Annotated in this window: 53 protein-coding genes; 17 read left to right on the top strand and 36 right to left on the bottom strand. The window is 73.4% G+C overall.

All coding sequences use genetic code 11. From position 1 onward, the window contains the following. Window positions 1-51 precede the first annotated feature (51 nt). The gene (locus PH189_RS28620) at window positions 52-1,104 is read right to left on the bottom strand and encodes an NUDIX hydrolase (RefSeq protein WP_274192266.1); all 1,053 of its coding nucleotides are present in this window, start codon (window positions 1,102-1,104) and stop codon (window positions 52-54) included. Then, window positions 1,101-2,291 (bottom strand): glycosyltransferase family 4 protein, encoded by a 1,191-nt coding sequence (locus tag PH189_RS28615; protein WP_274192265.1) that lies wholly within the window; start codon window positions 2,289-2,291, stop codon window positions 1,101-1,103. The genes PH189_RS28620 and PH189_RS28615 overlap by 4 nt, the downstream gene beginning before the upstream one ends. 48 nt (window positions 2,292-2,339) lie before the next feature. Here PH189_RS28615 and PH189_RS28610 point away from each other — a divergent pair, with 48 nt between their 5' ends. Genes PH189_RS28610 through PH189_RS28600 form a run of 3 tightly spaced genes read left to right on the top strand, consistent with a single transcriptional unit; the run spans window position 2,340 to window position 4,287 of the window. Beyond that, window positions 2,340-2,636, top strand: coding sequence for a WXG100 family type VII secretion target (locus PH189_RS28610; RefSeq protein ID WP_274192264.1), 297 nt, complete (start codon window positions 2,340-2,342; stop codon window positions 2,634-2,636). Next, window positions 2,633-3,829, top strand: coding sequence for a WXG100 family type VII secretion target (locus PH189_RS28605; RefSeq protein ID WP_274192263.1), 1,197 nt, complete (start codon window positions 2,633-2,635; stop codon window positions 3,827-3,829). The genes PH189_RS28610 and PH189_RS28605 overlap by 4 nt, the downstream gene beginning before the upstream one ends. A gap of 2 nt (window positions 3,830-3,831) precedes the next feature. Further along, window positions 3,832-4,287 (top strand): hypothetical protein, encoded by a 456-nt coding sequence (locus tag PH189_RS28600; protein ID WP_274192262.1) that lies wholly within the window; start codon window positions 3,832-3,834, stop codon window positions 4,285-4,287. Between the two features lie 163 nt (window positions 4,288-4,450). Here PH189_RS28600 and PH189_RS28595 read toward each other — a convergent pair whose 3' ends face one another. From PH189_RS28595 to PH189_RS28540, 12 genes are all read right to left on the bottom strand, one after another. Next, window positions 4,451-4,729, bottom strand: coding sequence for a hypothetical protein (locus PH189_RS28595; RefSeq protein ID WP_274192261.1), 279 nt, complete (start codon window positions 4,727-4,729; stop codon window positions 4,451-4,453). A gap of 94 nt (window positions 4,730-4,823) precedes the next feature. After that, complete coding sequence (locus PH189_RS28590; protein WP_274192260.1) at window positions 4,824-6,287, bottom strand: sugar porter family MFS transporter; 1,464 nt, start codon at window positions 6,285-6,287, stop codon at window positions 4,824-4,826. Continuing rightward, window positions 6,284-7,261, bottom strand: coding sequence for an ROK family glucokinase (locus PH189_RS28585; protein ID WP_274192259.1), 978 nt, complete (start codon window positions 7,259-7,261; stop codon window positions 6,284-6,286). Before PH189_RS28585 ends, PH189_RS28590 begins: the two co-directional genes overlap by 4 nt. Further along, window positions 7,258-8,022, bottom strand: a complete 765-nt coding sequence (locus PH189_RS28580) for an HAD family hydrolase (RefSeq protein ID WP_274192258.1) — start codon at window positions 8,020-8,022, stop codon at window positions 7,258-7,260. Before PH189_RS28580 ends, PH189_RS28585 begins: the two co-directional genes overlap by 4 nt. Beyond that, the gene (locus tag PH189_RS28575) at window positions 8,019-10,691 is read right to left on the bottom strand and encodes a glycoside hydrolase family 65 protein (RefSeq protein WP_274192257.1); all 2,673 of its coding nucleotides are present in this window, start codon (window positions 10,689-10,691) and stop codon (window positions 8,019-8,021) included. Before PH189_RS28575 ends, PH189_RS28580 begins: the two co-directional genes overlap by 4 nt. Before the next feature lie 63 nt (window positions 10,692-10,754). Next, window positions 10,755-11,579, bottom strand: coding sequence for a trehalose-phosphatase (gene otsB / locus PH189_RS28570; RefSeq protein WP_274192256.1), 825 nt, complete (start codon window positions 11,577-11,579; stop codon window positions 10,755-10,757). A 220-nt stretch (window positions 11,580-11,799) separates the two neighbouring features. Further along, window positions 11,800-13,005 (bottom strand): ROK family transcriptional regulator, encoded by a 1,206-nt coding sequence (locus PH189_RS28565; RefSeq protein WP_274192255.1) that lies wholly within the window; start codon window positions 13,003-13,005, stop codon window positions 11,800-11,802. Between the two features lie 311 nt (window positions 13,006-13,316). Then, the gene (locus PH189_RS28560; protein WP_274192254.1) at window positions 13,317-14,288 is read right to left on the bottom strand and encodes a phosphatidylinositol mannoside acyltransferase; all 972 of its coding nucleotides are present in this window, start codon (window positions 14,286-14,288) and stop codon (window positions 13,317-13,319) included. Beyond that, on the bottom strand, window positions 14,285-14,998 hold the full coding sequence (gene pgsA / locus PH189_RS28555; RefSeq protein ID WP_337994203.1) for a phosphatidylinositol phosphate synthase: 714 nt from the start codon (window positions 14,996-14,998) through the stop codon (window positions 14,285-14,287). Before pgsA ends, PH189_RS28560 begins: the two co-directional genes overlap by 4 nt. Beyond that, a complete protein-coding gene (locus PH189_RS28550) occupies window positions 14,983-15,558 on the bottom strand; it encodes an HIT family protein (protein WP_274192253.1) in 576 nt (191 codons plus the stop codon). Before PH189_RS28550 ends, pgsA begins: the two co-directional genes overlap by 16 nt. Continuing rightward, window positions 15,558-17,615 carry a threonine--tRNA ligase gene (thrS, locus tag PH189_RS28545; protein WP_274192252.1) on the bottom strand — a complete coding sequence of 686 codons (2,058 nt, stop codon included), beginning with the start codon at window positions 17,613-17,615 and terminating at the stop codon, window positions 15,558-15,560. The genes PH189_RS28550 and thrS overlap by 1 nt, the downstream gene beginning before the upstream one ends. A gap of 38 nt (window positions 17,616-17,653) precedes the next feature. Beyond that, window positions 17,654-18,937: an alpha/beta hydrolase gene (locus tag PH189_RS28540; protein WP_274192251.1), complete on the bottom strand. Its 1,284-nt coding sequence runs from the start codon at window positions 18,935-18,937 to the stop codon at window positions 17,654-17,656. Between the two features lie 140 nt (window positions 18,938-19,077). On the opposite strand from PH189_RS28540, the gene PH189_RS28535 reads away from it, so the two are divergent. After that, complete coding sequence (locus PH189_RS28535) at window positions 19,078-20,286, top strand: PucR family transcriptional regulator (protein ID WP_274192250.1); 1,209 nt, start codon at window positions 19,078-19,080, stop codon at window positions 20,284-20,286. An 18-nt stretch (window positions 20,287-20,304) separates the two neighbouring features. On the opposite strand, the gene PH189_RS28530 is transcribed toward PH189_RS28535, so the two are convergent. The 4 genes from PH189_RS28530 to PH189_RS28515 form a co-directional block, all read right to left on the bottom strand. Beyond that, on the bottom strand, window positions 20,305-21,456 hold the full coding sequence (locus PH189_RS28530) for a fatty acid desaturase family protein (protein ID WP_274192267.1): 1,152 nt from the start codon (window positions 21,454-21,456) through the stop codon (window positions 20,305-20,307). 321 nt (window positions 21,457-21,777) lie between these two features. After that, entirely contained in the window at window positions 21,778-22,941 is a 1,164-nt protein-coding gene (locus PH189_RS28525) for an iron-containing alcohol dehydrogenase family protein (RefSeq protein ID WP_274192249.1), read from the bottom strand. Window positions 22,942-22,982: 41 nt separating this feature from the next. Next, window positions 22,983-24,470 carry an aldehyde dehydrogenase family protein gene (locus PH189_RS28520; protein ID WP_274192248.1) on the bottom strand — a complete coding sequence of 496 codons (1,488 nt, stop codon included), beginning with the start codon at window positions 24,468-24,470 and terminating at the stop codon, window positions 22,983-22,985. A gap of 80 nt (window positions 24,471-24,550) precedes the next feature. Beyond that, window positions 24,551-25,636, bottom strand: coding sequence for a mandelate racemase/muconate lactonizing enzyme family protein (locus PH189_RS28515; RefSeq protein WP_274192247.1), 1,086 nt, complete (start codon window positions 25,634-25,636; stop codon window positions 24,551-24,553). 83 nt (window positions 25,637-25,719) lie between these two features. Between PH189_RS28515 and PH189_RS28510 the strand changes: the two genes are divergently transcribed. Beyond that, window positions 25,720-26,202 (top strand): hypothetical protein, encoded by a 483-nt coding sequence (locus PH189_RS28510; RefSeq protein WP_274192246.1) that lies wholly within the window; start codon window positions 25,720-25,722, stop codon window positions 26,200-26,202. After that, the gene (locus tag PH189_RS28505; protein ID WP_274192245.1) at window positions 26,199-26,912 is read left to right on the top strand and encodes an IclR family transcriptional regulator; all 714 of its coding nucleotides are present in this window, start codon (window positions 26,199-26,201) and stop codon (window positions 26,910-26,912) included. Before PH189_RS28510 ends, PH189_RS28505 begins: the two co-directional genes overlap by 4 nt. Window positions 26,913-26,944: 32 nt before the next feature. Here PH189_RS28505 and PH189_RS28500 read toward each other — a convergent pair whose 3' ends face one another. Next, window positions 26,945-28,129 (bottom strand): MFS transporter, encoded by a 1,185-nt coding sequence (locus PH189_RS28500; protein WP_274192244.1) that lies wholly within the window; start codon window positions 28,127-28,129, stop codon window positions 26,945-26,947. Between the two features lie 25 nt (window positions 28,130-28,154). Continuing rightward, window positions 28,155-28,781 (bottom strand): MOSC domain-containing protein, encoded by a 627-nt coding sequence (locus PH189_RS28495; protein WP_274192243.1) that lies wholly within the window; start codon window positions 28,779-28,781, stop codon window positions 28,155-28,157. 272 nt (window positions 28,782-29,053) lie between these two features. Here PH189_RS28495 and PH189_RS28490 point away from each other — a divergent pair, with 272 nt between their 5' ends. The 7 genes from PH189_RS28490 (at window position 29,054) to PH189_RS28460 (ending at window position 35,620) form a co-directional block, all read left to right on the top strand. Next, window positions 29,054-30,382 (top strand): glycosyltransferase family 2 protein, encoded by a 1,329-nt coding sequence (locus PH189_RS28490; RefSeq protein ID WP_274192242.1) that lies wholly within the window; start codon window positions 29,054-29,056, stop codon window positions 30,380-30,382. A gap of 71 nt (window positions 30,383-30,453) precedes the next feature. After that, on the top strand, window positions 30,454-30,615 hold the full coding sequence (locus PH189_RS28485; RefSeq protein ID WP_274192241.1) for a hypothetical protein: 162 nt from the start codon (window positions 30,454-30,456) through the stop codon (window positions 30,613-30,615). 6 nt (window positions 30,616-30,621) lie between these two features. Then, complete coding sequence (locus PH189_RS28480) at window positions 30,622-31,446, top strand: polysaccharide deacetylase family protein (RefSeq protein ID WP_274192240.1); 825 nt, start codon at window positions 30,622-30,624, stop codon at window positions 31,444-31,446. Then, on the top strand, window positions 31,443-32,930 hold the full coding sequence (locus PH189_RS28475) for a lanthionine synthetase LanC family protein (RefSeq protein ID WP_274192239.1): 1,488 nt from the start codon (window positions 31,443-31,445) through the stop codon (window positions 32,928-32,930). Before PH189_RS28480 ends, PH189_RS28475 begins: the two co-directional genes overlap by 4 nt. A gap of 127 nt (window positions 32,931-33,057) precedes the next feature. Continuing rightward, a complete protein-coding gene (locus tag PH189_RS28470; RefSeq protein WP_274192238.1) occupies window positions 33,058-33,570 on the top strand; it encodes a CvpA family protein in 513 nt (170 codons plus the stop codon). Then, entirely contained in the window at window positions 33,567-34,733 is a 1,167-nt protein-coding gene (locus tag PH189_RS28465; protein ID WP_274192237.1) for a hypothetical protein, read from the top strand. Before PH189_RS28470 ends, PH189_RS28465 begins: the two co-directional genes overlap by 4 nt. Before the next feature lie 41 nt (window positions 34,734-34,774). After that, on the top strand, window positions 34,775-35,620 hold the full coding sequence (locus tag PH189_RS28460; protein WP_274192236.1) for a hypothetical protein: 846 nt from the start codon (window positions 34,775-34,777) through the stop codon (window positions 35,618-35,620). 13 nt (window positions 35,621-35,633) lie between these two features. Here the strand turns inward: PH189_RS28460 and PH189_RS28455 are convergent, their stop codons facing one another. After that, entirely contained in the window at window positions 35,634-36,296 is a 663-nt protein-coding gene (locus tag PH189_RS28455; protein ID WP_274192235.1) for a maleylpyruvate isomerase family mycothiol-dependent enzyme, read from the bottom strand. A gap of 281 nt (window positions 36,297-36,577) precedes the next feature. Between PH189_RS28455 and PH189_RS28450 the strand changes: the two genes are divergently transcribed. Beyond that, complete coding sequence (locus PH189_RS28450; RefSeq protein ID WP_274192234.1) at window positions 36,578-36,934, top strand: MarR family winged helix-turn-helix transcriptional regulator; 357 nt, start codon at window positions 36,578-36,580, stop codon at window positions 36,932-36,934. A 10-nt stretch (window positions 36,935-36,944) separates the two neighbouring features. Here PH189_RS28450 and PH189_RS28445 read toward each other — a convergent pair whose 3' ends face one another. After that, complete coding sequence (locus PH189_RS28445; protein WP_274192233.1) at window positions 36,945-37,169, bottom strand: hypothetical protein; 225 nt, start codon at window positions 37,167-37,169, stop codon at window positions 36,945-36,947. Window positions 37,170-37,262: 93 nt separating this feature from the next. Here PH189_RS28445 and PH189_RS28440 point away from each other — a divergent pair, with 93 nt between their 5' ends. After that, window positions 37,263-37,946, top strand: coding sequence for a VOC family protein (locus tag PH189_RS28440; RefSeq protein WP_274192232.1), 684 nt, complete (start codon window positions 37,263-37,265; stop codon window positions 37,944-37,946). Here PH189_RS28440 and PH189_RS28435 read toward each other — a convergent pair. After that, entirely contained in the window at window positions 37,943-38,725 is a 783-nt protein-coding gene (locus tag PH189_RS28435; protein ID WP_274192231.1) for a GAF and ANTAR domain-containing protein, read from the bottom strand. The two genes, PH189_RS28440 and PH189_RS28435, sit on opposite strands and share 4 nt — an antisense overlap. A 297-nt stretch (window positions 38,726-39,022) precedes the next feature. On the opposite strand from PH189_RS28435, the gene PH189_RS28430 reads away from it, so the two are divergent. Beyond that, window positions 39,023-39,592, top strand: a complete 570-nt coding sequence (locus PH189_RS28430) for a hypothetical protein (RefSeq protein WP_274192230.1) — start codon at window positions 39,023-39,025, stop codon at window positions 39,590-39,592. Between the two features lie 44 nt (window positions 39,593-39,636). Here PH189_RS28430 and PH189_RS28425 read toward each other — a convergent pair whose 3' ends face one another. Genes PH189_RS28425 through PH189_RS28415 form a run of 3 tightly spaced genes read right to left on the bottom strand, consistent with a single transcriptional unit; the run spans window position 39,637 to window position 40,747 of the window. Then, a complete protein-coding gene (locus PH189_RS28425) occupies window positions 39,637-40,029 on the bottom strand; it encodes a VOC family protein (protein WP_274192229.1) in 393 nt (130 codons plus the stop codon). Continuing rightward, window positions 40,026-40,316, bottom strand: a complete 291-nt coding sequence (locus PH189_RS28420; protein ID WP_274192228.1) for an ArsR/SmtB family transcription factor — start codon at window positions 40,314-40,316, stop codon at window positions 40,026-40,028. The genes PH189_RS28425 and PH189_RS28420 overlap by 4 nt, the downstream gene beginning before the upstream one ends. 41 nt (window positions 40,317-40,357) lie before the next feature. Further along, window positions 40,358-40,747, bottom strand: coding sequence for a tautomerase family protein (locus PH189_RS28415; protein WP_274192227.1), 390 nt, complete (start codon window positions 40,745-40,747; stop codon window positions 40,358-40,360). A 101-nt stretch (window positions 40,748-40,848) separates the two neighbouring features. Here PH189_RS28415 and PH189_RS28410 point away from each other — a divergent pair, with 101 nt between their 5' ends. Continuing rightward, a complete protein-coding gene (locus PH189_RS28410) occupies window positions 40,849-41,295 on the top strand; it encodes a winged helix-turn-helix transcriptional regulator (RefSeq protein WP_274192226.1) in 447 nt (148 codons plus the stop codon). Window positions 41,296-41,388: 93 nt separating this feature from the next. Here PH189_RS28410 and PH189_RS28405 read toward each other — a convergent pair whose 3' ends face one another. The 10 genes from PH189_RS28405 to PH189_RS28360 form a co-directional block, all read right to left on the bottom strand. Beyond that, window positions 41,389-41,562, bottom strand: a complete 174-nt coding sequence (locus PH189_RS28405; RefSeq protein ID WP_274192225.1) for a hypothetical protein — start codon at window positions 41,560-41,562, stop codon at window positions 41,389-41,391. Next, window positions 41,559-41,696, bottom strand: a complete 138-nt coding sequence (locus PH189_RS28400; RefSeq protein ID WP_274192224.1) for a hypothetical protein — start codon at window positions 41,694-41,696, stop codon at window positions 41,559-41,561. Before PH189_RS28400 ends, PH189_RS28405 begins: the two co-directional genes overlap by 4 nt. A 198-nt stretch (window positions 41,697-41,894) precedes the next feature. Next, the gene (gene fmdA / locus PH189_RS28395) at window positions 41,895-43,148 is read right to left on the bottom strand and encodes a formamidase (protein ID WP_274192223.1); all 1,254 of its coding nucleotides are present in this window, start codon (window positions 43,146-43,148) and stop codon (window positions 41,895-41,897) included. A gap of 59 nt (window positions 43,149-43,207) precedes the next feature. Further along, window positions 43,208-43,879, bottom strand: a complete 672-nt coding sequence (locus tag PH189_RS28390; protein ID WP_274192222.1) for an AmiS/UreI family transporter — start codon at window positions 43,877-43,879, stop codon at window positions 43,208-43,210. Window positions 43,880-43,963: 84 nt separating this feature from the next. Beyond that, a complete protein-coding gene (locus PH189_RS28385; RefSeq protein ID WP_274192221.1) occupies window positions 43,964-44,200 on the bottom strand; it encodes an FmdB family zinc ribbon protein in 237 nt (78 codons plus the stop codon). Between the two features lie 451 nt (window positions 44,201-44,651). Beyond that, the gene (locus PH189_RS28380; RefSeq protein WP_274192220.1) at window positions 44,652-44,999 is read right to left on the bottom strand and encodes a hypothetical protein; all 348 of its coding nucleotides are present in this window, start codon (window positions 44,997-44,999) and stop codon (window positions 44,652-44,654) included. 221 nt (window positions 45,000-45,220) lie between these two features. Further along, the gene (locus PH189_RS28375; RefSeq protein WP_274192219.1) at window positions 45,221-45,532 is read right to left on the bottom strand and encodes a fluoride efflux transporter FluC; all 312 of its coding nucleotides are present in this window, start codon (window positions 45,530-45,532) and stop codon (window positions 45,221-45,223) included. Further along, window positions 45,529-45,831, bottom strand: a complete 303-nt coding sequence (locus PH189_RS28370) for a fluoride efflux transporter FluC (RefSeq protein WP_274192218.1) — start codon at window positions 45,829-45,831, stop codon at window positions 45,529-45,531. Before PH189_RS28370 ends, PH189_RS28375 begins: the two co-directional genes overlap by 4 nt. 153 nt (window positions 45,832-45,984) lie before the next feature. Next, the gene (locus PH189_RS28365) at window positions 45,985-46,527 is read right to left on the bottom strand and encodes a universal stress protein (RefSeq protein ID WP_274192217.1); all 543 of its coding nucleotides are present in this window, start codon (window positions 46,525-46,527) and stop codon (window positions 45,985-45,987) included. Window positions 46,528-47,741: 1,214 nt separating this feature from the next. Continuing rightward, window positions 47,742-48,911 (bottom strand): pentapeptide repeat-containing protein, encoded by a 1,170-nt coding sequence (locus tag PH189_RS28360; RefSeq protein ID WP_274192216.1) that lies wholly within the window; start codon window positions 48,909-48,911, stop codon window positions 47,742-47,744. Window positions 48,912-49,378: the final 467 nt, after the last annotated feature.

Here is a 49,378-nt window from a genome sequence, read left to right as displayed (position 1 = left end):
GTCACCTTCCGCGCCACCCTGGCCTGGCTCTCATGAACCACCAGACACGCGCTAGTGGATCGCGAGCGGGACGCCGCCCGGCTCGAGGGCCCGGGGGTCCGCGAGCAGGTCGGGGAGCTGGTGGGGGTGGACGACGTCGAGCGTCACGGCCAGCTCGGCCGGGGTCCACCACCGGTGTCCGCGCACCGTCCGGGCCTCGTGCTCGGTGAAGGCGCTGGTGTCGATGTCGCCGGTCGGCACGTGCACGGCGTGGAAGAGCTCGCGCCCGGCGTACGTCGTGCCGTCGGCCTCGAAGACCACCTGGCGCACCCAGAGCGGGCCCTGGACGGCGGCCGGGTCGACGTCGAGCCCGGTCTCCTCGCCGACCGTCCGCACCGCCGCCTTCACCGGCTCCTCCCCCGGCTCGACGCCCCCGCCGGGCGCGAACCAGAACGCCTCGGCCGGGCGCGCCGGGTCGATGCCCTGGAAGAGCAGCACGCGGCCGTCGTCGTCGACGACGATCACCCGAACCGCGTCCTGGGCGGTCCGCATCGAGGGCGGCGTCGCGGTGCCGCCGTCCGGACCCGGTTCGGCGATCTCGAAGTAGCGCGGGGCCGGCGCCGTGCCGGCCAGGTGCAGCCAGCGCACCATCCGTCGGCCGCGCAGGGCGCGCGTGTCGCGCACCGCGTCGTTGTGCACCCGGCGGGCGACCGAGACGCGGACGTGCGCGTCGGCCAGCTCGGCGGCGAGGTCGGCGGGCAGCGCGGCGGTGTCGAGGGCGCCGAGGGCCCGGGTCAGGTCGCTCTCGGCCGCCTCGCGCTCCGCGTCGAGCCCGCCGTCGGAGGCCGCCCGCGTGGCGGCGACGGCCCGGGCGGCCGCACGCAGGGCCCGGCGGTCCGGGTCGGTGAGCGCCACCGGCCCGGCGGTGGCGGCGATCGCCCGCACCACCGCGGCCCGCCGGTCGAGCACGGCCGCGAGCGCCGCCGCGGCGGCGTCGGTACGGACGTGCAGCCGGTCCAGCCGGCGCGCCCGGGCCACCAGCACCCCGGCCGTCACGACGACCACGAGGAGGACCACGAGGACGACGAGGACCACCAGCACGCCGGTGGCACCGAGGAGGGTCACGAGGACGACGGTAGTTCGGCCTCCGCGTCGGACGTCGCCCGGGCACCGAGCCGGCCGCCCGGGACGACCCGGCGCGGATCGGCGGCCACGGCGACCTCGTACACCCGCAGAACGGCCGCCGCGACCACCGACCAGTCGAACGCCGCGACCCGCGCGCCGCCCGCGGCGCGCAGGGCGTCGCGGCGCGCCGGGTCGTCCAGCAGCGCACCGAGGGCGGCACTCCAGGCCTCGACCTCGCCGGACGGCACGACCACGCCCGCGGAGGGCTCGCCGAGCACGCGGCGGAAGGCCTCGATGTCGCTCGCGACCACCGGGGCACCGGCCGCCATGCCCTCGGCCAGCACGACGCCGAAGCTCTCGCCGCCCGTGTTGGGCATGGCGAGCAGGTCGACCGAGGCGAGCATCGACGTCTTCGTCGCCTCGTCCACCGCGCCGAGCAGCTCGATGCGGTCGGCGAGCTCCGGACCCGCCTGCCGGCGCAGCTCGTCCTCGTCGCCGCGCCCGACGACCAGCAGCCGCAGGTCCGGGCGCCGCCCGACCAGGGGACGCAGGGCGTCGAGCAGCAGGGGCATGCCCTTGCGCGGCTCGGTGTAGCGGCCGACGAAGCCGACGGTCGCGCCGTTGCCGTGCCTCGCGTACCCGGGCAGCGGCGGCGCGTCGGCGAACGCTGCGACGTCGACGCCGTTCGGGATCTCGACGGCGTCGCCGCCGAGGTGCTCGACGTAGACCTGCCGGGCCAGCGGCGACACCGCGATCCGCGCGGTGACCCGCTCGAGCAGCGGGCGCAGCAGGGGCTCGAAGAACGTCATGGTGCGCGAGCGCGGGGTCGACGTGTGGAAGGTGGCGACGACCGGTCCCTCCGCGACCATCAGCGCGAGGAACGACAGGCTCGGTGCGGTGGGCTCGTGGACGTGCAGGACGTCGAAGTCGCCGTCGCGCAGCCAGCGCCGTACCCGGGCCAGCGACACGGGCCCGAACGTCAGCCGGGCGACCGACCCGTTGTACGGGATGCCCAGCGACTTCCCGGCGCGCGTGACCCCGTCGGGCACCGGGGTGTCCGACCCCGCGGGCGCCAGGACGTCGACGTGGTGCCCGAGACCCGTCAGAGCGCGGGCGAGGTCGAGGACGTGGGCCTGGACCCCGCCGGCCACGTCCAGCGAGTACGGACACACGATCCCGATGCGCATCAGGAAAGCGAGCCTACTGGGCGGCTCGCGTCGGTAACCTGCCGCCGCATGAGCGGGGGGTTCCACGTCAGCCCGGACGCCGCCCTCGACCCGGCCGCGCAACGCTTCCGAGGCGTCGCCGACGAGCTCGCGCAGGCGGTCGTGGAGCTCCGTGGTGCGCTCGGCGGCCTCGGAGACGTGTGGGGCGGCGATGAGCAGGGGCGGCGGTTCGCCGCGGGCTACCGGCCGCGAGCGGACGAGGGCCTCCGCGCGCTCGACGCGCTGACCCGGGCGCTCGCGTCCGTACCCGAGGGCCTGGAACGGGCGGCGGCCGACTACCGGGCGAGCGACGGTGGGACCTCGTGAGCAGCCGCGGAGACCAGGCGGTCGACACCGTCGTCTCCACCGTCGGGCTCTGGTGGCCCGACGCCGAGGAGGGCGACCTCCGCGCCGCCGCCGATGCCTGGGACCGGATGGCCGTGGCGCTGGACCGCACCGCCGAGGCCGGCCGGGACGCCGCGACGGGTGCCGTGGCGGGGTGGTCCGGCGACGCCGCCGACGCGTTCCGCGATCGGTGGGGCGGATTCGAGCGCGACGGTCTGGCCCCCGGCGCCGACGGCTGCCGGGCCATCGCCGGCGCGTTGCGGCAGTACGCCGACGAGGTCGAGACCGCGAAGCACGAGATCGAGGCGCTGGCCGTCGAGATCGGCGCGGGCGTCGTCCTCGGCGCCGCCGCAGCCTGGTTCACCTTCGGCGCCTCGGCCGCGGCTGCCGCCGGCATCGCGGCCCGTCTGGTCGCGGTGGCGGCGTCGATCGGCGTCCGGGTCTCGAGCTCGGTCACCGGCATCGTGTCCACGGCGCTCACGGGCGCCACGTTCGGCACGGTCGACGGGGTCGCCGCGAACGCGGTCGGTCAGGTCTACCGCGTCGAGGCCCTCGATGAGGGCGGCTACTCGGCCGACGAGCTCGGCACCACGGCCATGTGGTCGGGGGCCGGAGGTGTCCTCGGCACCGGCGCCGGCGTCGTCGCCACCCGCGCTCTGCGCGAGGCCGCCCCGGGGCCGGAGCTCCTGCGCGGCCCGGGCGGTGGCATCCGCGCGGCGCTCGAGCCCACCGACTGGGGCCCGCTCCACGGCGCCTGGCGGCCGGGGCTCGACGAGAGTGCCAGCCGACTGCTGCCGAAGGAGCGCGTGACGGCGCGACTCCTCGAGGACGAGGGAGCGATGGTTCACTCCCGGGCACCGCGATCCGTCGAGAAGTACGGGAACCCGGATCTCCTCGTGCGACGCGGGCCCCACGACGGCGGGACGTACACGGAGGTCAAGGAGGTGAGCAACACGTCCAACTCGGTGTCCCGGCGGATGCGCGAGGCCCTCGATCAGCTCGACGGTGTCGGCGGCGGTCAGGTGGTGCTCGACGGCCGGGCCAAGGACCTGACCGCTGATGTGGCGAAGGAGGGATGGGACCGGGCGCTCCGACACCTCGAGAGGTCGGGACGACCGATCCCCGACGATGTGCGGATCGTCCTCGGCGACGGCACCGTCCTCCCCTTTCCCTGAGCATGTCCGTCTTCGAGCAGCTCTGGTTCACTCCCGACGACACCGACCCCGCCCGGGTCGCACGGGTCCTGGCCGCGAGGCTGGACATGACACTGACCGTCGACGGTGCCCACGTCATCGTCAGCGGTGGGCACGATGACGGATTCGGCGGGCCCGTCGGCGGCGCGGTCGACGTCAACGACTACACAGCCATGGAGCGGAAGGTCGAACCCGAGGACTTCGCGATCTTCGACGACGTCCCGATGATCTGGCAGCTCTGGGCTCCGGTCGAGACCGAGGAGGAACAGCAGGCCGCCGCGCGCGCCGTCTTCGATCGCCTGGCCGAGCGGCTCGAATGGCCCGCGATCCTCACCCACGACTTCGACACCCTCATCGCCACCTACGACCCTCGGCGCGGGGTGCGCGAATTCCCGCCGGGCACGCTGTCCGACGCTCGGCATCGTCATCTGTGGGCGTGACACCGCGCGAGCGCCGGTGGTCTCCGGGAGACCTCTCCACTTCGATCTCTCGACCGTGTCGACGGCGCGGGCTGGAAGCACGACGGGCACGTTCCGCAGGCGACGCGTCCCGATGATCATGCGCAACGTGCCCGTCGTCCGGCGCCGACCACCCAGCCGGAGATCACCAGGACGCCAGGCGCCTCCGCGGGCGTCGAGAGGTGCCTTTCGGTCTGCTGATCACGCCCTGGGCGGACTCCGGCGGGCGGCGCGGAGCCCGGTCGCGGCGGGAGGAGAACGCACACGGCCGACCCGGGCCGCACGGGCGGCCCGGGTCGGCGAGGCAGCGCGGAGGGTCCGCACCGCGGCGGGAGCGGAGCTCGGCGAGCAGGGCGACGCGGTCGGAGCCCTCGTCGAGGACGAGGCGCAGACGGCGGCAGGGCAGGTCGATCAGGAGATCCATCTCCTGATCGTCCTGCCCCGGTCCAGCGCGTTACGGGTGTGAGTGCCTGTCCGTGCCAGGGCACGGACAGGCACTCACGAGGCCGGAGGCCACATCACTTCGGGGCGAGCATCTCCTCCAGCTCCTTGCCCTTGGTCTCCTGCACGTACTTGCTGACGAACAGGAACGACAGGAGGGCGAAGGTCGCGTAGAGCCCGTAGGCGAGCGTCAGACCGATGTCGGCCAGGGACTGGAACGTGACCGTGATGAGGAAGTTCGCGATCCACTGCGCGGCAGCGGCCACGGACAGGGCGGCGGCACGCAGCCAGTTCGGGAACATCTCCCCGAGCAGCACCCAGACCACCGGGCCCCACGAGACCGCGAACGCGACGACGTAGAGGTTCGCCGCGACCAGCGCGATCGGGCCCCAGGGACCGGGCAGGCTCGGCTCCTCGGAGCCGTCCGCGCCGACGGTGATGATCGCCTGCGAGAACGCGATCGCCATGATCGTCAGCGTCACGACCATGCCGGCCGAGCCGCCGAGCAGCATCGGCTTCCGGCCGACCTTGTCGACGATGAGGATCGCCACGACCGTGGCGAGCACGTTGACCAGCGAGTTGATGACCGACGCCAGGAACGAGTCGGCCTCGGAGAACCCGACGGCCTGCCACAGCGTCGTCGAGTAGTAGAAGATCACGTTGATGCCGACGAACTGCTGGAAGACCGACAGCAGGATGCCGACCCAGACGATCGGGCGCAGGCCCGCCGCGCTCCCCCGCAGATCGCGCAGGCTGGGCTTCTCCTCGCGCTCCAGGGTCACGGCGATCTCGCGGACCTTGGCCTGCACCGAGTCGACCGGCTGTCCCAGCACCTGGGCGAGGACCCGGCCGGCCTCCTCCATGCGTCCCTTCGCCACGAGGTAGCGGGGCGACTCGGGGATCCGCAGGGCGAGAACCGCGTAGATGATCGACGGGATGAGACCGACGAGGAACATCCAGCGCCACGCCTCGAGGCCAAGCCAGAACGTCTCCGCCGCGCCGCCGGCCACGCCGGCGAGCAGGGCGTCGGAGAGCAGGGCGACGAAGATGCCGAGGACGATCGCCATCTGCTGCAGCGAGGCGAGCCGGCCGCGGATGTGGGCGGGCGCGATCTCGGCGATGTAGGCGGGGGCGATTACCGAGGCGATGCCGATGCCGACGCCGGCGAGGAAGCGCCAGATGATCAGGTCCCAGACGGCGAACGCCAGACCGGAGCCGATCGAGCTGATCGCGAACAGGGCGGCCGCGATGAGCATGACGCGGACGCGGCCGTAGCGGTCGGCGAACGGCCCGGCGAACCAGGCGCCCACCGCCGAGCCCAGGAGGGCCACGGCCACCGCGAAGCCGGACAGCAGCGGGCTGTCCTGCAGTCCGAACTGGTCGTTGAGGGCGTCGACGGCGCCGTTGATGACGCTGGAGTCGAAGCCGAACAGGAAGCCGCCGACGGCGGCGACGATGGAGATGAGGATCGCCTTGGCGGTCGTCTTCTCCCGTGAGCCGGGCGCGCCCGACCCTGACGTGGACCCGGAATCAGTACTCATCGGTCACTCCCCGGAACGGATGTGTCGTCATTCGTCCGGGCGAGGTCGGCCGCGCCGACCATCCCGGATTCCCAACCCAGCTCGGCGAGCCGCACCTCGGCGACGGGCCGGTGCCCGCGTCCGGTGAGGTTCCCCCGGAACATCGCCTCGACCCGCTCGCGCAGCAGGTCCCCGGCGGCGGAGACCCCGCCACCGAGGACGAAGAGCGTCGGGTCGAGCACGGCGGCGAGCTGGGCCAGCCCCAGCCCGATCCAGCGGCCGATCTCGTCGAAGCAGTGCAGGCCTCCGACGTCGCCCTGCTGGGCGCAGGCCGTCACCATCTCGCCGGTGATGGCCTCCGGATCGCCCCCGGCCATCGCGAGGAGCCCGGCCGCGAACGCCGGCGAGTGCCGCGCGATCTCCCGGGCCTCGGTGACCAGCGCCCGCCCGGAGCCGTACTGCTCCCAGCACCCCTGCAGCCCGCAGCCGCAGCGGCGGCCGTACGGGACCATCGTGATGTGGCCGATCTCCGCGGCCACCCCGTACCCACCTCGGAGCAGCCGGCCCGACGAGATGATCCCGCCGCCGATCCCGGTGCCGATGGTGATCGCCACGAGGTCGTCGTGGTCGCGGCCCGCGCCGAAGCGCGACTCGGCCCAGGCGACGGCGTTGGCGTCGTTCTCCACCACCACCGGCAGGTCCAGCCGGCTGCTGAGCTCCGCCTTGAGGTCCTCGTCGCGCCAGGCCAGGTTGGGCGCGAAGAGCACCGTCGCCCGGCCCGCGTCGACGAAGCCGGCCGCGCCGATGCCCACGGCCTCGATCTGATGGTGGCTGCCCAGCTCGCGGACGGCGTCCGCGATGCCCTCGAGCACCAGGTGGGTGTCGGTGGCCGGGGTCTCGCGACGGGTCGACGCGATGAGCTTGCCGTCATCGTCGACCACGCCCGCCGCGATCTTGGTGCCACCGACGTCGACGCCGACCGTCAGCCCGCTCATGACGTCCTCACCAGCTCGCCCCGCCCCAGCGCGGACAGGTCGATCTCGCCCATGTCGGTGACGACGACGTCGGCGCCCTCGGCCGCGAGCGCGTCGACGTCGTCGGCGCGCGACACCCCGAGCGCGGAGAACCCGCCGGCCTTCGCGGCCTGGATGCCGTTGACGGCGTCCTCGGCGACGAACGCGTCCGCGGGCTCGACGCCGAGCTCCCGCGCGGCGGTCAGGAAGATCTCGGGGTCCGGCTTGCCGTGGGCGAAGTCGCGCCCCGAGACGTCGACGTCGAACACCTGGTGCAGGTTGCCGGTGCCGCCGAAGCGGGAGAGGTCGATGCGCTCGAGGAACATCTTGGCGTTCTTCGACGACGACGCCGCCGCGACCGGGATCCCCGCGTTCCGGACGGCGAGCACGAAGCGCACGGCGTCGTCGTAGGCCGAGAACCGGCCCTCGGAGATCAGCCGGATGATCATTTCCTGCTTGTACTCGCCGTACTCCTTCACGCGACGGTCGATGTCGGGCACGCCGAAGTACTCGAGCGCCGCGGTCGCCCCGGCCGTGCGGGGCTTGCCCGACATGCGCTCGTGGTAGAGCGCGGGCGTGAACTTCTCCGGCGAGTAGCTCGTCTGCCCGGCGATGTCGGACCACGGGCCCTCCATGAGCTCGCGCAGCGACTCGCGCCAGGCCTCCTCGTGGGGGGAGTCGACGAGGACGCCGTCCACGTCGAAGATCGCTCCGCGGAATCCGGACCGTTCGGTGCCGCTCATGCGCCGTTCCCTCCGTGGTCGTGGCCGCCGTCGGAGGTACCGGTGACGGTCGTGCTCGAAGCCTGCGGGGTGCCGTCCGTGACGGCGGGGGTGGGTGTGGACGTGGCGCCGCTCGCGATCGCGGTGCGGGGGGCGATGCGTCCCCCGTCGAGCGGCACCGTCCACTCCTGGCCGGCGCCGAGCTCGCGGACCTCGCCGCCGAGCCCGATGCGCACCGGGTGGCTGAAGCCCTCGGACTGCACAGCGACGGTGAGCTCCCCGGCGCCCACCGAGACCCGCAGCGTCGTGCCCTGGAAGACCAGCGAGAGCGCGAGGCCGTCGAGGCGCGGGGTGAGCCGCGGGTCGAAGGACAGCACACCGTCACGGGCGCCGGCGCCGAGGTAGGCACGCTGGAGGAGGTCGAGGGTCCCCGACATCACCCCCATGTGGATGCCCTCCTTGGTGGTGCCGCCCTGTACGTCGCCGATGTCGGACTCGACGGCGACGAGGAAGCGTTCCCAGGAGCTCTCGGGGTCGATGCCGGCGAGCACCGCGGCGTGCGCGACGAGCGAGAGCGTCGAGCCGTGCGAGGTGCGCCGGTCGTAGTAGGCGATGGTGCGCCGCGCGAGGTCGTCGTCGTCGGCGATCGCGTCGTAGCCGAGGCGGGAGAAGATCTCGCGAAGCTCGTCGTCGCCGAACAGGAAGAACAGCATGACCGCGTCGGCCTGCTTGGCGAGCTTGTAGTGGTCGGGGTCGTCACCCTCGGCCTTGAGGATGCGGTCCATCCGCTGGATGTTCTTGTGCTTGGCCCGGTAGCCGTCCCAGTCGAGCTCGGCGAGGTCCGCGTAGCCCTCGAACTGGGTGATCACGGGGTGGCCGTCGTCGTCGCGGTGGGTCGGCACCGTCATCGACGTGCACATCTCCGACCAGCGTGCGATCTCGTCGTCGGTGATCCCGAGCCGGCTGCGCAGGGCGCGGCGGCGGCTCTTGGGCAGCAGGGCCAGCACCTTCGGGGCGGTCGCGCAGATCCAGGCGACCATGACGTTGGTGTAGGCGTTGTTGCGCAGCCCGCCCGCCTCGGCGCCGGGATAGCGCTCGTGGAACTCGTCGGGCCCCATCACGCCGTGGATCTCGTAGCGCCCGGTGTTCGGGTTCTTGTGCGCGATCGAGCCCCAGAACCGCGCGATCTCGAGCATGAGCTCGGCGCCGTAGTCGCGCAGGAACTCCAGGTCGTCGGTGGCCTGGTAGTACTGCCAGACGTTGTAGAAGATCGCGGCGTTGACGTGGCGCTGGTTGTGCGAGTGGTCCGGGTCCCAGGTGCCCGAGAGCGGGTTGAGGTGGACGACCTGCGTCTCCTCGGTGCCGTCGCTGCCCGACTGCCACGGGAACATCGCGCCGGCATAGCCCTCGGCGCGCGCCGCCTCGCGGGCCTCGGCGAGACGCCGGTAGCGATACATCAGCAGCCCGCGCGTGATCTCCGGGAGCCGGTAGTTGAGGAACGGGTAGACGTAGAGCTCGTCCCAGAACACGTGCCCGCGGTAGGCCTCGCCGTTGAGCCCACGGGCGGGGACGCCGGCGTCGTGGCGGGCCGTGTGCCGCGAGCAGACCTGCAGCACGTGCGCCATGTGGAAGCGCAGGAGCAGCTGGATGGTCGGCTCGCGCGGCAGCTCGATGTCGCAGACGTCCCAGTACTCCTCCCAGGCGTCGACGTGCTCGGCGAGGCAGCCCGCGAAGTCCGGGTAGCGCTCGACGTGCCGGCCGGCGGCGGTGAGGGTCTCGGTGATCGCGTTGTCGTGGCTGGTGAAGAACGAGACGATCTTCTCGACCCGCACGGTCTCGCCCTCGGTGATGTCGAGGTCGAGCACCTGCTGGATGTAGTCGTTCATCTGGTGCAACGTGCGTGCCGGCTCGACCTTCTCCCAGCCGCGCCCCCGCCCGCGGTAGATCCGGGTGCGCGCGGCCTCGGAGACGTAGAGGTTCGACTGGCGGGTGCGCACCTTGAGCGCGATGACCTCGGGCCCGAACGTCCGCGGGGTGACCGGGTCGAGGTGGCGGCCCTCGAGGTCGCGGTAGCGGGCGACCATGGTGTTGTCGACGCGGCCGTCGATCGCCGAGACGATCCCGATGCGGCCCGACCAGTTCTCGGCGGTGAGCGTCCACTCCATCGCCGCCTGGTGGCTGTGGGCCATCGAGACGAAACGGCGGCTGCGCAGGGTGGTCTCGCGGCCGTTGCGGTCGCGGAACCGGAACACCCGGCCGACCGTCGCGGTGCGCACGTCGTAGGAGTGCGTGTACTCCAGCACCTCGACGTTGGAGAGGTCGATCGCCTCCTCGCCCTCGATGCGCAGCTTGAGGACGAGCCAGTTCGGGAGGTTGACGAGGTCCTCGTTGAGCACCGGGCGGCCGCCGAGGATCGTCGTCTCGCGGTTGAAGCCACCGTGCGCGTAGGTGCCCGCGTAGTGCACCGGGGCCTCGGTGTCCTCCCACTCCGCGGCACCGCGGGTGCAGAAGTAGCCGTTGCCGGTGCTGGTCAGGGCCTCGCGCAGACCCTCGTCGTCGGGCTCGACGCCGGTCCAGGTGATCGTGAAGTCGTCGGCGACCGCCCCGCCGGGCAGGACCTCGCCGGTCGGGGCCGTGCGGGCGCTCCCCGTGGTCTCGGTGGTCGAGGGCGTCTGGTCGGTCGTGGTCACGATCGTCTCCGTACTCCGGGAGCGGGCAGCGGGGTGATCATCGGGATCGTTCGCTCGTCGGGCTCATCGCGCCAGGCCGTCGAGGAAGCGGCCGACCTCGTCGACCGTGGCCAGGACGGCGGTCGCCGAGGTGTCGCGGGACGGGGCGTCCTCCGGGTCGATCACGAGGATGCCGACGCCCGCCGGGCGCCCGGCGTCGGCGCGGGCGACCAGCGCACGGAAGGCGTCCTCGTCGGTGACGTCGTCGCCGAGGTAGATCGGCACGACGCCGGAATCGTCGAGGTCGAGGACCTCCAGGAGGTGCTCGACGGCCTTGCCCTTGTTCCAGTCGATCTTCGGCTGGATCTCGTGGACGAACTTGCCGGGCGTCACCCGCAGCTCGCCCGGGTGCTCGGCCAGCACGGCCTCGACCAGCGCGGCGACCCGCGGGCGGTCGGCGTCGGCGACGTGGCGGTCGTGCAGCGCCACCGACGCGTGCTTGGGCTCCACCAGGGTCCCCGGGATGTCGTCCGCCGCGGCGCGGACCCGCTCGGTGACCTCGGCGACGAGGCCCTCCCAGCCCTGGGACGCCTCGTGGACGATCGGGCCCCGGGCGGGGTCGTAGATGTCGAAGCCGTGGCTGCCGGCGACGATCAGGTCGTCGACGCCCATCAGCTCGGACACCACCGCGCGGTCCCGTCCGGACACCACGCACACCGGGCAGCGCTGCGCGAGCGCCCGCACGACGGCGCGCATGTCGTCGCTCATGATCGCGTCCTCGGGACGGGGCACGATCGGCGTCAGCACGCCGTCGTAGTCGAGGAAGACCGCGGGTCGACGACCGTCCAGGCGCTCGGCCACCTCGGGGGCGTCCAGCGCGTGCGGTAACCGATCCGCCGTCGTGGTCACGGGGGGCACCGTCACCAGGGGCCTCCGCATCTCCGGGCGCCGTTGTCATGTGATGCGAACCACAAGGCTAGGGCGGCGTCCATGACGTCGTCAACGGATGAACACAGCGGCGCGATCTTCGCGGACGCGAGCGGCTCGCGCCACGTGGGATCGACACGACGGGACCACCGCGTGTCGGGCTGTGACCGGGGCTCGCGCAGGGGGGTGGTGGACCCGGTCCTCAGGGCGCCGTCGTGGCCCGGTCGAGCGCGAGGGCGACGGCGCCGAGGACCGGCGCGTGCTCGGCGAGCTCGGCCACGACGACGTCCGCCGTGCGGGTGGTGCCGGGGAGCGCGGCGGCCTCGAGCGCGGCGTGGAGGGGGGCGAGCAGGAAGTCGCCGGCCTGGGCGAGCTCGCCGCCGACCACGATGCGCCGCGGCGTGAGCACCGTGCAGAAGCCGGCGAGGGCGGCCCCGACGTGGTGCCCCGTGTCGGCGAGAACGCGGCGGGCGGGGGCGTCGCCGTCGTGGGCGCGCGCCACCATGTCGGCGACGGTCAGCGGGGCGCCGAGGAGGGGCTCGAGCAGCGCGGTGACGGTGCGCGTGGACACCACCGTCTCGAGGCACCCGCGGTGCCCGCACCGGCACACCGCGGCGTGGCGGTCACCCGGGTCGACGGCGACGTGGCCGATCTCGCCCGCGGTGCCGTCGGGGCCCCGGTAGAGGCGCCCGTCGAGCACCAGCCCGGCCCCGACACCGTCCGAGAGCTTCAGGAACACCCCGTCCCGGATCCCGCGCAACGCGCCCCAGCGCTGCTCGGCGAGGGTGCCGAGGGTGGCGTCGTTGTCGACCCAGCTCGGGATCCCGAGGTGCTCGGACACCCGGCCGGCCACCGGCACCCCGACCCACCCCGGGAGCACGCCGGAGGCGCCCACCGCGCCCGTGGCGCGGTCGACGGGCGCCGGCAGCCCGACGACCGCGCCGCGCAACGCCTCGCGCCGGACGCCGACCTGCGCGAGCGCCTCGTCGATCAGGCTCGCCGCGGTCGCCAGTCCCTCGGCGACCCCGTGGTAATCGGGCAGGTCCGCCCGCAGCTCGGAGCGCCCGGGGGGACCCGGGTGCCCGGCGGCCGCGGCCGGGTCGGCGACGTCGGCCAGGGCGACCCGCAGGTGCCGGTGCCCGACGTCGATGCCGGCGACCATCCCCGCCCCGCGGACGAGCCGGACCGCCCGGACGCGCCTCCCCGCACGCACCTCGTCACCCGCCGACAGCAGGCCCGCGGCGCCGAGGTCCCGCACGATGTTCGACACCGTGGCCGGCGCGAGCCCCGTGGCGCCGGCGATCTCGGCTTGCGTCGGTGCACCGCCGACGCGGACGGCGTCCAGCACGCGACGACGGTTCGCGTCGCGCAGACCGGACGGCGATCCGGGTCGCGGCCCCGTGTTCATGAGATGAACGATAGACGGCCAGCGTGTGCTCCACGTCACGCTTCCTGCGAACGGAGCAGCGATCGCGACGTGACGGACGGGTGAGGCGGCGGGGTCGAGCGGGGCGCGTGGGTGGACGGGGCCGTGGTCGGGCGAGCGAGGGCGTCCCTCGCTGCGACCACCGCAGCCAGGGCGTCCCCCGCTGCGACCGCGCGCCGCTCCCCCGCCGCGCCCCCGGGCGAGCGAGGGCGTCCCTCGCTGCGTCCACCGCAGCCAGGGCGTCCCTCGCTGCGACCACCCGCGAGCCCCCGCCTCTCGGGCGGTGGCAGGTCTCAGTCGCGCCAGACGCGCTGGAGCATGTGCCAGTCGGCGGGGTGCTCGGCGATGTCGGCCGCGAAGCGGTCGGCGACGGCCTGGGTCGCGGCCGGGACGGCGCTGCGGTCGGGGACCGGGACCGGCGGGTGGATGCGGAACCCCCAACCCTCCCGGACCCCCCGGGTCGAGCTCCGTTCCGCTCCGTCTCCCGAGCCGTCCTCCGCGTCCTCGGTGAACCACAGCCCCACCGGCAGCAGCGCCGCGCCGGTGCTCGCGGCGAGCGCCGCCGGGCCGGGCGGCATCGTCGCCCGCCCGCCGAAGAACGTCACCGGCACGCCGTGGGCGGACAGGTCGCGGTCGGCGACGAGGCAGACGACCCGTCCCTGGCGCAGCGCCCGCACGAGCCCGCGCACCGGGGAGTCGCCGCCGGTCATCGGCAGGATCTCCATGCCGAGGGACTCGCGATAGGCGACGAAGCGCTCGTAGAGCGACTCGGGGCGCAGGCGCTCGGCGACGGTGGTGAAGCGCCCGGAGTGGGCGACGAGCCAGAGGCCCGCCATGTCCCAGTTGCCGGAGTGGGTCAGCGCGACGACCGCCCCGCGACCGGTCGCGAGCGCCGCGTCGAGGTGCTCCTGGCCGTACACCACCGGCCGGCGGACCAGCGCCTCGTGGTCCATCCCCGGCAGCCGGAACGCCTCGCGCCAGTACCGCGCGTAGGAGCGCACGCCCGCCGCGGTGAGGGCGTCGAGCTCGTCGGGGCCGGCGTCGGGACGGACCCGCGCGAGGTTCGACCGCAACCGCCGCACTCCCGGCCCGCCACGACGCGCGGCCAGGTCGGCGCCCGTGGCGAACGCCCACCGCGCCACCGGCTCGGGCACCGCGCGCACCAGGCCCCACCCCGCCGCATAGCCCAGCTCGACGGCGCGCTGCGCGGGGGTGACGACGGACCGGGCGGTGTCGGTCGCCGTGCCGGTGGCGGTGTCGGTCACGCGGTCCCCTCGGAGCTCTCGGGATGGTCGGCGTTCTCGGGGCGGCCGATGTTCTCGGAAGGGTCGGCGTGGTCGGTGACGCCCGTCGCCGCGCCGTACTGCTCGCGCGCGCTGTGCCACACCGCCACGATGCGCTGGCCGACCGTGATCACCGAGCCGATCGTGAGCAGCCACAGCGCGACGTCGAGCGCGTAGGGCACACCGACCTCGGTGAGGCCGACGCCGGCGAGCCCGAGGATCAGGCGCTCGGCACGTTCCACCAGGCCACCGTCGGCCCGCAGGCCCGCGGCCTCGGCGCGGGCCTTGATGTAGGAGATCAGCTGGCCGGTGATGAGGCAGGCCAGCGCGAGACCTGCGAGCAGGGGCCGGTCCTGGGTGAACGCCCACCACGTGATCCCGGCGAAGACCGCGCCGTCGACGAGACGGTCGCCCACGGAGTCGAGCACGCCGCCGAAGGGGCTCGTCACCCCGCGCGCCCGGGCCATCGCGCCGTCGAGGACGTCGAGCAGCGCGAAGACGGCGACGACGATCGACGCCGCGAGGAGGTGCCCGGTCGGGATGAGCCACAGCGCCGAGGCGGTGGAGGCCACGGTGCCGAACACGGTGACCGCGTCGGGATGCACACCGCGCCGGACCAGCCAGGCCGCGGTGGGCTCGACCCCGCCCTTGATCGCGGCGCGGGCCCACTGATTGATCATGGCGAGGGCCACGCCGCGGCGAGGACGGACCGTGTCTCCGCGAGCAGCTGCGGGATCACCTTCGTCTGGCCGACGACGGTGATGAAGTTGGCGTCGCCACCCCAGCGCGGGACGACGTGCTGGTGCAGGTGGTCGGCCAGCGAGCCGCCCGCCACGTGCCCGAGGTTGATCCCGACGTTGAACCCGTGGGGGGCCGCCACCGTGCGCAGGGCCCGCACCGCCTGCTGCGTGACCGCGACGAGCTCGGCCGACTCCTCGAGGTCCAGCTCGTCGAGACCGGCGACGTGCCGGTACGGGACGGCCATGAGGTGCCCCGGGTTGTACGGGTGCAGGTTGAGCACGGCGTAGACGCGCTCGCCGCGGTGGAGCACCAGGCCCTCGCCGTCGTCGAGGGTCGGGATCCGGCACAGCGGGCACTGCCCGGACTCCTCGCCGGTGCCGGCCGCGCCCGCGATGTAGGCCATCCGGTGCGGCGCCCAGAGGCGCCGGAACCCGTCGGGTGTGCCGGCGCCCCGGAGCTCGTCGAGATCCTCCTCGAGGTCCCCGGTGTCCGGTGCTGCGTCACCGCTCATCAGGGGAGGAACTTCTCCGCGTCGGGTGAGGCGTTCTCGCGGCGGCGGACCCAGTCGACGACGGCGCCGACGGCGTCGTCGACCGGCACCCCGTTGCGCTGCGATCCGTCGCGGAACCGGAACGACACGGCCCCGGCCTCGGCGTCCTTCCCTCCCGCGAGGAGCAGGAACGGCACCTTGAGCAGCGTGTGGTTCCGGATCTTCTTCTGCATCCGGTCGTCGGAGTCGTCGACGTCGACGCGCAGGCCCTCGGCGCGCAGGCGCTCGGCGATCCCCGCGACGTACTCCGTCTGGTCGCCCGACACCGGGATGCCGACGACCTGCACCGGCGCCAGCCAGGCCGGGAACGCGCCCGCGTAGTGCTCGGTGAGCACCCCGAAGAAGCGCTCGATCGACCCGAACAGCGCGCGGTGGATCATCACCGGCCGCTGCCTGCTGCCGTCGCTCGCCGTGTACTCGAGCTCGAAGCGGTCGGGCAGCATCAGGTCGACCTGGATCGTCGACATCTGCCAGTAGCGCCCGATGGCGTCGCGGGCCTGCACGCTGATCTTCGGCGCGTAGAACGCGGCGCCACCCGGGTCGTCGACGAGGTCGAGCCCGAAGTTCGAGGCCGCCTCGCGCAGCGCGTCGGTGGCGTCCTCCCACTCCTGGTCGGTGCCGATCGACTTGTCCGGGTTGCGGGTGGAGAGCTCGAGGTAGAAGTCCTCGAGGCCGTAGTCGCGCAGCAGGTCGAGGACGAAGGTCAGCAGCGAGGTGATCTCGCCGGCCATCTGCTCGCGGGTGCAGTAGATGTGCGCGTCGTCCTGGGTGAAGCCCCGCGCCCGGGTCAGGCCGTGCACCACGCCGGACTTCTCGTAGCGGTAGACCGTGCCGAACTCGAACAGGCGCAGCGGCAGCTCGCGGTAGGACCGCCCGCGCGCCCGGTAGATCAGGTTGTGCATCGGGCAGTTCATCGGCTTGAGGTAGTAGTCGATGCCCTGGCGCTTGACCGTGCCGTCCTCGGCGCGCTCCTCGTCGAGGTGCATCGCCGGGAACATGCCCTCGCGGTACCAGTCGAGGTGACCCGACGTCTGGAACAGCTCGCCCTTGGTGGCGTGCGGGGTGTTGACGAACTCGTAGCCGGCCTCGGTGTGGCGCTGGCGGGAATAGTCCTCGAGTTCCTTGCGGATGATCCCGCCCTTGGGGTGGAACACCGCGAGCCCGGAGCCGATCTCGTCGGGGAAGCTGAACAGGTCGAGCTCGGCGCCGAGGCGGCGGTGGTCGCGGCGCTCGGCCTCCGCGACGCGCTCCAGGTAGGCGTCCTGCGCCTCCTGCGACTCCCAGGCCGTCCCGTAGATGCGCTGCAGCTGGGCGTTGCGCTGGTCGCCGCGCCAGTAGGCCGCCGCGGAGCGCAGCACCTTGAACGCGGGGATGTACCCGGTGGTCGGGATGTGTGGGCCTCGGCAGAGGTCGCCCCACACGCGCTCGCCCGTGTGGGCGTGCACGTTGTCGTAGGCGGTGAGCTCCCCCGCGCCGACCTCCATGATCTCGGAGTCGTCCTCGACGGTGGACCCCTTGAGGTCGACGAGCTCGAGCTTGAACGGCTCGTCCGCCAGCTCCTCGCGCGCGGCGTCGAGCGAGGCGTACTCGCGGCGCACGAACCGCTGCTTGGCCTTGACGATCTTGCGCATCGCCTTCTCGAGGTCCTCGAGGTCCTCGGGCGTGAACGGCCGCTCGACCGCGAAGTCGTAGTAGAAGCCGTCGGTGATCGGCGGCCCGATCCCGAGCTTGGCGTCCGGGAAGAGCTGCTGCACCGCCTGGGCCAGCACGTGTGCCGCCGAGTGGCGGATCACGGCGCGGCCGTCCTCGGTGTCCGCCGGCACCGGCGCGACGTCGACGTCCTCGTCGGGCACCCAGGCGAGGTCCTTGAGCACGCCGTCGGGGGCCCGCACGACGATCACGGCCTCGTGCCCGGTGAGCGGCAGCCCGGCGTCGCGGACGGCCTGGCCGGCGGTGGTGCCCGCCGTCACCCGGACGCTGTCGACGACGGCGGGGCGGGGCGGGGCGGGCGAGGACACGGCGGACTCTCCGAAACATCGAGGGTGGTCCGTCGAGCTTATCGAGCGCCCGCGACCACCGTGTCCGCCCGGCCCGGGCGGGGCGTCCCCCGCCCCACCACCGCCTCCAGGAAGGCCGCGATCGCCCGGACGGCGGCGAGGGTGCGGGGGGTGGGCACGAGGTCGAAGCCGTGCTGGGCGTGCGCGAGCTCGGCGTGCACGACCGGCGCCCCCGACACCGCCCGCAACCGGCTGACGAACGCGCGGCTCTGCGCGGGCACGACGATCGCGTCGGCGGAGCCGTGCAGCACCATGAACGGCGGCGCGTCGGGGTGCACGCGCGCCGCCGGGGACGCGGCCACGTACGGGTGGGCGTCCTCGCCCAGCGCGGTGGGCATCATCGTCTCGGCCAGGAGCTCGTCGAGGGTGCCGCTGCCGTCGTCGCTGGTCAGGTCGTAGATGCCGTAGAGGCACACGGCGGCGACGACCGACGTGTCGACGTCCGGGAACCCGGGCTGCCAGGCCCCCGGGGTGAGCGCGGCGAGCGCGGCGAGGTGGGCGCCCGACGACCCGCCGGTGATCGCGATGCGGGCCGGGTCGCCGCCGTGGTCGGCGATGTGCGCGCGGGTCCAGGCCAGCGCGCGCTTGACGTCGACGATCTGCGCGGGCCAGCGCTCGGCGGGCCCGAGGCGGTAGTCGACGCTGACGCACACCCAGCCGCGCTCGACCATGTGCGCCATCAGCGGGTGGGCGTCGGCGGCCTTGCTGCCCGAGGACCACGCCCCGCCGTGGATCTGCAGCAGCACCGGTGCCCGGGCGTCGACGGGCAGCAGCGGGTCGCGCCAGACGTCGAGCAGGTTCGCCACCGGGTCCGGGCCGTAGGCGACGTCACGGGCCGTCGCGTACCGGCGGCGCGCGAGCACGGAACGCACCACGCCGGCGCGCGCCGGGAGCTCCACCGGCCCGATCTCGGCGCGCAACGCCTCGGCGAGGACCTCGGAGTCGGCCCGCGCCCGGCGGTCCAGGGTGAGCAGCACCCCGACCGCGCCCGCGGTCACCGCGAGCCCCGCCTGCCCCACCGGGTTCCACAGCGCCCCGCGGCGGGCCGCGACGCCGGCCGCCGTGCCGAGGAGCACGGCCGTGGCGCGCGGGGTCTCGGTGGCCGTCGACGACAGCAGGCTCCCCAGGACGGCCGCCGGCCAGCGCCGGGTCAGCGGGCGCAGCCCCGCGCCCGCGATCAGGGCGGCGACCGCGCCGACCGCGAGCGCCGGCCGGGCACCGGGCGCCCGGAGCGCCGCCCACATTCCCCTGATCGGGAGGAGCGCCTGCGCGGACCCGTGCACCCCACCATCCTGGCCTTCCGCCCGACCGGGACCCGCGCCACGGGCTGGGTGAGTCGTGCAGAACACGGCAGAGGACGAAGGTGACGGGGCCAGCCGTCGTCCGTCCTGGCGTCTTCGCCCGATCCTGCGACACTGGACACGTGAGCGACGGTGTGTGCGCGGTGTCGGACGCCCCGCGACGGCACCCCTGGGCCGACGTCCCCGACACGGCCCGCGACCGGTTGCGCCCGGTGGTCCTCGGCACCGGCGACGAGATCATCGCCGAGGTGCGCGCCGAGGTCGCGGAGTACGCGCTGTCGATGAACGGCGAGTTCGGCCGGCGCATCCGGCTCGGGGTCTCCGTGGCGCTCGACCAGTTCCTCGACCTGCTGGGCACCGACGACGCCCTGCCGGACACCACCGTCTACTTCGAGCTCGGCCGCGTCGAGCACCGCCACGGCCGCACCATGGACGCCCTGCAGAGCGCCTACCGCATCGGCTCGCGGGTGCTGTGGCGCCGCATCGCGGGCACGAGCGGCGACCACGGGCTCGAGGCCGAGTCGATCTTCCGGCTCGCCGAGGCGCTCTTCGCCTACATCGAGCAGCTCGCCGCGGCGTCGGTCTCCGGCTACGCCTACGAGCAGTCGCTGGCCGCGGGGTCACGCCAGGCGCGGCAGCACGCCCTCGTCGAGCGTCTGTGCCGTACGCCCGCCCCCGAGGGCGCCGAACTCGAGGCCCTGGCCCGCGAGGCGGGCTGGTCGACGCCGAAGACGATGGCCGCGCTGGTGACCAGCGAGGAGTCGCTGCCGCTGGTGTGCCGACGCCTGCCCCCGGACGTGGCGGGGTCGGTCGTCGACCGCCTGGGCGTGGTCTTCGTCCCCGACCCCGAGGGGCCGGGGCGGCTCGACGTCGTGGCCGACGCGCTGCGCGGCACCACGGCGGTGCTCGGGCCGACGGTGGAGCCCGACCAGGTGCCGCGCACCGTCACCCGGGCCCGGGCGACCTGGGCCCTGCACCTCGAGGGCCACCTGGACGACGAGGGCCTCGTCCGCTCCGAGGACCACCTGCTCGCCCTGCTGCTGCACGCGGACGTCACGCTCACCGCCGACCTCGTGGCCCAGCGCCTCGAGCCCCTCCGACGCATGACCTCGGCGGCCCGCGACCGGGCGGTGACGACGCTGACGGCCTGGCTCGACGCCCACGGCGACGTCGGCGAGGCCGCCACGCGCCTGCACGTGCACCCGCAGACCGTGCGCTACCGGCTCGCGCGCCTCAAGGAGGCGTTCGCCGGGGTGCTCGACGACCCGGTGGGCCGCCTCGAGGTCACCCTCGCCCTGCGCGCCGGGGGGCCCGCCCTCGCGGAGGGGTGAGCCACCCGGCAGCGGGGCTCAGGCTGCGGCGGGGGCGGCGGCGTCGAGCGACTCGGCGCGCCGGCGGCCGAACGGCAGCGCCCGCAGGCGCCGCTTGGCGAGGCCCTTGTGGCCGCCCGGGAACGACAGGCGGGCGATCTTGGCGAGCACGCCGCCGTACTGCTTCCACATCGGGCCCGCGTGGTACGGCAGCCCGTAGCGGCGGCACAGGTCGCGGACCTGCGGCGCGATGGTGCCGTAGCGGTTCGAGGGCATGTCCGGGAAGAGGTGGTGCTCGATCTGGTGCGAGAGGTTCCCGGTCATGATGTGCAGGAGCTTCGAGCCCTCGATGTTGGCCGAGCCCAGCATCTGACGGACGTACCACTCGGCCTGCGTCTCGTTCTCCAGCCGCTCCTCGTCGAAGGTCTCCACCTCGACGGGGAAGTGACCGCAGAAGATCACCGCATGGGACCAGACGTTGCGGACGAGGTTGGCGAGCAGGCCGCCGACCAGGGCCGGGACGAACGAGGGCCCGGACAGCGCGGGGAAGACCACGAAGTCCTTGAGGGCCTGCTTGCCGGCCTTGCGTCCCATCGCCTTGAGCTCGGGCATCTTCTCGGCCCAGGTCTTCTCACCGCGCTGGACCTGGTCGATCTCGAGGTCGAAGGCCGCGATCCCCCACTCGAAGATCATGGCGAGGCCGGCGTTGGTGAAGGTCTGGAACAGGTAGATGGGCTCCCACGGCTGGTCGGGGTCGACCCGCAGCACGTTGTAGCCGATGTCCCGGTCCTTGCCGTGCACGTTGGTGTACGTGTGGTGCAGGTAGTTGTGGGTCTGCTGCCAGCTCCGGGCCGTGGAGACGTGGTCCCACTCCCAGGTGGTGGAGTTGATCTCCGGGTCGCGCATCCAGTCCCACTGGCCGTGCAGGACGTTGTGGCCGATCTCCATGTTCTCGAGGATCTTGGCCAGGGCGAGCGACGCGGTGCCGACGAGGAACGCCGGCGGGAACAGCGCGCCGAGCAGCAGGACGCGTCCCGCCGCCTCGAGGCCGCGCTGGGTACGGATGACGCGACGGATGTAGCGCGCGTCGTCGTCGCCGAGCGACGACATGACCTGGTCACGCAGGACCTCGAGCTCGGCACCGAGGCGTTCGATGTCCTCGGTGGACAGGTGCTCGGTCGACGGCGTGATGTGCGCGGTGCTGGCCCCGGGGCGGCCGGGGCCGATCGGCGTCTTGGCCTTGTTGATGCGGGTGATGTGCTCGGGAATGGTCTCGAGGGTGGTCACGAGGCCTCCTCTGTCCTACGGGAGTCCGGGGGAGCTGGGCGAGCGCCCGTCGGCCCGCTGCTGATCACTCCATCGACGGTAGGGACCGCGCCGACGCACGGGCTACGCGAGGAGTGAGGACTCCGGGGCGAAACCTGTTGCATGACCTCAAAGCCGGGCCCTACACCGCAACGCGGAGCCCGGATCCGTGACCTCGCCCACGTCCGGGTGAGGCTCGGCGGCGTGTCAGCAGCGTGCGAGCAGCTCCACCAGCTCGGCCACGGACGCCGGGTGCCGCGGCGCGTTGCGGCTGACCGGGTCGGCCAACGCGGTCCGCGCCAGGGCCTCGCGGTCGTCGGGGGCCGCGCCCAGGTCGGCCACCGAGACCCGCGTGTCGACCTGCTCGAGCAGGCCTCCCAGCGCGTCGGGCAGGGCCGCGGGCCCACGCAGGCCAGCGGCCTCGGCGGCGCGTCCCCACCCCGCGGGGTCGGCGTCGAGCGACCACGCCACGACCTCGGGCAGCACGGCGGCCAGGGCCGGCCCGTGCACCGCACCCGTGTGCAGGCTCAGGGCGTGCGCGAGCCCGTGCACCAGGCCGAGCCCGCTGCGCGTGAGCGCCTGTCCGGCCAGGTGCGCCGCGACGAGCATCTCGGCGCGCGCCCGCGGGTCGCTCCCGTCGGCCACCGCCACCGGCAGCCACACCCACGCCCGGCGGACGGCCTCGGCGGCGAACGCCTCGGACATCGGGTCGCGGCCGCGCGAGGCCAGCGACTCGATGCCGTGCACCAGCGCGTCGACGCCGGTCGCGGCGGTGGCCGACGCGGGCAGGCCGAGCGTGAGCTCCGGGTCGAGCAGCGCGACCCGGGGCACGACGCTCGCGTCGCCGCAGTAGACCTTCTGCCGGTTCGCGGGGTCCTCGAGCACCCCGAAGCCGTTCGTCTCGGCCCCCGTGCCCGCAGTGGTCGGCACGGCCACGAGCGGGAGGCCCGCCGCGGGCGTCACCCCGCTGCCGTCGGCCCGGGCGCCGGGCGACGGCGCGAGCAGCGCGATCCCCTTGGCGGCGTCGAGGCTCGACCCGCCCCCGAGCGCGAGCACCGCGTCGAGGCCCAGAGCCCGCGCGTGCTCGGCGCCCTGCTCGACGACGGCCACCGTGGGGTTGCCGCGCACCGCGTCGAAGACCTCGACGACCGCGCCGGACGCGGCGAGCGGCCCGACGACGGCGTCCACGACCCCGGCCGCACGCAGGCCGGGGTCGGTGACCACGAGCACCCGTCGCGCGGACAGCGCGGCGAGGTGCGCGGGGATTCGGGCCACCGCGCCGGGCCCGAAGTCGACGACCGGCCCGGGGCCGGACAGGAACGCGGTGCCGGCGGCGACGCCGGCGCAGGGGGCGTGGACGTCGGTGCTCACCCCGGCAGCGTGCACGAGGCCGCTCACGGCGTTCATCCCGGTCACAGGGCGAACCACGTGGTCTTGGGTGCCGAGTAGGCGTCGAGGGCCTGCAGCGAACGGTCGCGACCACCGCCCGAGTCCCCGAAGCCGCCGAACGGCGTCGTGACGGACGCGGCGTCGTAGGTGTTCACCCACACCGTGCCGGCCCGCAGCGCCGCCGCCGTCCGGTGGGCGACGGTCAGGTCCGACGTCCACACCGACGCGGCGAGCCCGAACCGCGTCTCGTTCGCCAGCTCGACCCCGTGTGCCGGCCCGTCGCACACCATGACCGACAGCACCGGTCCGAAGATCTCCTCCTGGGCCACGCGCGAGGCCGGGTCGACGCCATCGAGCACGGTCGGCTCGGTGTAGGTGCCGCCGGGGACGGGCTGCGGCCGCCCGCCGCCGGTCGCGAGGACCGCGCCCTCGGACCGCGCGAGGTCGACGTAGCCCTCGATCCGGGCGAGCTGGGTTCCGTCGACGACGGCGCCCAGGACCGTGTCGGGGTCGAGCGGGTCGCCGACGACGAACTCCTTGGCGCGCGTGAGCACGCGGTCGAGCAGCGCCTCGTGGACGTGGCGGTCGACGATGAGCCGCGAGCCGGCGTGGCAGGTCTGGCCGGCGTTGTAGAAGATCCCCCAGCACACGGCGTCGGCGACCGCGTCGAGGTCCGGGGCGTCGGCGAGCACGAGCTGCGCGGACTTCCCGCCCGCCTCGACGGCGACGGCCTTGCCGTTGGACTCCCCCGCGTAGCGCTGGAACGCCCGGCCCGTCCCGACCGAGCCGGTGAACGCGACCTTGTCGACGACGTCGTGGAGGCCGAGGGCGGCGCCCGTGCCCGGCCCGTCGCCGGAGAGCACCTGCAGCACGCCGTCGGGCAGCCCGGCCTCGGCGCCGAGGCGCGCGAGGTGCAGCGCCGAGAGCGGCGACTGCTCGGCCGGCTTGAGGATGACGCTGTTGCCCGCGGCGAGCGCCGGACCGATCTTCCACGAGGTGAGGATCAGCGGGTAGTTCCAGGGGACGACCGCGGCCACGACCCCGAGGGGCTCGCGAGTGATCGTCGCGAGGCTGCCGGGCCCGGTGGGGGCGATCGCGTCGTAACGCTTGTCGATCGCCTCGCCGTACCAGGCCAGCACGTCGGCGCAGGTCGCGACATCGACGTTCATCGACTCGCGGATCGGCTTGCCGACGTCGAGGGTCTCGGCCAGCGCGAGGTGCTCGGCGTCGCGGCGCACCAGCTCGGCGAAGCGCAGCAGGACCCGCTTGCGCACGGCGGGCGCGGCCCGGGACCAGGTCCCCTCCTCGAACACCCGCCGAGCGGCGCCGACGGCGAGGTCCACGTCCGCGCGTCCGGCGTGGGCGACCTCGGCGACGACGGCGCCGTCGCGCGGGGAGATCGTCGGGAAGGTGGCGCCGTCGGCCGCCGCGCGCTCGGCGCCGTCGACGAACAGCGTGGTCGCCGGGCGGAACGCCGCGGCGCGGGCGGCCCAGTCGGTCGTGCCGGTCACGGGACTCCTTGCGGGTGTGTGGGTGGCGGTCCCGGCTCCGAGGGGGGGTCGGAGCCGGGACCGCCGTCTCGGGGTGCCCGTCAGGCGAGCACGGCGCCCAGCCCGGGCGCCTCGGGAACGACGAGCATGCCGTCGGGGTCGGGGCGCAGCGGCTCCGCGAGCAGGAAGTCGCGGCGCTCCGGGGTCCAGCCGCCGGCCGGGTCGTCGGGGAACTCCAGGTAGGGCCCGGCACCGACGCCTGCGGCGACGTGCAGGTTCGCGAGCAGGCCCAGGCCGTTGGTCCAGGTGTGCGGGGTGAAGCGACGGTGCCGGGCGCGGGCGGCCTCGGCGAGCTGGCGGGACCGCGTCATCCCGAGCGCGAGCACGACGTCGGCCTGGTAGACGTCCAGCGCGTCGGCCTCGAGGAGCGCCAGCGTCTGCGGCAGCGAGTCCAGCATCTCCCCCGCCGCGATCCGCACGCCCGGGTTGTCCGCGCGCAGCAGGCGGTGCCCGTCGGCGTCGGCGTAGGGCAACGGCTCCTCGACCCAGGCGACGTCGTACTCGGCGAGGCGCCGGACGACGCGCCGCACCTCGGCGAGCTCGAGCGGCTCGGTGACGTCGCCGCCCATCCGCCAGGCCTGGTTGAGGTCGACCATGATGTCGAGCCGGTCGCCGACGGCCTCGCGGACCGCGGCGACAGCCGCGACGCCCTGGCGCAGCCGCCGCGGGTGGGCCCGGATCTTGACGGCGCGGATGCCGTCCTCCACCAGCCGGTGGGCGTCCTCCGCCCGGCGCCCCGGCGGCTGCTCCGAGCACCAGGACGCATAGACGGGCACGCGGTCGGTGACGCCGCCGAAGAGCGTGGCGACGGGGAGGCCGGCGACCTGGCCGACGATGTCCCAGAGCGCGGACTCGAGCGGCCAGAACCGGCCGGCGTGGAAGCCGATCGACTCGATGCGCCGCACCTGCAGCTCGGTGGCCAGCGGGTCGGTGCCGAGGAACAGCTCGCGGTAGCCGTCGAACCCGGCCATGGTGTCGCCCGAGCCGACGCCGACGACGCCCTCGTCGGTCTCGACCCGGACGATCGTCGCGGCGAAACGGGTGCGGGGCTCGGGGTCCCAGGCGGCGTAGCAGGGCGGGTCGAGGACGGTCTCGCGGTGCTCGAGACGAATGTCGGTGATCTTCACGTCGGACTGCCCTCCCTCGTCGTCTGCCGGTCCGGCGCGGGTCAGTAGAGAAGTCGTCGACGGGTGGGGCAAGAATCCGTGCGGTGAGCGCACCTCCGCTGCTGGGGACGGGTCTGCTGGGGATGGCCGTGCTGGGCCTGCACCTCGCCGCCGTCTGGTTCTGCGTCGGGCTGGTCTGGGTGATCCAGCTGCTCGTCTACCCCGGGTTCGCCCACATGGTCGGAAGTGACTGGGTCGCGGTGCACGGCCGGCACACGCGGATCATGGGCCTGCTGGTCAGCGGGCCCTGGGCGGTGCAGGGGCTGACGTGCGCGGTGCTGCTCGTCTGGCAGCCGCCCGGCGTCCCGTTCGTGCTCGCGCTCGCTGCGGGGCTGTGCGGCGCCGCCACGGTGGGCGTGACCGTCGCCGTCTCGGTGCCGTGCCACCAGCGGCTGGCGCAGGGCTGGGACCCGGCCGTCCACGCCCGGCTGACGCGGACCAACTGGTGGCGCACCGCGGCCTGGACGCTCGGCGGGGTCACGGCGCTGGTGATGCTGGGGCTGGCCTCGCTGGGGCTGTCCTCGTGACCCGCCCACGCTCGGCGGGCCTGCGCCGCGACATGGAGCTGCTCGACGTGCTGTCCTCGCCCGAGGCGCTGACCGCCGGGCTCGGCGTGGCCCGGGTGGCCGAGGAGACCGGACGCCAGCCCAGCCAGGTGTCGCGGGCCCTCGCCGCCCTCGAGGACGAGGGCCTCGTCGAGCGCGACCCGGCGAGCCGGCGCTACGCCCTCGGCTGGCGGCTCTACGCCTTGGCCGCCCGCACCACCGAGGCCCGCCTGGTCGCGCTGGCGCGCCCCGCCCTGATCGCCCTCGCCGCGCGCACCGGCGAGCAGGCGTCGCTGTGCCGCCTGCACGGGTCCCGGGTGGCCACGCTGCTGACGGCCGACGCCGGCGGCGGGCCCGCCCGGGCGCGCTTCGACGTCGACGACATCCCGCCGGCGACGACGTCCACGGGCCGGGTGCTGCTCTCCGAGCGCGACGAGGCGGCCGCCCGGGCGGTCGGCGCCGACCCCGAGGTCCTCGCGCGGGTGCGCGCCGCGGGCCACGCCGTGGTGGACGGCGAGTTCGACCCCAAGCTCGCCGGCGCGGCCGCCCCGGTGCGCGGGTTCCACGGCGGGATCGTCGCCGCGCTCACCGTCTCCGGCCCCGCGCCGCGCCTGCGCCCCCGCCTCGCCGCCCACGCCGCCGCCACCGCCGCGGCCGCGAGCGACCTCTCCGCGCACCTGTCCCCCACGTGAGCGATGTTCGGGGTGATAGCCCCGAACATCGCTCACGTACGGGGCAGGAACCAGACGCCGAGGCCGACGAGGGCGACGGCACCGCCGAGGACGCACACGCCGACCCAGCCACCCGCGGGGTAGACGATCGACGTCGCCGCCGAGGCCAGCGTGCCGCCGATGAACACCGAGGTCATGTACGCGGTGGTGATGCGGCTGCGGGCCTGCGGGGCGAGCGCGTAGATGACGCTCTGGTGGCTGATCTGCAGGCTCTGCTGGGCGAGGTCGAGCACGACGACCCCCGCGATCAGCGCCACGATCGACGCCCCGCCGAGCCCGAGCAGCGCCCAGCTGGCCACGAGCACCACCAGCCCCAGGGTGACGACGAGCCGCCCGTGGCCGCGGTCGGCCAGCCGGCCCGCGAGCGGCGCCATCGCCGCCCCCGCCAGGCCCGCGAGGCCGAACAGGCCGACGACCGCCGGACCGAAGCCGTACGGCGGCGCGGAGAGCAGGAAGTCGGCCGAGGTCCACAGGATCGTGAAACACCCCATGCCGACCGCGCCCAGCAGCATGCGCCGGCGCAGCTCCGGCTCGTGGCGCACGAGGCCGAGCACCGAGCCCAGCAGGCGCGGGTAGCTCGTCGACTCGGTGGGCGGGACGACCGGGAGCACCAGGCGCACCACCACGGCCAGCACCACCATGACGCCCGCCGCGAGCGCGAAGACCCAGCGCCACCCGCCGGCCTCGGCCACGAACCCGGCGACCGTCCGCGCCCCGAGGATGCCGATCAGCAGGCCGCTCATCACGGTGCCGACGACGCGGCCGCGCTCGTGGTCGCCGGCCAGCTGCGCCGCCAGCGGCACCGCGACCTGCGCGACGGCCGAGGTCACGCCGACCAGCGCGACGGCCGTGGCGAGCAGCGCGAACCCGGGCGCTGCCGCGGCCAGCCCGAGCACCACGGCGCACCCGAGCAGCAGCAGGCTCACCAGCCGCCGACGCTCCAGCAGGTCGCCGAGCGGGACGACGAAGGCGAGCGCCAGCGCGTACCCCACCTGCGAAGCCGTGACGAGCAGCGCGGCGGTGCCGTTGCCGACGCCGAACTCCCCGCCGATCGTGTGCAGCAGGGGCTGGGCGTAGTAGATGTTGGCCACCGCGGCGCCGCACACCACGGCGAGCAGCAGCGTGCGGGCGCGCCCGATCCCGGTGGCGGACTCGGCGGTCGAGACGTCGGCGCTCACCGCACGACCGTGCCGCAGGACGCGATCACGGGCCCGGGGTCGAGACCGATCCCACCGTCGTCGTGCCCGGAGCGTCACGGGACGTCCGGTTCGCGGCCGGCCGTCGCGCCCGAGGCGGGAGGCCGGCACGGGACGCGTCCAGGAGATCGTCGCCCTCCGGGACGGTCACGGTCGCCGGCCCCACCCGCAGGGTCCCCGAGCCCAGTGCCGCGCACCGCACCCCGGCGCGCCCGCGGAGGGCGGCGTGCGCGCCGGGGGCGAGCACCACGTCCATCCAGGCGCACGGTGCCGCGGGCCGGGCCCCGCGCAGGCGCACCGGCCCGTCGCCGGAGTCGAGGGCGAACTCGCGGGAGCGCAGGGCCTCGACGTCCAGCCCGCGGGTGACGATCGTGCGTCGGGCCGCGACGGGATCGAACGGCGCGACGCCGAGCTCGGCGGCGACGGCCTCGAGCGCCTCGATCGCGAGCACGGTGACCGCGGCGTCCCGGTGCGCGTCCTGCCCCGCGTAGCGGTCGCCCACCACGCCGTACCCCGCGCGGATGTCGATGTGGTCGGGCGTCGTGGTCGGCACCGCCACGGGGCCGTCGCCCGGACGCCCCTCGTAGGCGTGGCCGCTCGAGACGACGAAGCCGACGATCTCGAAGCCGATCACCTCGCCCACGGTAGGCGCGGCCGGCGTGGGGCGGCTCACGCCCGCCGGCCGTGCCGCCGTCGCTGTGCCGAACGCCGGAGCCGGCTCTCGGCCGTCTGCCGATCGGGGGGCCGAAAAGGCAGGTGAGTGACACTCCGGCGTCAAAGCGACATCCGATTTCTCACGATGGTGTAACGAAATCCGGTCTGTGTACGGTATGCCTCGCAGGTCGCCCACCGATCGAGTGAGCAGCGACCACGGACGTGAGCACACGGTGACGCGAGCGAGGTGACGTGACGAGCAGCCAGGCCGTACGGGTCGGACGAGCGGGCGCAACGCCGCCGCGCAGCTCCGTCCCCGCCGACCCGGTGACCGGGCCCGTGGGTGTCCGCACCCGCCCGGCCCGCCGCTCCTCGGACCACGACGCGCCCACCATCACGCTGCGCACCACCATCGCGCCCTCCCCCACGCCGGCCACGGCCGCGGTACCGGAGGCCGCAGCCCCGGCGACGACGGTCGCCTCCGCCTCACCCCGCACCGGCCGCGGCACCCGCCGTGCGACGAGCGCCGCGACGGGGGTCACCACCGTCAGCGTCCTGGTGCCGGCCCACAACGAGGAGGCGGGCATCACGGCCACGGTGGAGGGCCTGCTCGCGCAGGACGTCCCCGAGTGGCTGCACATCGCCGAGGTCGTCGTGGTGGCCAACAACTGCACCGACCGCACGGCCGAGATCGCCCGCCGGTACCCGGTGACGGTCCTGGAGATGGCGCACAACCCGGACAAGAAGGCCGGCGCGCTCAACCACGGCTGGCGGGAGACCGCGCGCGGCGCCGACCTCGTGCTGACGATGGACGCCGACACCGTGCTGCTGCCGGACACGGTGGCGGCGATGGCCGACGAGCTGCGCGGCAACGCCGTGCTCGGCGCGGTCTGCGCCCGGTACTGGGCGACGCCGGGCCGCGGCCTGGTCTGGCGGCTCCAGCGCCTCGAGTACACCCGCTACGACGACCTGCGCGACCTGCGCCGTTGGAAGGTCTCGGTCGCCAGCGGCGCCGCCGCGATGTACCGCAACGTCGCCCTCGAGGCCGTGGCCGCCACCCGCGAGGCCGGCGAGCCGTGGGACGGCACGTCGCTGATCGAGGACTACGCGCTGACCCTGGAGCTCAAGGCCCGCGGCTTCCGCGTGGCCGCCGCCCGGAAGGCGCACGTCTACACCACCCCGCCCGCCTCGTTCCGCGAACTCTGGGTCCAGCGCATGCGGTGGGGACGCGGCGGGATGGACGAGTGCCTCAAGCGCGGCTGGTCGACCGCGACGCGGCAGGACTGCCTGTCCTACGTCCTGTTCGGGTTCAGCGTGTTCTTCCGGGTGCTGTTCCTGACGATGCTCGCCCTGATGATCATCTACGCGGTGCCGTTCCGGTACGCGCTGATCGGGCTCATCCCGCTCGCCGTGATGTGGCTGGAGCGGATGACCTCGATGTTGCGGGTGCCCGACCGCGGGTGGCGCGACGTGGCGATCGTCGCGGTGCTGATCGTCGAGGACTTCTACGGGTTCTTCCTGGAGCTGTGTGCGGTGGTTTCGGCGTGGCGGTGTCTCAACGCCCGCCGGCAGGCCTGGTAGCCGCACGAGAACGACATGTCGGACGAGGAATCGAGAAGGGACGGACCGCGGGGATGTACGGGGAGCACTCGATGTACCTCACGAGCGCCGTCGGTGGCGGCACCACCGGCTTCGCGCTGGCCGCGGCCACGGGCATCAACGCCATCGCGGCGGTGCTCATGGCGGTGACCGTGCTGTTCACGCTGCTGCTGGTGGTGCGGATCGTGCGCCGCAGCCTGCGGCCGTTCCGCTGAGGTCGCGTGTCCTTCGACGACCGGCGTCGCAACGTCCGCTCGCTGCTCTTCTTCCTCCTCGCGCTGCTCGGCACCGTGGTGATCTCGGTCGCCTCGTCGGTGGCCGGGACGGCGTCCGACGAGACCGTCGCCGGCCCCCGCTACGTCCCGACCGCGCTCGACCAGGCGCTGCCGCCCTCGCCCGAGGCGCGCCCGGGGCCCCGCGTCGCGCTCACCTTCGACGACGGTCCGTCCCCGCAGCTGACCCCGTACATCCTCGACGTCCTGGCCGCCAAGCGGGTGCCCGCCACCTTCTTCCTGCAGGGCGACCACTCCGAGGCGCATCCCGAGCTGGTGCGACGCGTGCACGACGAGGGCCACGTCGTGGCCAACCACGCCTGGGAGCACCCGTGGTTCCCGGACCTGACACCCGAGGAGGCCGAGGTCGAGATCCAGCGCACGAACGAGGTGCTCACCGAGATCACCGGGGTGCGCCCGACGCTGTTCCGCTACCCGTTCGGCCAGCCCTCCCCCGGTGGTGACGCCGTCCTGGCACGCCTGGGGATGTCGAACGGCGTGCACTGGAAGTGGACGTCGAACAAGCCCGGCGACTTCCAGTGCCCGGGCGCCGACGCGCTCGTCGACTACGTGCTCACCGAGTCCGTGGACCAGGCGATGATCCTGCTGCACGACTCCGGCGACACGGTCGGCTGCCCGCCCGCCCAGCTCGAGTACCTGCCCCGGGCCATCGACGCGCTGCGCGCCCGCGGGTTCACGTTCGGGGTCGTGGCCCCGTCCCCGACGCCCTCGGCGGTCAACTCGGGGTCGCGCGCGGCCGTCGTCCCCCGATGACGCGGCTCCTCCTGGTGCTGGCCGCCGCCCTGCTGGCTGTCTCCCTTCTGGCGGCCGCCTGCGCACGCGCCCCCGCCGCGGAGCCCACGGGACCCACGCCGTCGCCGCTCCCGGACGCGTTCGCCGACCGGCTCGTCGACGACGGCATCCCGGACCCGCTCGGTGCCGGCGGGCCGCCCGGCGCCCGCGCGTGGACCAGCGCCATCCAGGCACCGAACCGCCAGACCGACCGCGACGTCGGCGCCGCCGGGATCGCGCACGGGCTGCTCGCCCTCGCCGCGGCGACCCCCGACCCGGCGGCCCGCGAGCGCCACCTCGCCGGGGCCCGGTCCGCGGGCGACTTCCTGCTGGGCGCGTCGCGGGGCGGCCGGGTGCCCGACTACGTCAACCCCGACGGCCCGGCAGCGCGCGCCTACACCTCGTTCGACGACGGCGCGGCCGGGGTCGCCGAGGTGCTGTGGCGCCTGGGCGATGCCACCGGCGACGACCGCTACCGCGCGGGCGCCCGGGACTCGCTGCGCTGGGTGCTCGACCGCGCCGAGGGCGTCGACGGCGCACCGTGCCCCCAGATGTGCCGGTGGGCCTGGGTCGACGGCGGGAGCGAGCCGCCCTCCTACCGGCACGGCATGGGCGAGGGCCAGGCCGGGATCGTCTACGCGCTCTCGGTGATGGCCGAGCGCACCGGCGACCCGGAGCTCGCCGCGCACGCCGCGGGCGGCGCGGCGTACCTGTCCAGCCGCCTCGACGACGACGGCGGGCTGCCCGAGCGCGCCGACGAGCCGCGGCGCAACACCGGGTTCCTCTCGGGCACCGCCGGCGCGGCGTTCGTCTTCCTGCGGATGTACCAGGCGACCGGCGACGAACGCTGGCGCCGGGACGCGGAGGCCGCGCTCGGCTTCCTCGACCGCACCGCGCAACCCGCCGGCGGGGGCCTGGCCTGGCCGATACTGCTCGGCGCCGGGTCGGAAGCACTGACGCCGGACAACCCGAACAGGGCCACGGGCATGGAGGAGGGCGCGGCCGGGATCGGCTGGGTGTCGCTGCAGGCCCACGCGATCCTCGGCGACCCCCGCCACCTCGAGCGGGCGCGCGGCGCGGGCCGGTGGCTGGTCAGCGTCGCCCTGGACGAACCGGTGGGCCTGGCGTGGGCCGAGTACGAGGGCAGCCCGACCGTCCACGCCTCGACGAACAGCGGAGCCGCGGGCACCGGCTGGTTCCTCGACTCCCTGGGCCGCGTGACCCGCGACGGCGAGTTCACCGCGGCGGCCCGCGATGCCCGCGCCTGGCTGCTCGCCGTCGCCACCCCGGAGGGCCACTGGGGCGCGACCCGACAGAACGGGACGTGGACCCTGGGTCGCGAGCCCTCGTGGCACTGGGGCTCCGCCGGGGTGATCGGCTTCCTGAGCCGGCTCGCCGGCGGTCCCGTCGACAGCCCCGGAATGCAGGAGGTCCTCGTGCCCCTGGAGGGCCCGGCCACGGGGTAGGCGCGTCCCCGGCGGGGAATTAGTTCCCGATCGCCCGCCGCCGGGGCCGTGTCCGCGCGGGTTGACTCGATGTCAGCCGGAGTCGTGTGTGCGACCCCGGACATGCAGGGACATCGAGGAGGCTCCCGTGACCGTCGTGGACCTGGTGGTGCTCGCGGTGGTCCTGATCGCCGCGCTGCGCGGCTGGCGTCGGGGCGGCACCGGACTCGTCCTGCGCGCCGCCGGCGCCGTGGCCGGGGTGCTGATCGCCGGTGCGCTCGCCCGCTGGCTGGTGCCGCTGCTCGTCGCGCCCGACGCGACGGTCTCGCGCGGGGCGATCGTCATCGGCGCCGCGCTCGTCGGCGCCCTCGTCGGCTGGGGCGTGGGCCGCCGACTCGGCGAGACCCTCGCCGCCCGCCGCGGCGGCGGGTTCCGCCGACCCGGTCTGCCCGACCGCGCCCTCGGCGTCGTCGCCCACGGCGCCCTCGCGCTCATGCTGCTCGTGCTGGCCGCCGGGGTCGTGTCCGCGTTCGGCCCGACCGGCCTCGGCGATGCGGCCCGCGACAGCTCCGTGCTCGGCGCCGCCGCCACGCACCTGCCGAACCCGCTCACGCTGCTGCCCTCCGGGGGCGCCACGCTCGCCGACGGGGGTGCGCGATGACCCCGAGGACCACTGCCCGCTCCGCCCTCACCTGGCCCCGCCTCGTCGGCGCGGCCGCCCTCGGCCTCCTGCTCCTGACCTGGCTCGCCTCCGGCTCGTTCGTCCTGGCCCTGCTCGTTCTCGTCCTCGTCGCCGGCACCGCCGGGCTGGCGTGGATGGTCGTGTCCTCCACCGGGCGCGGTCCGCGCGGCGGCGACGGCTCGGCGGAGGTGCTCGAGGCCCTGCCGACGACGGACCTCGCCCCGCCCACGCCCTCGGACCGGCTGCGTCGTGCCGTGCGCGGGCTGCTCGGCCGGCCCTGGGTGCACGGCGACGGCCTGATCCGCGCGGCCGCCCGGCGGCTCGCGTCCGAGGAGTCGCTGGTGTGGACGCCGCGCGGCCAGCGCGTCGCGGCACCGCACCTGTGGGTGGAGTTCCACCCCGACGACCTGGCCGACGTGGCCGCCCGCTGGCCGCTCGAGGTGCTCGCCGACGAGCTGCTCTCGGGTTACCTCGAGCACGCCCGCGACACCGACGCGCGCCGCCTCGCCGAGCGCACCTTCCTGCACCTGCTCGCGGGCGCCGACGTCCCCGTCGGGCGCGTGCTCGTCACCGCGGCCTTCTCCCGTCCGGCCGCGACACCCGTGGCGACGGCCTCGGCGGTCGACCCGACCCCGTCGTCGCTGTCGTCCCCGCCGCCGGCGGCGATCGCGGCACCCGTCGCGGCACCCGTCGCGGCCGCCGTCCCGGCGAACGGCTCCGGCCGTCCGCCGTCCTCACCCGGGCCCCGCCCGGCCGTGCCGCGGGCAGGCGGCCGGCCCGGGCGGGCTCTTCCGCCCCCACCTCGGCCGGCTCAGGCGCGGGGGCCGGCCGGGGCTCCCCGGGACACCGTCGGGGGGTCCCGGGGAGCAGGCGGTGCCCGCACCCCGCACACCGAGAAGCACACCCAGAAGCACACCGGGAAGCCCGAGACGCGGACGACCGTCGTCACGCCGGCCCCAGGCTCCCGGCCCGGACCCCGACCGGGCGCGACGCTCGTGCAGCGGGTCGCCGACATGGCCCGGGACGCCACGCGCGGCCGCGCCCCGACACCCGTCGGGGGTCCCCGCGACGAGGAGACCCGGGCCCGTCCCCGCGTATCCTGGGGTCGGCCGGCGGAACCCCGCCGCAACGGGGGCGGCTAGGAGCAGTCCGGCCCGCCCGCCCACGGTGGACGGGAGGTGTCGTGACGCGACCGATCGCCCGCGCCCCGCGGGCCCCCGCCCCCGGCACCCCGCGCATGGCCCTCGGGGGCCTCACCGTCCTCGACGTCCGCACCGAGCGCGCCCAGTCGATCCCCTGGGGCGAGCGGGTCACGATCGGGCGTGGTGACGGCACCGGCCGCCGGCCCGGCGAGGGCGCAGGCGCGGGCGCCGCACGGCACATCGCCGTCCCCGACGACCGCGTGTCACGGCTGGCTGTCGAGATCGAGGTCCGCGACGACGCCTACCTGATCATCAACCGGCAGCGGCACGGTGGCCTGCTGACCCTGTTCGTGCCCGGCGTCCCCGGCAAGGACCGCATCCGCACCGGCAACGGCCTGCTCGTCCGCGACGACCGTTCCTCGCTGGGCCTCTGGTTCCCGGACGGCCAGGAGCTGACCCTGGCGCTGCTGCGGTTCGCCCCCACCGCGGCCGCCGGCGTCACGACCAGCGGGGGCCTCGCCGGCGGACGCACCATCGACACCTCGCTGCCCACCGCCGAGACGTGGTGGTCGGTGCTGGTCGCGGCCTGCGGCCCGACGCTGATCGCCGCCGCCACCGCCGGGGCGGGCAACGCGTCGCGCGAGGTGCACGGCGACGCCGACCAGATCGCGGAGTGGCATCGCGCCGAGGGCCGTCCCGCGCCCAGCCCCAAGACGCAGAGCGAGGCGTTCCGGCACGCGCAGCGCTGGCTGCGGGGCCTGCGGCTCAACGACAAGACGCGCGGGTGGCGCATCGCGGTCGTCGAGCAGGTCATCCACCTGCGGCTGGTGACCATCGACGACGTGCGCCTGCTGTTCCCCAGCCAGGCTCCGCGGGCCGTCCGCTGACCCGGTCGGTGCGCTACTCGGTGAGGTCCCGGTCCGGCAGCGGACCCAGGGTCGCGAACGCGTCGAGGTAGGGCTCCACGTCACCGCGCACCGTCCACGCCCGCAGCTGGGCCGCGGAGCGCCGGGCCATCAGCGCGCGGGCGAGCTCGAAGTCCGACGTCCGGACCTCGACCGCCGGCTCGCCGTCCCCCGACGCCCACGACCATCCGTCGCCGGTCAGCGCGACGGGCGGCAGCCCGGGGTCGAGCCGGGCCGCGAACCGCTGCACGAAGCGCTCGCGCATCGCGGCCATCGCCGGGGTGTCCCGGCCGCCTGGCACACCGAGGGCGCCGCGCAGGTCCTGCTCGTGGATCGTGACGTCACCCAGCGGCCGGGTGCCGTGCTCGGCCATCCACGCGCGCAACGGCTCCGCGAGCCCCTGCCACTCGGCCACGAGGGCGTCGACGTCCCGGTCGCGCCGGGCCTCGACCTGCTGCGCGGTCCACGCCTCGTTGTGGTCGTCGGGCTCGTCCCCGGCGACGACGTCGGCGCCGAGCCCCACCATGTGCGAGAGCAGGTCACGGACCGTCCAGTCCGGGCAGGCGGGCACGGTCGCCGCAGCTCGGGCCGCGGGCAGGTCCGTCACGAGGTCGATGACGCGCTCCTGCGCGCGGGTCCATTCCGTGATGCCGTCCACGGCGTGAGAGCCTCTCACCCGGCGCTACCGTGTGTTCCGCGGGAAAACCGACCGAACGTCCGGTGAACTGAATCGGTCGACCGTTCGTCGCCCTCCCCGCACGTCATACCGAGTTGTGTGTCACTCGGTTGTGTCAGAGTGGACGAATGTCACGCGAGGGGGACGGGACGAATCCGGAGGGTGGCCCAGCCACCCCTGACGCCATACGCCACGCACCGGGCTATCTCGCCCGGCGCCTCCACCAGGCCTACACGGCCGCCTGGGCCCGCAGGGTCGATCCGGTGCTCACCGGACCGCAGTACGCCGTGCTCGTCACGGTGGACGCCCATCCGGACCTCGATCAGGGCTCTCTGGCCCACACCGTCGCGCTCGACCGCTCCACCATGGCGGACGTGTGCCGGCGGCTCGAGGACCGCGGACTCATCGCGCGCACGCAGGCGCCTGCGGACGGGCGGCGCAAGCTGCTCGGGCTCACCGACGACGGACGGGAGGCCTTGGCCCGGGTGCACCGCCGGGCACGCGAACTCGAACGGGAGCTGATGGCGGAGCACGCCATCGACGTCGACCAGCTCCTCGTCCACCTGGACGCCCTGTCACGGCGATGGGAGACCGTCGCCTCCGCAGCGCCTACCGGCTGATCCGCCCGGTTCAGCGCCCCGGACCCTGGCGCTGAGCCCTCATCAGCAGGATCGCCGCGCCCGTCACGAGCGCCGCCGCCAGCGCGACCGTGAAGATCGCCCACGGCACGAAGGCCCCCGTCGCCAGCGCGAACGCCCCGAAGTACAGGGCGGCCGCGACGTAGAGCGCGACCTGCAGGCGACACAGGAACCGGTTCCGGTCGGTGTCGTTCGGCGGCCACGTGATGCCCGGCATGCGGAGAACCGTACGCGGCGCTCCTGGCGGCACCCCGCTCAGGGCGCCGCGCACGCGGGTTCGAGGGCTGCCTGGCGCCGTACCGTCGCCTCCGTGCCACCGACACCCGCCGTCGACCACCTCGTCGTGGCCGCCACCGACCTCGCCCGCGGCGTGCCGGCCCTCGAGGAGCAGCTGGGGGTCCGGCTCGGGGCGGGCGGTCGGCACGCCGGCTTCGGCACCCACAACGCCCTGCTGGGTCTGGGCGGGAGCACCTATCTCGAGCTGATCGCCGTCGATCCCGACGCTCCAGCGCCGGGTCGGCCCCGCTGGTTCGGGCTGGACGAACCCGGCGTGCGCGCGCGCCTCGCTGACGGCCCGCGACTGCTGCACTGGGTCGCCCGCCCCGCCGTCCTCCCGCCCGGCCCCGACGACCACGGCGAACGCCTGCGGCTCTCCCGCGACGCGCTGTCGTGGACCCTCACGGTGCCCGCCGACGGCGCGCTCCCCGGCGGTGGCAGCGACAGTGGCAGCGGCGGTGGCAGCGGAGATGGCGGCGGAGATGGCGGCGGCCTGGTGCCGAGCCTCATCGCCTGGGATGGGGCCCACCCCACCGACGGGATGCCCGACGCCGGCGTCCGGCTCGAGCGTCTGGTCCTCGCCTCGCCGGACGCTCCCGCGCTGCGCCGCCGGCTCGCCGACCTCGGGCTCTCGGGCTGCGTCACCGTCGCCGACGGACCGCCGCTCCTGCGCGCCGAGCTCCGGACCCCCGACGGCCCCGTGGTGCTGGGAAGCTAGCTGCCGGACGGGGAGGGACCGACCGGCGAGGCGTCGAGCCGGGCGGTGTCCGCGGGCCCGCGCCGGGCGCCCCGGCGCGCGACCTCGCCGAGGAGCCAGCGCGCCACGTCGACGAGCTTGAGGTTGGTGCTCTGGGACGACTCCACGAGCATCCGGAACGCCTGGTTCTCGTCGACCCCGAAGCGCTCCATCAGGACGCCCTTGGCCTGGCCGATGACGTCGCGGCTGTCGACGGCCCGGGCGAGGTGGGCAGCCTGCTCGCTCCCGTGGAGGAGCATCGCGGCCTGGACACCGAACAGGCCCGCCAGCAGCCGCGCCTCGGAGTCGAACACGCCCGGCTCGGCGGCGTAGAGGTTCAGCGCGGCGCGCGTCCGCCCGTTCGTCGCGAGCTGGGTGGAGAGCATCGAGCGGCACCCCGCGGCCACCGCCGCCGGCGCGAACCGGGGCCACCGCTGCGCGTCGGCCCCCGCGAGGTCCTCCGCGATCACCGCGCCGTCCTCGGCCGGGCACTCGAGGGCGGTGACACACGGGCCCTCGTGCAGCTCGCCCTGCAGCCGGTCCAGCTCGGAGATGCCGCGGCTGGTCGGGTTGCAGGAGTCGATGATCCCGTCCTCCGTCACCGAGAGACCGCCCGCGGTCGCGCCGGGCACCGTCTCCACGGCCGCGGTCACGATCTCCGACAACGTCCGTGGGAGATCCCGGATACTGCGCCGATCCAGGAGGGTCCGGGCCGCTCTGCGCAGAGCGACGACGAGCTGGTCAGCCTGCCCCGGGTGCACCGTGCTGTTCCCACCTCTGCGGTCGCGACGAGAGATGCGGGGCAGCAACCGGACGACGTGCCGCACTGCCGATCTCCACCGTCGCGCGCCGGCGACCCGTCCCGGGCGGGGTACCGGCGACCGTCGGCGCGGAGAGACCCGGCAAGCGCCGGCCTCGCCTGCGCCCCGATCCACGAAGCGGCCGTCTGCTCGACCGCGGCCCCGCTACTTTACTGGTACGCGTGTGACGGTCATCCAGGGACACGGCACGTGGGGCGAGCCACAGGAGTCCGCCGGCCGCGGTGGGACAGTCACCCCGTGATCCGACCGGTGGACGGACAGCTCGGCATCGGCCCGACCGCGGAGGAGGCCGCCGCCGAGCTGCCGGGCGACGACCTCGTTCCCGACGCCCAGGTCGTCATGGATCGTGGCTTCACGCTCCCCGGCCCGCCCGACCTCGTCTGGCCGTGGTTCGACCAGCTCGGCAAGGACCGCGCCGGCTGGTACCTCCCGTGCTGGGTCGAGACACTGATCCCCCGCTCGCGACGGGCGCTCCGCCACCTCGATCCCGGCATCCCGTCATTGCGCCCCGGCGACGTCATCGCGGACTGGGGCGGGCCCGGCGCCACGTTCGAGATCGTCACCCACCGGGCCCCGGAGGTCCTCGTCCACCGGTCGGCGCGCGGGGACCTGCGGATCAGCTGGACGATCGCGCTGCGGGCGGCAGGCGCGGCCGCCACCCGGGTCCACCTCCGCTTCCGCATGGCGGGCGTCCGCCGCCTGCGCCTGGCCCGGGTCGGTGGCGGGCTCCTCGACCTGCTCACCGTCGCGGGCCTCGCCGCAGGGCTGCGCGAGCGGATACTCGATCACGAGAGAAGACGACGATGAACGAGCACCTGCGGGCCGCCGCGGGGGAGCGGATCGGGAGCCGCCTATCCGGACTGGTGCACGATCTGGATGAGGTTGCCGCAGGTGTCGTCGAGCACCGCAGTGGTCACCGGGCCCAGGTCGACCGGCTCCTGGGTGAAGGTCACGCCGAGAGCGCGCAGCCGGTCGTACTCGACCTTGACGTCGTCGACCGTGAACTGCGTGAAGGGGATGCCGTCGGCGACGAGCGCGTCCCTGAAGGGTCGCACGGCCGGGTGCCCACTGGGCTCCAGCAGCAGCTCGGTGCCGTCGGGGTCCTGCGGGGACACCACGGTGAGCCAGCGGTCCTCGCCGCCCAACGGGATGTCGTGCTTCGTCATGAAGCCGAGGACGTCGACGTAGAACCGCAGCGCCTTCTCCTGGTCGTCGACGAAGACGCTCGCCATCTGGATCCTCACGTCGGTCCCCTTTCCGTGTCCCCCGCCAGCCAGCGCTCGACAATCGTCCGCAACGGCCCGGTGTTGATGTGGTGGAACTTGTACCGGCCCTCGCGGTTGGTCTCGACGAGGCCGGCGGCCTCCAGGACGTCGAGGTGCTGCGAGATCGCCTGCCGCGTCGAGCTGAGCCCGTGCTTCATCGTCAGGCGGCCACAGAGCTCGAAGAGCGTCTGACCGTTCCGGTCGGTCAGCTCGTCGAGGATCGTGCGCCGGGTGGGGTCGGCCAGCGCCTTGAAGACGTCGCCCACGGCGGGAACATTAGGCAAGTCATGACTTGCCTGTCAACGACTCAGAGGATGGCACCGACGTCCTCACTGCTCTCGGGGAGGATCACGCCGGCCTCCATCACGTTGGCGCCCGGGATCTCGACGATGAAGATGCCGAGGTCCTCCTTGGCGTCGCCGGTGATCGCGCACCAGGCGTCGGCGAGACCGTTGATGAGCCTCGCACGCACCTCGGGCGAGCGCCCGGACCGGATCAGCCCGACCATCCGGGGCCCCTCCACCGCCTCGCCGGCGACGAACACGCTGCCCGGCGCGACCTCGGTGAACGAGCACTGGACGTAGGTCCCCGGAGCACCGGTGACCTCGGCGTGGACCTTGGTCATCGCGGCGGCCACCTCGGCCTTGTGAGCCAGCGTCGCTCCGCCGGTGGGCACGGTGAACTGGTAGAAGGGCACGTCATCCTCCACGGGTGGGACTCGATTCGAGTCCGACCGTGACAGAGGCCCTACGGACGCGCAAGCTGCTGGGACTCGAAGAGTGTCCTACCGTGGCGCCCGTGAAGCACGACGATCTGCAGGACGTCTACTGCTCGGTGGCCCGCACGTGGTCGGTGATCGGCGAGCGCTGGACGATGATGATCCTGCGCGAGTGCTTCCGCGGCGAGCGCCGCTACGACCACTTCCGCGACAAGCTGGGCATCGGCAGCAACGTCCTCAACGACCGGCTCCGGCTGCTCACCGCCGAGGGCGTCCTGGACCGCGTCCCCTACCAGGACAGCCCGCCGCGCCACGAGTACCGCCTCACCCGCAAGGGCGCGGACCTCTACCCGGTCCTCGTGACGCTGATGAGCTGGGGCGACACGTACAAGAACGACGTCGCGCCGGTGCGCCTGGTCCACCGCACCTGCGGACACCCGGCCGAGGCGCGCGTGACCTGCAGCCACTGCGCGGAACCCCTCGCCTGGCGGGAGATGACCGCGGAGCTCGAGCCCGGGGCCTGGTAGGGCCGTCGACCACGTCGTAGGGCGGAGCGGGCTCGCTCGACCCCCCTATCGCGGGGCGCGAGTCCGTGAGCACCGGGCCCGGCCCCTGGCGGCTCACGGGCTGAGGAAACTCGCTTCGACCTCGACGAGCCTGATCCGCCGCAGCTCCACACCGGCCGCGGCCTGGTTCTCGGCGTTGTCGGCGACGTGCCGACGGAAGGCCTCGGCGGCGTCACGAGAGGTGAAGGTGACAACAGCAACGCTTTCTCGGGCCTCGCGATCCATCATCCAGTGCCGCTCACAACGCCGCCGTGCTGGCGCACCCGCGGGACGATGAACTCGTGCAGGCCCTGCCGGCTGACGGCCTCTCGGGTCAGGTCTCTGCCGAAGGTTGCGATGGTCGCGTAGCTGGCTTCGCTCATCCGCTCGGAGTCCTGCGAGGCCGCCAGCAAGCCACGACGTCCCGGGGCCGACGGAGCACTCGACCCCGGGACGAGACCCGATGCCCTTCCCTGCACCGTACTGCCCGACCCCCAGCGGGACGGGATCAGGCCTCTGGCCTGCGGCGGCGATACTGGTATCGAACCAGTGACCGACGACATGCGCCTCCGGCGCCGCGCTCAGCTGGTGATCGCCGCCATCCCGCGGTCGGCGGACACCGGGCCGGCCGACGACGGGCGCACCTCGAAGTCGAAGATCGCCGTCGGCAGGTAGAGCGAGCAGCAGGCGTTCGGGATGTCCACAACGCCGCTGACGCGCCCCTCGATGGGCGCGGAGCCCAGGAGGAGATAGGCCTGCTCTCCCGAGTAACCGAACTTCTTGAGGTACTCGACGGCGTTGAGGCAAGCCCTCTTGTACGCCAGCGTGGCGTTCAGGTACTCGTTGGTGTCGGTCTCGTGGTCCACCGAGATGCCGATGAACGTGAGGAACTCGGAGTAGCGCGGCTCGACGTTGCCCGGCATGAAGATCGGGTTGGTCGTCACCCCGTAGGTCTCCATCCCGCCCTTGATCAGGTCGACGCCGAAGTCGATGAAGCCGCCCATCTCGATGGCCCCGCAGAAGGTGATCTCGCCGTCGCCCTGGCTGAAGTGGAGGTCGCCGCCGGAGAGCTTGGCGTCGTTCACGTGTACCGGGTAGAAGACGCGGCTTCCCCGTGTGAAGTTCTTGATGTCGTGGTTCCCGCCGTTCTCCCGTGCGGGGACGGTGCGCGCGCCCTCCCGCGCGATCCGGTCGGCGACCTCACCGGTGGCCGTGCCGCCCAGGCTGTTGTCGGTCAGCGGCGGGAGGGCCAGCGGAGGCACCCGGTCGGGTTCGCGATCGATGAGGGCCTGCTCGCGACGGTTCCATCGGGCCAGCAGATCGGCCGACGGCGCGGTGCCGAACAGCCCGGGGTGGGTGATGCCGGTGTATCGCACACCGGGGAGGTGGCGGGAGGTGGCGACCTGGCCACGGAAGTCCCAGATCGCCTTGGCCGATTCCGGGAACCAGTCGGTCAGGAACCCTCCGCCGTTCTCCCGCGCGAAGATCCCGGTGTAGCCCCAGCCCTGACCCGGGGCGTCGCCGAACTCCTGGGGTGCCTGCACCGGGCCGAGGTCCAGGATGTCGACCACGAGCAGGTCGCCCGGCTCCGCGCCCTCCACGCCGATCGGTCCGGAGAGCATGTGCGCCCGGGACAGGTCGACGTCACGGACGTCGTTCGCGGAGTCGTTGTTGCCGATCTGCGCGTCGGTCCACTCGCGGCACTCGACTCGGAAGTCGCTCCCCGGGCGGACCATCGTCGCGACCGGGACGTCCGGGTGCCAGCGGTTGTGGCCGGGTACGGCCTGGTCGCGCATGGACTTGCCCTGGTCCACCGAGAACACGACTTCGGGCATGGTGATCCTCCTTCGGGCGGCCCGGTTCCCAACCCGGCCGGTGGGGTGGAACGGTCAGCTCAGCTTGTGCTGACCGGGCGTTCAGGGGCCGGTGCGGTCGGCTCGGGGGCGGGCACCGGCTCGGCGTGCCCCCCGCGTTCACGGCGGTCACGGCGTGCGGTGGGGAGCAGGATCAGCACCATCGCCACGCCGATGACGGCAAGCACGATCGCGGTGGTGCTGGAGGTCGACCAGTAGCCGGAGAACAGCAGGAAGCCCGGGATCGCGGCCGTGACCCAGCCCTCGATGAGGGCCACCCAGCCCGTGTAGCGGGTGAGCCACTCCTGCTTGAGCCCCAGCAGGACGAAGAACAGAGACCACAGGAGCGCCCAGTACAGCCAGATGACGCCGAACGGGGCGTCCTCGAGTCGCGTGAAGTTCATGAAGGAGTAGCCGAGCGCGGCGATGGCCACGAACAACGAGAACCAGCCGACACCGGTGGAGTCCAGCCCGGCCAGCAACCCGATCCCGACGTAGAGGTAGGTGAAGCCGAACAGGTAGAGCCCCGAGGCCAGCAGGATGGTGTCCTGGTCCCCGTTCGCGGTGAAGATCAGGAACGTCGGGGTGACCACCTGGAGGCCACCGACGAAGAGATTCATGATCGCGCCGGCCCGCGGCTCGACCCTCCCGAGCAGCATCACGCCGTTGATGAACAGGACGGCTCCGACGTAGAACAGACCTACCGATGCCACGACACGTCCTCCTTCGGGCGGGCGTCGTCGACCTCCCGAGATCCCGGTGCGGCGGCGCGGTCCCGCTCGGCCGGGGCGAAACGACTAGCGGCGCTCGCCACCGGGCGAGCGTCGGACCACCTCGGGTGCGTCCCGGCTGGCCTCCTCGCGAGCCAACGCGGAACGCAGTGCCGGGTTCATCCCGGCCAGCGACGGCGCGTCCCACCGCCGCGGCGAGGACGCACCACAGCGCGTGCAGACCGCGCGGTCCGGTGCCTCGCCCATCGGGCGTGTCAGGTCGAAGTCACCACAGGCGGGGCAGCGATAGGCGTAGGTAGCCATCGCGACCTCCGTGGTCCGACTCTCGTCGCGCTCGGACGTCTGAGAGTCGCCTCCCTGCAGGGAACCGCGCAAGGGCCCCGGGTTGCGCCTCGGCCACGGTCGGGACACCGCGCGGTGGCCTGTCATCGGCGGCAAGCGGCTGCCTCCCCGCCGTTGGGCGACCGGCACGGTGCACTCGTCGCAGGAGTGCCCGCGGCCGCTCCGCCCGTCACCGATGGGGTAATACCCGAGCTCGAGGAGGGCGTACCGACCATGCAGACCTCGAAACTGCGGCTGGCGCCGCCCGTGACCCTGCGGGCACGGACGCGATGATCCGACGGCCGTGGAGCGGCGACCGTGTGCCGCCGCTCTGCGAGCGCTGCTGGTACCCCGTCCTGCACGGGCAGCCCTCACGCTCGTACCACCCGCGCGTCGTGGGCGTCCCTTTCGCTCCGCTCTGGGTGTGCGTGGTTCACCGAGGCCCGGTCTGCCCAGCGCCGTCGGGATCGTCGGGGCTCGGCGGCACGCGGTGAGGCCCAGTAGCCCCCGGTGCGGGCGGGGCGTCCTCCTCGACCTCCTCGAGGGCGGAGTCGAGCAGGCGTTCCAGATCGCCGAGCCCACGGCGCGGAGCGCGCCTGTCGACGACCACCACGCCGTCGTCGACGACACCGGCCTCCGCCAGGGCATCCGTGATCGCCTGCGCGCTGCGCAGGCTGCGCCCGGCGAACCGGTCTGCCGCCCGGTGCTTCTCCGGAGGCTCCCAGCTGTCGTCCCGCCCCCTCAGGGAAGGAGAATCGTCTTGACCGTCATCGTCAGCCATTGGCGCTGTCTCCGTTGCGACGTCGAGGGGCGTGATCCCGAGCCGTCGCCGTCGTGCTGGAGCTGCGGACGGGACGTCGTCGTCACGGCGAGACCATCGTGTCCCTCCGAGCCCCCCGGGACCACCTGAGAGAGGTGTCCTCCAGAACCTCGTCGGGCGGGCACCCGCGTCGAGGCGCCGGCGTGCGAGAACGTCCTGGGGCGCCTGGACCCAAGCGGCCTTCAACATCGTCGTCTCGGTGCTCGTCGGCCTGGGTGCCGCGGCGGTCTTCCGCGAGCCGGACGGTTTCGTAGCCGAGGGTTGACCAGGTGGAGAGCCCCGCAGAACCCGGTGCCGATCAGGACAGCAACGGCGTGCGACGCCCTGGCGACGGCGGCCAAGCCGAGCACGAACCACGCGACGATGTTGACGGTGAAGGTGCCCCAGGGGAGGCCGGTGCCATGGGTGGACTGGAGCCATCGGTCCGTCAGGGAGCGGGTGGGGGCTCCGACGGCGGCGCCGAGGATCACGAGGAGGCCTGCGGTCGTGGTCATGATCGAGTCCTTCGTGGACCGGTCAGGCCCGCGAGCCGACGGGTCGTGGCGAGCCCGAGGAGCACCGCGGGGAGCGCCGCGACGACGGTGGCGACGAGGTAGAGCGCGGCGACTCCCACATGATGGCCGCAGAGCAGCTCGTGTGCTTCGACCGCGTAGCTGGAGAACGTGGTGAAGCCGCCGAGCACTCCGACTCCGAGGAAGGGCCGCAGGACGGGATGCGCCTGCCGGGCCTCGGTGACCAGAACGACGAGCACCCCCATCGGGCGGGTCGCCGGCGTGCGGGCCGCCCTCGGCATGTCGACTCGTAACCGCTGACGCGGAGTGGTCGTCGTCGTTCGCGCGATCGTTGATCGGGGTGGTGTCGTGGTTGTCGGGCAAGGGACCTCCCGAGACGATCGGGTGCCGGGCGGAGCAGGGTCGTGACCCGTTGAGGTCTGGCTGGGAGCCGGTCAGGGCTCGTCGGCCGCGTGCGGCGGGATCACCAACACGGGCCGGTGGGTGCGGGCGATCAGTCCGTGCGATACCGAGGGTCGGGTGCCGAGCAGGCGGCTGATCACACCCCCGGCGCTCTCGCCGCGGCTGCCGACGATGAACATGAGCGCGTCGTAGTGGTCGGCGACCTGGCGTAACAGTGCGACCGGGTCGCCGTGCGCGGCGTGGTAGGTCCACGAACCCGGCAGATCGGCCAGCGCGGACTCCACGTCGTGTTGCTCAGCGGCGAGGGTCTTCTGTGCCTGCTGTTCCCAGTCCGGGGAGTCGGGGTCGATGGGGTAGTCGGACAGGTCGACGACGTGCACCACGTGCAGGGCTGCCCCCAGCCGCACGGCGAGGTCGGCGCCGTGGTGCAGCACCGCCTCGCCGTACGGGCTGGCCCGGTAGCCCAGCACCACGTGGGCGGTCGGCTCCGAGCCCGGGCGGGGCCCCTCGGTGCGCACCTGGGGGCCGGGCGCCTGGGCGTCGTGCGCCTCGTCGGGAGGCTCCGCGCGACTCATGAGTCGCTCCTTCCAGCTATCGGGTCGGACGATCGGGCCGACGACGGACGACCGCCGTGCTCAGCCGCGGTCGTGTCCGGCGCGCACGGCAACGTGCCATCGCCGCCCGGCCAGGTGCGCCTGAGCGAGCTCGTGCAGCTCGCCCAGGACCCGACTGTGTGGGTCGGCGACGAATCCGGCGCCGGCGAGCTCCACGTAGATGAGTTCCCGTGACGCCTCAAGATGGACAACCCGAGGCATCAGTGACATCTCGGCCCTCGCTCGGCGCGCGGGCTCCGACCACCTCACGAGGCGGAGGGGGAGTCCGGGCGGGCACGGTGCCCTTCTACGAAAGCGGCAGGTCACTTCCGGCGCCGTCGGCGCGTGCAGGTCCACCGGCCAACGAGATCGACGGCCCCCTCGGGCGCACCGCCTTCCGGGCCCGGACGACGACGAGGACAAGGGAGGCCGCTGATGGCTGCTGCATTCCTGCTGCATCGATCTTCGCCGGGCATGACGAAGGCCCTGGTCGGCGGCTCGTGCGAGCCTGTGACCAGGGCCTTGGTGCGTGGGCGATACTGGTATCGAACCAGTGACCTCTTCGGTGTGAAGGTCCCCTGGGTCGCCTGCGGCGTTCCGGGGGGTGCCCCGGCGAGGCCCTGGAGCTGCGGTTTCGTGCCGTGCTGGCTCGCAGCTGTCGCGGTTCGTCTGCCTGCTGTGTTCGTCGCATGTTCGTCGTCGAGTCGCTCACTGGACTCCACGAAAGTGACGGTCGAGCCGCGCTCTCCTCACTCATCCAGGGAACGTCTGAGAAAGCACATCTCTGGAAGCCGCAGGTCAGCGCCGTCGGCTGGTCTCGACCCGTGACTGCGCCCGACAGCCCGTCTCGAAGCGCATGCGCGCCGGATGTGTGCCGAGGTGCTTGGCGATCTTCCGCGCGCCCGGTCATCTACCTTTTGATCCGTAGTCCCCTGCCGAGGTGCTACAGAAGTTTAGAGAGCTCTCCGGCCTGCGGTTTCACTCTGCCTCGACCGGAACGCGCCCGACTGGGACCGGCGACGTTGCTACACGACTCAGTTACAGGTGAGCCAGCCACAACTTGGCCGCGAGCCACGTCTCGAAACTGAGCCCGCGCCCCACATCCCGGACGCGAGCCAGCCGCGGTGGTTCTTGAGGCACCGCGAGCGCGAGCACGAGGTGGCCCCGACTACGAAGAAGTGTGCCCACAGATTATGTCAGTCAATGGGGTTAAGGAGTGCTTGCCCATCAGGTTGCGGCTGGTTCAATTCCCAACCGGAGGGCCAATTGTGCTTGCAATCATACGCGGCACGGCATCGCAAAAATCGCACGGAGCCTTCGAAGGATTTAAAGCTGGCGGGACCTCCGAACCAAACCTGTATAAATGTGGCCTCCTTGACACTCTTGGTGAAAGAGCAATCGACGCTGCCGCCAAAATACGATTGGATGAACATCATTGCAGTATCGAACAACGCTCCACCAAAATCTGCAGGACCCGCAAACTTTATCGCGGCGAAGCTCGGTGTCTCCTCGAAGCGCGCGAAAGAGAACGACACGAAGCCCTCAAAGGTGGCGTTCTCGAACCTCGCGGACGTAAAGATGGATTGCTCGAACCGTGTGTGGCCGTAGAACCTGGCGCCGGCGAAGTTAACATTGGGAACGAGACATTCCCTCAATTCAAAATCGACCAGGTCAGCGCCCCTGAGATCGACATTCTCCACCTCCGTCCAATAGTTGCTCAAGTCCTCCTGATGGCCGATCTTGCGAAAGTGGGACCCTAAGAGATGCTGCGCAGTACGGCGGACCTCAAGTTCCTCCCTGGCAGATCGCGCAGATTCGTCTTCCTTTCCCTCGGACGCCGAAGGAGAAGCTTGAGCAGTACCGACCTCCTCCGGCGGGTGCCGACTCGCCAACTCCTTCTCTATCCACTGAGGCAGAAGCAAGCTCGTTCCCTCGAGCCTTCTGGAGTAGGGATCGCGAAGTGGCTCGTAGGGCATTCGGAGATACGCAGACAACACTCCAACGACTGCCTGGCGCTGACTCGCTGTATCTTGACCAAGGCGATCGAGAGCGTAGAGTCCAGCCAATCGAACCGGCGCCTTATCCGACCCAAGTTGCTCTGCGGCACTCGTATAGAGTTCGGTCGTTCGCCGCTCGAGCGCGTCTGCCTCCGAAGCGAGCGTCGCCTGATGAACCAGGATCGACGTCTCCTCCGAGTGCCTCTGCCTACGGAAGGCAAGCAGCAAAGCTACGGCTCCGCCCACGCCAACACCGGCAGTAAGAGCGGTGCGAATCGCGTCGATCTGCACCGCTCCGCTGGGCGCAATTGGTGCCCCCGCCTGGGGCGGCGGGACCGGCTCTCGAGCGATATAGAGCAACCAGACCATCAGCACTACCGTCACCGCTATTACGGCGACTCCCCCTCCTATCAGCGCGACGTAAGAGATCGGCTGCGAGGGCTCCACCCGCTTTCCAGGCACTTGCCTTGGAACACCACGACGAGAGGAACGGTTCGGTTCACCGCTCGGGTCGACATCCACGGCTCTGCTCACGTACCAACTTCGCACCTAGTTAGTCACACGTTACTGCTCGTGACGTCTGGAACCACAGACAAGAAGTATGAGCGCTGGGTGCGCTCGCTTGCCAGCAGCCGACACCTCCCGTCTTCCCGAGCGCCGTCTGCCTCGCTCAGTTCGTGCAGACCAGCGAGTTCACCGGAGGGAGTCGAGCGCCGAAGGCTCGCCCATGTACCTGGAGTTCCCATGAGCTTGACTTCCGTCGAAGTAGCCAGGCTCAGCTTCGGGGTCTCTCCCTCGGCGGCGCGGGCTCTGCCCTGCCGGGCCGCTCGTGCGGG

The organism is Actinomycetospora chibensis, assembly GCF_028737215.1.
GTDB lineage: Bacteria > Actinomycetota > Actinomycetes > Mycobacteriales > Pseudonocardiaceae > Actinomycetospora > Actinomycetospora chibensis.
This window is presented reverse-complemented; position numbering and strand designations above follow the sequence as displayed.

Excerpts from the sequence above, each read along its gene's own strand:
- PH189_RS28615 (WP_274192265.1), bottom strand. The coding sequence starts at position 2,291 with ATGCGCATCGGGATCGTGTGTCCGTACTCGCTGGACGTGGCCGGCGGG.
- PH189_RS28610 (WP_274192264.1), top strand. The coding sequence starts at position 2,340 with ATGAGCGGGGGGTTCCACGTCAGCCCGGACGCCGCCCTCGACCCGGCC.
- PH189_RS28600 (WP_274192262.1), top strand. The coding sequence starts at position 3,832 with ATGTCCGTCTTCGAGCAGCTCTGGTTCACTCCCGACGACACCGACCCC.
- PH189_RS28595 (WP_274192261.1), bottom strand. The coding sequence starts at position 4,729 with ATGGATCTCCTGATCGACCTGCCCTGCCGCCGTCTGCGCCTCGTCCTC.
- PH189_RS28590 (WP_274192260.1), bottom strand. The coding sequence starts at position 6,287 with ATGAGTACTGATTCCGGGTCCACGTCAGGGTCGGGCGCGCCCGGCTCA.
- PH189_RS28585 (WP_274192259.1), bottom strand. The coding sequence starts at position 7,261 with ATGAGCGGGCTGACGGTCGGCGTCGACGTCGGTGGCACCAAGATCGCG.
- PH189_RS28580 (WP_274192258.1), bottom strand. The coding sequence starts at position 8,022 with ATGAGCGGCACCGAACGGTCCGGATTCCGCGGAGCGATCTTCGACGTG.
- PH189_RS28565 (WP_274192255.1), bottom strand. The coding sequence starts at position 13,005 with ATGAACACGGGGCCGCGACCCGGATCGCCGTCCGGTCTGCGCGACGCG.
- PH189_RS28550 (WP_274192253.1), bottom strand. The coding sequence starts at position 15,558 with ATGAGCGGTGACGCAGCACCGGACACCGGGGACCTCGAGGAGGATCTC.
- PH189_RS28485 (WP_274192241.1), top strand. The coding sequence starts at position 30,454 with ATGTACCTCACGAGCGCCGTCGGTGGCGGCACCACCGGCTTCGCGCTG.
- PH189_RS28475 (WP_274192239.1), top strand. The coding sequence starts at position 31,443 with ATGACGCGGCTCCTCCTGGTGCTGGCCGCCGCCCTGCTGGCTGTCTCC.
- PH189_RS28465 (WP_274192237.1), top strand. The coding sequence starts at position 33,567 with ATGACCCCGAGGACCACTGCCCGCTCCGCCCTCACCTGGCCCCGCCTC.
- PH189_RS28445 (WP_274192233.1), bottom strand. The coding sequence starts at position 37,169 with ATGCCGGGCATCACGTGGCCGCCGAACGACACCGACCGGAACCGGTTC.
- PH189_RS28405 (WP_274192225.1), bottom strand. The coding sequence starts at position 41,562 with ATGATGGATCGCGAGGCCCGAGAAAGCGTTGCTGTTGTCACCTTCACC.
- PH189_RS28400 (WP_274192224.1), bottom strand. The coding sequence starts at position 41,696 with ATGAGCGAAGCCAGCTACGCGACCATCGCAACCTTCGGCAGAGACCTG.
- fmdA (WP_274192223.1), bottom strand. The coding sequence starts at position 43,148 with ATGCCCGAAGTCGTGTTCTCGGTGGACCAGGGCAAGTCCATGCGCGAC.
- PH189_RS28385 (WP_274192221.1), bottom strand. The coding sequence starts at position 44,200 with ATGGCTACCTACGCCTATCGCTGCCCCGCCTGTGGTGACTTCGACCTG.
- PH189_RS28380 (WP_274192220.1), bottom strand. The coding sequence starts at position 44,999 with ATGGCTGACGATGACGGTCAAGACGATTCTCCTTCCCTGAGGGGGCGG.
- PH189_RS28375 (WP_274192219.1), bottom strand. The coding sequence starts at position 45,532 with ATGACCACGACCGCAGGCCTCCTCGTGATCCTCGGCGCCGCCGTCGGA.
- PH189_RS28370 (WP_274192218.1), bottom strand. The coding sequence starts at position 45,831 with ATGCCGAGGGCGGCCCGCACGCCGGCGACCCGCCCGATGGGGGTGCTC.
- PH189_RS28365 (WP_274192217.1), bottom strand. The coding sequence starts at position 46,527 with ATGAGTCGCGCGGAGCCTCCCGACGAGGCGCACGACGCCCAGGCGCCC.
- PH189_RS28360 (WP_274192216.1), bottom strand. The coding sequence starts at position 48,911 with ATGGTCTGGTTGCTCTATATCGCTCGAGAGCCGGTCCCGCCGCCCCAG.